Genomic DNA, 57671 nt, shown 5'->3' on the forward strand with positions numbered 1-57671 from the left:
GAAAACTGCAAGTTGCAAAAAACTCAAAGCAAATAGCAAAAACTGATTATAACAGTCACTCCCACTTATTTATTTAATGAGATGGGAGTTTTTTATTAAATCAATGTGGGTGCTATTTGACGCTTACATTATGGATGCAATTAAACTCAAAGGCAAGTTAGCAGGAATAGAGCTTGTGTTAACTTTCAATTCCATTATGGATGCAATTAAACCGGAAATCAAAATAATGGCGCTAACGCGAATATACACTTTCAATTCCATTATGGATGCAATTAAACATGAATGACTAAAATAGATCCGAAGTTTGTTGTTAATTCTTTCAATTCCATTATGGATGCAATTAAACGACGAGGTACAAGAGTTATTGAGTTTTGAAAAAGTCGCTTTCAATTCCATTATGGATGCAATTAAACGAGGGTCACGATGAAAGTTAGAGAGTTATCGGAAAACTTTCAATTCCATTATGGATGCAATTAAACTTAATTGAAATCGAACGTGAGCGTCGCCATGTTTACTTTCAATTCCATTATGGATGCAATTAAACAAATATTGTATAGACGCCGATGAATGGCAACATAGTTCTTTCAATTCCATTATGGATGCAATTAAACTACCAATAGTTCCGGACGCTGCCGTTGGAATTGGCGTCTTTCAATTCCATTATGGATGCAATTAAACCGTACAAAATCCGCCTCCTAGTCTTTCTATTAAGCCGCTTTCAATTCCATTATGGATGCAATTAAACAAGAAACGGAAGTAACTTTTAGCGCTAAAGCGGTTGACTTTCAATTCCATTATGGATGCAATTAAACGATCTCCGGAATTAAACCGTTCTTCCGACATACATACCCTTTCAATTCCATTATGGATGCAATTAAACTAGAAGAATTACAAGAATATAAAAACAAAATAAAAAACTTTCAATTCCATTATGGATGCAATTAAACTTAGGTTCAATATTGTATTTATCAAGCAAATACTTGCTTTCAATTCCATTATGGATGCAATTAAACTTCACTAAACCTACTCCTGCTATTTCTTTAGCCCATCTTTCAATTCCATTATGGATGCAATTAAACCAAAACAAGGTCATCAATGACCTATCAATTAAAAACTTTCAATTCCATTATGGATGCAATTAAACAAATAGAAAAACTAGACCAAAGAATAGGAGACATTACACTTTCAATTCCATTATGGATGCAATTAAACTGTAATCTTCATACTCATGTATCTCATCAAAAATTACTTTCAATTCCATTATGGATGCAATTAAACGTCTTTGTTAGCTAATTGTAGCTTTATTAAGGGATGCTTTCAATTCCATTATGGATGCAATTAAACCTGAGTAGCTTCCTTGAACTCGTCAGTCTTTGTATTCTTTCAATTCCATTATGGATGCAATTAAACTTTTCTCTCCTCTACTAACTCCTCATAACACTCATTTCTTTCAATTCCATTATGGATGCAATTAAACGGTGTGATAGTCCCGTTTGGTAAGTATTTAGATAGACCCTTTCAATTCCATTATGGATGCAATTAAACAGGTGTCTACTGATAAGTTTAGAGTGCGTGGAAAAATCTTTCAATTCCATTATGGATGCAATTAAACTCTTCTTTCTGCCTACCCCTCCGAAAAATATATGACTTTCAATTCCATTATGGATGCAATTAAACACGAGGGTTTAAAGAAGAAAGAGAAAGACAGAAGCAAACTTTCAATTCCATTATGGATGCAATTAAACTAAAAAGGAGTGATAACAATGAATAAATATTTTAACCTTTCAATTCCATTATGGATGCAATTAAACTTTAAAATTAGTGAAGATAATATTTTAGATATTCTACTTTCAATTCCATTATGGATGCAATTAAACCCTTATTCAAAACATTATTTTACCGGGGATTTTAAGGTATATCAAAGGTAGATAAATCTGTCTACCTCAAATCTTGTAAATTCCCCGGGAAGTTCACAGATTTTACATTTGTAACCCCATGATATTGTAGAAGTACTTTATACGCTGATTTATGTGCATACCATTACAGGGACCCCCGTAATCCTAATTAAGCACCTCGGGTATTAACTGCTGCTAACTGTACATCGCCTTCTGTTCTATTATACAATACTCAGGCTAAATTTGTAGATTATACTAAAATCATAATTTATTTCGGATTCACCTAGGTCATCTTGTTTCTGAACAGTCCTAATTCCTGTAACTAATACAGCCATATCAACTGTTACATCATCACTCTTAATAAAATACTATAACCTAGAATAGAAGTTTTTCAATTTAAACTCACTTTTACAATCCTACAAGTCCATATTATTCTTTTTTTATGTTATCTGTCAACTACTTAAGACAAATTTAGAAACATTAATAATTTTAAATTAATGACCTCAGTAATATTCAACTACTAGCTATTTGCCAGTAAAGTTTAAGTAATACAAAAGCTCCGATGTACTCACGGAGCTTTTGTATTAATCCCAATGTTCTTTCAAAATATCGTATGATTTTTTCAACCTCTGTTGGTAACGCGGTTCCCCCCATGTTTCCCATAAAAATGGTTCAGATGTAAAATCACTAATAATTTCTTCTTCATTTCCAATTAAATATCCCGAAACCACAAAACCATCAGTTTCAATTGTATTTAATTGATCCCTCTCAAGATAAGCATAGTTACCATCATCGTTAAGGACTCTATGAGAAGTAGGATCTGTTAAATTTATTCTTCCCCATGGTATACGAATAGATAGCTTGTCATCACCCTTTTTATACCAATGATTATGCGTCCCTTGGAAATTTCCGTAGTTTAGAGTAGACCCATCTTCTCTTACTTCTTCAATTACAGATCCATCTTCTCTAACAATACGAGCATTAATCAAGGGAGTAATAGGATGAAACTCACCTGTATTAGTAGCTTTAGATGCAAAATTCATATTAGCAGCATTATAATCAGGAGTTACTAAAATTTGTGCATCTTGTTTGTTTTTAATTTCTATAAGAAATTCTTTACCCGTTTCAAAAGTTAGACCTTTATCTCTATAAACAAATTGTCCTTTCTCTCTGTCATACGTATCTATTCCCAAAATAATACTCTGATCAGCTAAATCAATCGCTCTATCAAATTCTAAGTCAATATATAAATAAGATTCGTTTCCTCTAAAACTAACTCTTTCAAATCCATTTTCTGTAGACAATTCATAGTAAGCTTTTTCAGGCTTAATCGCTTCATTAGCTAATATACCATAGTTTTGCTCTGGATCTAAAACATTATGCCAAAAAACATTGTGTTCATAGGGAATCATGAATGGTTCTGTCGTCCACGTTTTTTTAGCCCATTCATCCATCCACTCAAAGATAATACCTCCCATATAGTTTTCTTTTTTAATACTATCCATCATCCTGATAATTCCTTCGCCCTGTTCTTTTTCTGTCAAGCCACCATGATGATATCCATCAGGGCTATAATGCGCATTACCCATACCAGTAGCTATACCAAATTCTGCAACTAAAGCAGGAAAGTTTTCATGCTTTTCCATAAAATGTTCTAGATATCCCCCATAACGAAAAGTTCCCTCTTCATCTTGATAATTTTCATATCTTTGATTATGATTGATAAAATCGGGATAATTAGGATATATATGATATGACCCATAAAAACCTGCTAATAAGTCTTCTCCCCTTTGAAAATTTCTAATATCGATAGAAGCTTCATCATCAAAAATCCCTTCATCACCAACAAATTCTTGCCACTTTTTTGTATGATCGATCGGGTCTAAAATTGGCCAACTTACGAATGCATTAGGACGCTGCCAGTTATATTTTTTAGCTTCATACTCCATAGTGTAATCAATGGCTTTAGCTAACCAAACTTCTGTTGGTGTACCATCTTCAACTCCCAAGTAATCACCTTGGTATGATGTTATATCATTTAATTTATTAGTTTGATTTACTTCATAAGTTTCTATCTCCCGACCTACTAAATAGGAAATTGTGTAAGGTGAAACATCAGCATAATAATCACCATAAGCTCTTCCTGGGCGCTTTGGTACCTTTCCTTCACCGTGAATGGCATCAACCACATATTCAATTTCTTTGTAAAAGTCTTCTACATATTCTTCACCTAATAAATTATCATTTTCAGGGTGTTCTTCAGGCCAAATATTTTGAAATAGCCATAATTCATCACCCGGGTTGTTTAAATTATATTCTAAGAAAGCTCGATAAAAGGATGGATCCATTAATGTATATACTCTAACGGAATTAACATTCATATCTCCAATTTTTTCTAACCACTGCCTATACGTTGATTCTTTGTCCGGAAATTCAGTAAACCACTTACCGGGGTTTGCTATCCCTATATTCACTCCTTTTATAAATAGGTCTTCAAAGCTATCACCAGTGTATATCTGCATGTGACTTTCATCAGTTTTCGATATCATACGAGTATTGTCTTTTTCATAGACATGTTCATATTTGAGTTCTTCTAGTTTATCTGATCTTTCGCTTACAGCATGAGCTTTAGCTAATATATTTTCCATAACCGGTACATAAGTTCTCCAATAAAATCTAGTTTGATTATCTAGCACACTACTCACACCAGACATTATCTTAGCTAGACCCGCCAAATTATGAAATGGAGTACTTGATATATTAGAAAAACTACCTGACATGTAATATGCATCATATATACTATTACTAAACTTAGAGATCGCAGAAAACTCTTCAGGTATACCATACTCCTTTGCCTGATTTAATCCATTTTCCGTTAAACTAGCTGTAAGATCAAAGTCTGCCAAAGATTTTGTCTCTTCATCATGTTCTGTGATATCAAACCAACCCGTATAACTTGTATCGTCTTTTAATCCTAAAAACTTTTCCCCTTGTTCAGTAAAAGTCATATTTATCCCTTTGATATGAGAAGTTTTACTTTCATCTAATATAACTACTTGCTGTTTCTTTTCATTTAAAAATATAAAGCCTTCTCCTTCATAGTCATAAGTGTTATTATCATCTTGATAAATTTTAAATACCTCACCGGGAATAGAGTTTGAATCAGACAAATCGCTAAAGTATTTGCCTACCCAGCCAGTCCACCTAACACCTAATAGTTCATACATATACTCTCTCACATGATCTGGTGTCGGGTTTGAAAAAGTATTAAATTCAGAGATTATCGTTGTACCATTATAAGCTGCTTTTGTTATACTCTCTATTTCATTATACTGAAGACCGCTAAATTCTTCTTTTTGATCTGTTAATCCATAGGTATCAGCTATATAAATAACATCTTTATCAGTCAAATCTTTTTGTAAGGGACGGAATTCAAAGTCATTGTTACTTGCTTTGATAGGGACAACACCATAATAGTCTTTGTTTTCATTATAAATTTTTCCATCACTTTGAGTATATTTCAAATGATTAAGTAACCAGGTAACCCCTTGGTGTTCGCTAAAAGAACCATCAGACACGGTTTTGTTAAAAATCGCAACATCTAATTCTTCCTGAGGACCAAAGGACCATACAATCCAAGGAAGAATTAATAAAATCACAATTAAAGTAATAATCTTTGATTTATTATTCATAAACTATCTCCACATTATCAAGGTGGCTTTCTAATTTTGTTAGTAACTCCGTCACTACATTTTCATCATTTGTTTTCGCAGCTTCCTCTATTTTGTAACCAAGCTCAGTTACATAATCAAAACCATATCCGCCACCAACACCCTTGATGGTATGTCCAAGTTTTCTAATAGTTTCAAAATCATTCTCCAAGAGAGCGTTTCTCATTTTTTTAATTTCTTGATATCTATTTTCTAAGAACAAGGGAATCAAGTCTTTTAAATCTTTATCTACATAAACTTTATTTTTAGACATTTTACCCGCTCCTTTTTTATAACAAGGTTATGTATACAAACAAACGCACTAAATTAAAAACTTTTAAATTTAGCAGTATTTCTACCATTTTCTTTAGCTTCATAAAGGGCTTTATCGGCTGAATTAATAAAACTATTTAATACATCTTCCCTTTCTATTTTCTGATAATCTACTTCATCGAAATCTACACAGGTAACACCTAAACTAATTGTTACATTATCAGATATCCTAGAAGCTACATGGGGAATATTTAATCCTTCTATTCCTTCCCTTATTCTTTTAGCAACCATTAAAGAATCATCTGATTGTGTATTAGGTAAGATTACTGCAAACTCTTCTCCCCCATACCTAGCAGCAAAGTCGCCTGGGCGTAAGATTAGTTCACTTAATCTAGAAGAGATTACTTTAAGACATTTATCACCTTGCTGATGACCATAAGTATCATTATATTTTTTAAAGTAATCAATATCTAAAATGATCAAGGAGAGTGGAGTCTTGTCACGCTTTGCTCTCTTCCACTCATTATTTAAGGTCTCATCAAAAAGTCTTCTATTAGGTATTTGGGTAAGTTCATCTATAGTGGCTAGTTTTTCTAGCTTAGCATTCATTTCTTCTAGACTTTTTAAAGCATCTTCTAACTCACGTTCTCTTTTTAGACGAGTTTGTCTTTCGCGATTTAATTTCACAGCTGAATCAACTCGAGCTAGCAATTCTAATTTTCGAACAGGCTTTGTGATATAATCAATAGCTCCCGCATTGAAAGCTTTTTCTAAAGTCTCTGTTTCTGTTAATGCCGTAACCATAATTATAGGAATGTTAGAAAGATCGTGATGTCTCTTAAGACGCTCACATGCTTCTATACCATCAATATCAGGCATCATAATATCCATGAGTATTAATTCTATATTGGAAGAATCAATTTTAAAATCTGTATTTTCTTTTTGTCCATTATCATCTATACCTAGTAATTTAAAGGTTTCTTTTGGAGAAGAAGCAAAATATAAATCTTCATATCCTGCCTTATTCAAAAGTCTCTCTAACATAAACCTTATAGTTTTATCATCGTCTACTATCAATATTGCCATCTATATCACCCTTTTCGTAACTTGAAAAGCTTGTCCTTTTCATTTGTCCCCATTCTTTTCTTTTCCTTAAAAAGTCAAAAATCCCTTTTACTCTCCAAAACGTATGTCTCTGGCGATAACCAAAGTTCTCTAAAAATCCAAATAAAAAAAGAATAAGTTTTTCTTTTAAGCTAGAATATTTTCTAAATGTCATCTCTTCAAAAACTATTGAAGTGGTAGATAGTAAAATTCCCATCAAAACTGCTGTAATGAAAAATAGTAAGATAATTTCTCGGCCCGGAAAACCTAGAAAAAAGGTAATAAATAACGTGATAGCAAAAACGACATATCCTAGAAGTTCAAATATGGGACCTAAAAACTCAATGAACAAGAAAAAAGGATAAGCAAGTAAACCCAAAAGTCCATATCTAGGATTAAAGAAAAGTTCTTTATTCATGATAAGACTTTCTCCGAGACCCCGCTGCCATCTACGCCTTTGATTACTTAAAGTATCGATATCCTCCGGAACTTGAGTCCAGCAAACAGGATCCGGTAGAAATACCACTCGATATTCCCTTTCGGATTTTTTTAGTAAGCGATTCAGTTTCAGAACTAGTTCCATATCTTCACCGACAGTATCTTTACTATAACCACCTGCATTAGTAACATGAGATTTTCGAAAAACACCAAAAGCACCGGAAATAATTAGTAAACTATTTATGGATGCCCAACCAACTCGTCCAAATAAAAAAGCCCTTAAATACTCCACTACTTGCATCCTTACAAGGGGTTTTTTAGAAAGTCTCACTTGTTCTATATATCCTCCTCTAATTGTACATTCATTTGCTATTCTTACTGTCCCACCAGCAGCAACAACTCTCCAATCCTGAGAAAATGGCTCAACAATCCGTAATAAAGCTTGTCCTTCTATGATAGAATCAGCATCAATATTACAGATTAAAGGGTATTGCGAGATATTTATCCCTGCATTTAAGGCGTCTGCCTTACCTCCATTGTCTTTATCTACTACTACAAGATTAGGATAGTCAAGGGAGTCATAAACATTATTTATGTCTTCTGTATCAAGGTTTCGTTCAAAGGACCTGCTTGATGGTGTTAAGTTAAAGTTCTTTTTTAACTTATCAACAGTTTTATCTGAAGATCCATCGTTCACCACGACTACTTCAAACTCAGGATAAGAAAGAGCTAACAAGGATTTGACATTCTCGACTATAGTCTCCTCTTCATTAAAAGCTGGAACTATAATACTAATAGGTTTATAGAACTCACTTTGAAAGGTTTTTTTATAATCAGTTATTTCGTTCAAAAACCAGTTCTTCCTAATTGTAAAAAAAGCAACTATATTGAGAAAAATATATGTGCTATTCACTATCAAAAAGTAAAAAATCGCCAGATAGTCAATGGTATATAGTAAATTTGTAATATTCATACAAAAAACCCCTATCAAATATTTTTAAACTTTACTCAGTATATAACGACTTATTTCACCTCTATGGTCCTTTGAATTACTAATAGAATTCAAATAAGAAATATATCCTAAATCATATAACGCCTTAGCAGCATAAAATCTAACCCACCAATTATCATCATTAAGTATATTTTTCATATCATCTCTGTATGTATCCTCTTTAACTTTTCCGATATATTTGGCTACCTGGCTTCTAATGATCCAGTTTTCATGATAAATGAATGGAGTTAGTGATACAGTTGTTGGATATTCAATCCGTGATAATGCTTTTAATACATGAATAATAACTTCGTTATCATCAACATTTGTTAAAATCTTTCCTAGCTGGGGTGCTGCTTTAGTAAACCGATAATAACCTAGAATATCGACCATTAATGATACACTCTGATCGATAGACACACCAAAATCTTCTTCTAAGTTTCTTTGTCCTTCTAACCATTCCTGAATAATATTATTAATTGGAGTACAAACGTCTTTACCAAACCTCACTGCTATTTCTGTAATACCTTCAAAGGTAGTATTAGTATTAATTAACATTCTTCTAAAAACCGGTAAAACTAAGTTCACTTCTTTTGTGTCTGCTATAGCTTTAGCTGCAATTACCATTTCCATGGTTTTAGGCGATTTAAGCATTTTTTTTAAAATAGGAAGAGCCCTTTTATCTCCAAGTTTTCCAAGTATGGTTATTGAAATTAACCTTTTCTTTCTATTTGCCTTTTTTGCCTTGTTTAAGAAATAATCAGTCATGCCAGTTTCTTTTATTAGATAAACTAATTTTTCTCTGTCTTGTCCCATTAAATTATCTAAATATGGCTTTAAAAAACTCCATAAATCAAAGTAATCACCCTTCATCTTTTTAGCGGCTTCACTAACAGAAATTTCGTCAGCTAGATAACTGTATAATACAGTTTCCCAAGCGTTACTCTTTTTCTGATATGCATGTTCTTTTACCCACAGTAGATAATGATTAATTAAAACAAACAACAACAAACTGACAATCGAAATTATCATCACTATAATTACTACTATCAAGAGATTGAACATAGTCATTGTTAATATTCTCCTAGCAGCTTTTTTAGTCTTATCATTAATTCTTCTGGTCTAAAGGGTTTTGTTAAGTAATCATTTGCCCCTGCTTTTAAACCTTCTAGAATATCTTGTTCTTGGCTTTTTGCCGATAAAATTAATATCGGTGGCTCTTTATGATTCTCCCGTACTTTTTTTAAAACCTGCATTCCACCCAGAACGGGTAGAAATAAATCAAGAATGATAGCATCATAACTGATGTCTTTTTCAAAAAACATTTCAAGAGCTTTTTCCCCATCTGTTGCAATATCAACTTTAAAATTTGCTTTTTCTAATTTAAAAGAAATTAATTTATACATTGACGATTCATCTTCAACTAATAATATATGTCTTGTACTTTCCATATACATAACTCCTCTCCTATGAAATGACACTTTATTTTAAACCTATATGTTCTTCTATGACAGACAATAAGTTTTTCTTTTTGATGGGTTTAGAGAGGTGTGCATCACATCCAACCGCTAACGCATCTTGAACATCACTTGATAAGGCATACGCAGTAAGAGCTATAATAGGAGTTCTTGTAGATCTTTTTTCATTTTCAAACTCCCTAATTTCTTTGGTAGCAGTGTAGCCATCTTTTACTGGCATCTGAATATCCATTAACACTAAATCATAATTACCATCTTTAAACTTATCGATAGCTTCTCCACCATTTTCTGCGGTGATTATCTCGTATTCTGTAGATTTTAAGAAAGCTTTCACGAGCATTTGATTATCCTTAGAGTCTTCTACTAGAAGAATTTTTCCTGTATGTTTTTTAGATATTTTCCCTTCAGGTATTCTATGATCGATTTCGCTATAGGGTAATTTTTGGGTAGTTATCTTAGATAAAACCTTATTTATCGAAGCAAATAACTGTTTTCTTCTAATTGGTTTTAATATAAATTCATCATAATGAACTTTGTCTTCGTATTTTTTATCACTTGGTTTAAATTCCGAAGAAATTAGTATAATACCGAGATCTTTATAATTTAAAGTCTCTCTAATATACTCTGAAACCTCTAACCCATCCATCTCAGGCATCATATAGTCTAACAATATAAGATGATAGTTAGAAGCTTCTTTTTCAACCTCTTTTAAGGCCTCTTTTCCACTTTCAACACAAGTAACATTTGCACCTTTAAGAGCAAGAGTTTCTTTTAAAATTAATAGATTTGACTTATTGTCATCAACTGCTAATATATTTTTATACCTTAAGTCTAGGATGATTTCTTCAAAGTCATTTGTAACTTCTTGATTTATTGGTAGATCTAAAGTGACGGTAAAATAAAAATGACTTCCTTTACCCACTTCACTTTCTAACCATATTTTTCCACTCATCAGGTCAACAATTTTTTTTGAAATATTAAGTCCAAGACCTGTGCCACCATATCGCCTTGTACTAGAAGCATCTGCTTGAGTAAAACTATCAAAAATTTTATCTTGGTTATCTTTAGAAATCCCAATTCCAGTATCTTTTATAGCAAACTGCAATTCAATTTGTTGTTCTTTAATATCTTTATTATTTTTAACATCAATTTCTAATAAAACTTCCCCTTCTTCAGTAAATTTAATAGCATTTCCTAAAAGATTTATAAGGACTTGTCTAAGCCTAGAAGCATCCCCAATAAGATAATTAGGGACTTCGGGTTTAATTCTAACAAGCATTTCTAATCCTTTATCCTGTGCTCTAAAAGCCATTAATTCTACAGTTTTATCTACTAAATCAACTAAATCAAAGTTTTCGTATTCAAGTTCTATTTGCCCTGCTTCAATTTTAGATAGATCTAAAATGTCATTAATTAAGGTTAACAAACTTTCACCAGCATTTTTAAAGATATCTATGTATTGTTTTTGTTCATCATCTAGCTTTGTTTCTGTTAACAGCTCAGCCATACCAATGATTGAATTCATAGGTGTTCTGATCTCGTGACTCATATTAGCTAAAAATTCCGATTTAGCCTTAGATGCTTGAATTGCTTCATTTTTCGCTTGTTCTAGCTCTAAATTCTTAATATGTATTTCATTCGTATAAGCTTGAAGTTTTTCATCTGCTTTTTTCTTTTCAGTGATATCCCTAGCAATACCCAAAATACAATCGTGTCCTCTATATTTAATTGGAACTTTTTGAGTTTGTAACCATCTAACATTCCCGTCTTTGTCTGTCAAAGTTTCTTCAATATCTAGTTTTTCTTCTCCATTCAAAACTTGTAAATCGCCTTCAATAAATTTTTCACTTTCGTCATCTGTCGGGCTTAGCTCGAAATCTGATTTACCCACAATTTCATCAGAGTTAAATCCAAACAGATTTTCTAAAGTATCATTTGTTAACTGGTATCGACTATATTTGTCTTTTATAAAAATCACATCAGGAGCAGTGTTAATCACTTTCTCAAATGATTCCTTTTGTTCCTTTAGCTCCTGTTCAGCTTGTTTATTTTCCGTAATATCCATAAATTGTGCAAAAATGTAAACAGACTCACCCAATTCAAGTCTCTTAGCAATTACAAAGACATCTATTATTTTACCATTCTTTGTTTTGTGTTTGGTTTCGAATTCTTCCCTTGAACCTTGTAGCATTCTATTAATCCTAGATACAGTTTGTTCAGTTGTTTCAATTACATCATAATCATTAATCTGTAAATTTTCAAACTCTTCTCTTGTGTACTCTAACATATTACAAACTGTATCATTAAATTCTTCAGGTTCAAATGTTTCCGTGTTTATCAACACAATACCGTGAGGTGCATCATTAAATAATGTTTTGTAACGTTTTTCTGCTTCTTCTAGTTTTTGTGTTGCTCTCACCTGTTTTGTAACATCATAATTTGTTCCTATCATTTTTTCTGGATTTCCATCTGGGTCATGTATTACTTCAGCAAAAGCCTTGAGGTATTTGATAGTTCCATCGCTCCAAACTACTCGAAACTGAGTATCAAATTTTTGTTCATCGTTTTTAGCTTTCATTAGTAAATCTATATTTTTTTCTTTATCTTCCGGATGTAAGCTATCAATCCATTTCGTCAGTCTATCCTTTGTTACTTCTGGAGTGGTTCCATATAAGTAGTACATATTTTTATCCCAAATAAGCTCATTAGTTTTAATATTCCATTCCCACACCCCAATATTAGCAGCATTTACAGCTATATCGTATCGGTCTTTTGCTTCCTTTAATTCATTTTCAATTGATTTTTTTTCGGTTATATCAGTACTAGAACCTACTATAGCAGTCACTTTTCCATCTTTGATTACTGGTGTCAATTTGGTCAGCCAATACTTTTCGCCTAAAGGGAAAACAAGCTTTTCTTCATAGGAAATAGTTTCTTCTTTTTCAATACAAATCCTATAATTAGCTTCTACGACTTGTCCTAATTCAGCACCCAATACTTCCACTGGTGTTTTCCCTTTGACATGTTCTGTTTTTAACCCAGTAAGCTTTTCATGAGTACTATTTAACTTTCTAAAATAAAAATTGTTATTTAAGACATCAATTAAAAATAGAGCTTCTTGGGTATTATTAAAAATAATTTCATACTCTTCTAACAAATCATCAGATAAGTCAATTTTTCTCACAATTAACCCCCTATCAATAAAAAATAATTCTTCACACAAATCACCAAACCTTACTAAAAGTACTCTTTTCCTACACCACAAGAAATTTACTAGGTGGGATACGAACTAATGGGGAGATTTCTAAACTATAATTTCTAATAAGAAAATTATCCCTTTCCTCTCTGAATATACCCTTATTTTTTAAATTTTCTGTTTTTTATCTTTGTTTTGCTTCTGAGCTTGAGAGGGGTATGTTAGCTATAGCAGTCCTTAAATTCTCAACTAAGGAGATAATTAAACTCTTATTAACCGGGGAATTCAAGGTAGATAATCTGTCTACCTTGAATTCCCCGGAAAGTTCACAGATTTTAGAGCATTATATCTAAATTATTACCTAAATGAGTTTGGATAGAGTTTTCTAACTCAGATCTATCTAGAGTTGATTTTTCTAGAAGATCCATGAACTGGTCTTTAGAACTTTCTAAATTGTCTAAAGACATTTTAGCAACAGAAGTATTTACTTGGTTAAACAATTCTGTTTGACTAAGAGAAAAAGCTAATGCTGGTATATCCATTTTAAATCACCTTTTTCTATTAATTTTACAATATTATATAATAAATTCTAGATATTAGCAATTAATCTATCTCTTTTATAAACATGTCATCCTTTTTAGTAAGAAGGTTTTTGTAATAATTCATACTCTCACTCTCTATAATTCTTTTATTATGCGCTAAATCAATTTTAAATTGATTTATTATATTAAGGGACGGCCCTGTAAAGGTATACACATAATCAGCCATATACAGTGTTTCCTCAATATCATGGGTTACAAATACTAAAGTTTGATTTTTCCTTTGCCAGTAGTTTATTATATAATCCATTAAATCTCTTTTTAAATCAAAATCTAACCCTTTAAATGGTTCATCCATTAAAATTATATCACCTTGATATGAAAAAGCTCTAGCAATAGCGACTCTTTGTTTCATACCTCCACTAAGCTGATCTGGATAATGATCTTTAAAGTCTAAAAGATTAACTAAATTTAAATATTTCTCTACCAAATTTTGTGCTTTTTCTTTGGTGTAGTCTGACTTTAAAACAAACATTATATTTTCTTTAACAGTAGACCAAGGTAGTAATCTATCTTCTTGAAAGATATAAGAAATCTTTCCTTTCTCACATCCTTCTACCTGACCAGAATCAGCATCTAATAAACCAGCTAATATATTTAATAGTGTTGTTTTACCACAACCGGAAGGCCCAAATAAACAGTGTATATTACCATATGAAAGCTCTAAATTAAGATTATCTATCACCTTTAGATCACTAAAACTTTTATTTAACCTACTAATTTTTACTGCCATAAAGCCCACATCCTATTTATTGTTTGATACTGATACTTTTTTAACTAACCATGTGAATAAACCTTCAAAGGAAATAGTTAGTAAAATCACTACTAGAGTCCAAGAAAACATATCAATTGAGTCTAAATAAACCTTAGCACTATATAGATGAGAGCCTATCCCTTCTCTCGGATTACTTAATACTTCAGCTGCCACACTTACTTTAAAACCTAAACCTAAGGCTGTAATTGTAGCAGCTGTAAAATATGGGGTTATCGATGGGATATATATTTTTTTGATAATATCCCATTTATTAACCCTATATACAGTAGCCATTTCAAGTAACTTTCTATCAACACTGTGAATTCCCTCTAAAATATTAGTCCAAAAAATCGGAAAACACATAAGAAAACATATAAATATAGGTACATTAGAAGAAGTAAACCAGATCAAAGCTATGATAATAAAAGAAATAACCGGTGTAGATCTTATAGCTGAAACTAGTGGTTGTAATAGATCATAAAAATACCGATTAGTACTAGCAAGTGCACCAAAAACTACACCACAACCAATAGATAACAATAACCCAAGCATAACTCTATAGATAGAATATATAACTGACACCCAAAAAGAAGAAGTAAATAACAACTTAAAGAACTGGCCTGTTACATCAATAGGTGATGGTAGATAGATATCCTGTTGGATAATTAGATATACTATCTGCCATACAACTAGCCAAAAACCAATTATTAAAGTTTTATATATTCCTTTTTTTGATGTCAATTTAGAAATTGGTTTATTATCTTTGGTAATAGAAGTTTTCATCTGGTAACTTGCCTCCGACTGAATCAGGTTCAAAGTCATATAACACTTGATAAAAATCCTGTAAGAAAGTTTTGGATTCTTGTCCATCTCTAAAAACTATATTTGAATATGGAATAGCTTCTTTTGCAACATTTTTATTAGGTAATATCTCGAACTTTTCCATAAGCTCTGCTGCTTCACTGTAATTTTCATTTACAAAATTTATGGACTCTTCATACTCATCTAAAAAGATATCCATAACCTCAGGATTTTCTTTAGCAAAATCTTTTTGTACGATAAGACTTCCCATAGCCAACTCACTATCATCAGCTACATTATCCCATTCTTCAGTAATATCTAAAGCAATTTGTAAGTCATCATTTCTCATTTGTGCTGTAGTCACATGGGGTTGTGGAAGTAAAGCAAGATCTACATCTCCACCTGCTGTAGCAGCTGCAAGATCTGAATGTTGTAGTTGAAAATCTAATTCAACATCTTCATATGGTGTTAGCCCATGTTCTTCTAACAGATATCTAAGAGCAAAATCAGGGGTAGCACCTTGTCCACTTACATTTATTACCTCACCCTCTAAATCTTCTATAGAAGTAATACTATCTCCACTTTCTAATACATATAAAACACCTAGGGTATTAACTGCTGCTAACTGTATATCACCTTCAGTTCTATTATATAATACTGAAGCTAAATTTGTAGGTACTGCAGCGATATCTACCTCACCATTAATTATTCTACCTACTAAATCATCAGGACTTCCCATTATACTAAAGTCATAATTAAGTTCTGAGTCACCTAGTTCATTTTGTTCTATAAGCTGAACCGCTCCCATACCAGTAGGACCACCTAACACAGCCATATCAACTGTTACATCATCTGTGTCTACTGAATCAGTGTCATCACCACAACCTATAACTGAAAATAATAAAACTAGTACTAACATAAAGAGTCCAAATATCCTGATCCCTTTCATAACACTGCCATCTCCTTTCGGATTTAAATTTCACATTTCTTGAACTTGTTTTCACAATCCTACAAATCCATGTTATTCTTTTTTTGTGTTATCTGTCAACTATTTACGACAAATTTCGAAACATTGCTAATTTAAAGAGTAACAAAAGTAAAAAAGAAGAGAAGCAGTTTTATTAGCTTCCCTTCTTTTTTGCTATTTCACTTTAAACTTTTGTATCAGGGTATTAAGATTTTCAGCCATTTCCGCTTGATTTTGAGCTACTTCTGCTACTTCTTGGACTGAGTTAGTCACTTCAGTAATATTATTTGAAATATCAGAAACACCCGCTGAACCTTGTTGTGATTGTGATGCTAGTTGTTCTAGAGCTTTATTAATTTGATCTATGGATTCACTAATTTCTGCATTGCTTTCTACAAAGTCTTCTGTTAGGTTTTTTATCATTTCAGCATCACTTAAATATTTGTCTCCCGTTTCAACTATTTTTTCATAATCATCTTTTACTCTTTCGTCTATAAACTCAAGTACACCATTTGATGTTTCAGAAATATTACTGAAAGCATTTTGAACTTTTTGGATTGTATCCTGTATTTTATCTACAGTTTGATTAGATTGTTCAGCTAGTTTTCTTATTTCATTTGCAACAACAGAAAAACCTTGACCATGCTCACCTGCTCGAGCAGCTTCAATTGAAGCATTTAACGCAAGTAAATTAGTTTGTGCTGCTATATCAGAAATGTCTTCAGTCATCTCAACAATCTCTTCTACAACCTTACCTTCCTCTATAGCTTGTTTAATTTCTTCTTGTTTTTCACTGTAAATTGATTCTGCCTCTTCTTTAGATTGAACAGAGTTTGTTTTCATTTCATTAGCCCGCTGTCGAATTTCCTTTGCAGATTCATTGCCCTCTTTCGCTTTTTCATTAAGCTTTTTTATGGCATCTTGAATCTGCTCACCAGAAGCACTAACTTCTTCAACAGAAGATGTTGATTCTTCAAGTCCTGAAGCAACTTGTTCTGTATTAGCACTAATACTTTGATTTTTAGATGATATTTCTTCTACATTTGCTGAAAGTTCTTCACTACCTGAATGTAGGTCTTCAGCGTTTTTAGATACTTCTTTCATCATTTCTCGTAAGTTTTCACCCATTTCATCAAAAGCTTTAGCCAGTTTTCCTGTTTCATCTTTTTTGTTGAGTAATTTTTGAGGTATACTCTCGCTTAAATCCCCTGTTGCCATTGTTTGGGCAAAATTCGTTGCTGTTGTTATTGGTTTGGATATAACTTGTCCAATATATAATCCAACTACTAAACCAATTAATACTATAATAATAGAAGCTATTATTATTCCAGTTTGCATGGCATTTAAACCACCAAGCACATCCTCTTCTATTGCACCAATCCCTACGGTCCAACCAGTTAAATACATAGGTTCAACACCTATATATCTAGTTATACCTTCATGTTCATAGTCTATAACTCCACTTCTACCCATACCTAACTCTTGAAAGGCATTACTTACACCATCTAATTCACCATATGATTCATCAAAGATGCTAATTTGATCTAATACAAAGTCTCTATCTGGATGAGAAAAGATTGTCCCATCTTCTCCTAGTACAAATGCATATCCTTCATCACCATACCCTAAATCATCAGTTATAGCATTTAGAGCATCACCATCTCTTCTAGCAACTATAGCACCAACTATTTCTTCACCATCATATATCGGGACTGAATATAATAGTTCAGGTTCATTAGATACCCTACTTATCATAACATCTGATATGTGCGATTCACCATTAAGTACCCTCTGTGCATACTCTCTATCTCCTATATATTCTTCTGCTCCACTTTCCGCAAATCTTATCGTACCATCAGTATCTAATATTCCAATATCTAAAAAATTCATTCTCTTTACATCATCTTGTAGTGCTTCTTGTTGTAATTCCCAGTCCATTGATTCAACATCTTCACGTCGAGTTATTTCTTCTAAAACTTCTAACCTACTTTCAATTGTTGCTTCAACTCTTTCAGCACTTCCTTGAGCAATATATTGAAGTGATTCTTCAGCATCGCTTACCACTGTATTAGTACTAATATAAAGACTAAAACCCCCTAAAGCAATGCAAGATACCAATAAAAGTACAGAAATTGCTAAGCCTATCTTCTTACCGATTGTTATAGTCATGTTTGACCTCCTTATCTAATGTTTGTTTTTCAATTCATATAAGGTACTCTTTAAGTTATATTTATAAATATCCCCTCCAAATGATTTATATATGTGTGAATTAATTCACACATATTAAGTTTTGTTTTCTAAAACAAAATAATAGCTTGAACACGTGTCGTTATCTCTAATTTAAAAAATAGATTTTGTTATAGTATTTGCCATATTTAACCCGACTATCTTTATAACATATAAAGACTCATGACTTTGCGTTCCTATCGCACGATAGGTTTGCACTTTTTAAGAATTTATCAAATGAAAAAAAACTAAGCACATATAATTTCTGGTTATATACATAAATTCCTCTAGTGCTAGAGTCACAATTTGTCAATTTATAGAAAGTTTTTTACTATTTTGTTGTAATATTCTATCTATATTTTGCTATCAAATCATGGAGTATCATTAAATACTATTCTTCACTTGTGCCGTCAAAATAAAGTTAGAGAACTTAGATGTTGGGTCACTTAATGGCTCATCATTGGCTAGAGGGAAAATTTCTGTAGGTCAATTACTAGCTTTAAGGGTCACCTGCGATCTACAAAGGTCAAGCCACCTTCATGGCAGGTTCCTTATGGGGTTATGTGGGGTCGGGAGATTTCATATAGCTCTGTAAAAAGGGAGCTGTCATGGTCCAGGGTAAGGTTAGTGTGGGTTCCGGAAGGGCTCTTTTTTTGTTTAATGAGAAACTCACGTTTCATTAAGTTTCATTCTTCAAAAAAAATGACCTCTGTTTATTACAGAGATCATCTTCTAAATAGTCTAACTATCCATTCTACTCTATTAAATATTGCTAATCTTTTCTTAAGTTACTAACCGGATTTATAAAAGAACATGGTACTCCACTCATACACTTACCACAGGCATCTTTTTTGTTCTTTTCTAAAATCTGATTATAACACTTTTCTGCATCACAAAAATAAGAGTCATCTTTATAATAAAAAGAATCATTAGGACATTTTATAACACATTTCTTACATGTTCCATTGTATTTATATAAACAGTTTTCAACTTGCTTGTTTTCCTTATTGCTAGGTTCTATAGCTAAATTTGTAACAATACTACCAAATCTTCCACAACAACCTTTATCAGTTATCAACATATTGTTTAAACCAAAAGTCCCAAGACCAGCTATATGAGCTACATGGCGAATTGACCAATCACTAGTTAAGTTTTCTTTTTCAAATTTCGGACTAGATGGAGGAAAAGAAGTTCCCTCGCCACCAAGCTCTTGAATCTTTTTAATTAAGCTGTCATTTAGATCATTAATTAAATTATTAGTATCATTAGTTAACTGATACCATAAATTAGAAGGTTCTATAGCTTCGGGTGTTCTGACATTACTCTTCACAATTTGTTTATCAAAAGGTATAAAATAAGTTATAACAGTTTTAGCATCTTCTAAAAAGTCTTTAGGCAGAAGATGATGAGGACCTACAATTTTTTTGAGATCTTGAAATTTCTCATCTTTTGCACTTGCAAAAGCTACTTCTGGCTCACCCCAGGGTGAGTTAGAACCATTAGAATTATCATTTATATACGGATAGTTTTTAACATCATATTTACTGTAATTAGCTACATATTCTTTTATATGACTAATAATGATGTCTTGTTCGTTCATTTTTTTCTTATTTTGCAATTAAAACACCTCCAGAGTCTAATATCAGAATGAATAACAGTTCACAAAGCTACCACTATTTTAGTATACCCTATTTTGATTGGTTTTCAAATGATCTTAAATATAACTTTTGGCTATTCTTCCTCTATAGCAGGTCTTGGAGGAGAGATATCCATTTTCTTCAACCTTATAGAATTAAGTATCACATTTATAGAACTAAAGGCCATAGCTGCGGCACCAATAATTGGGTGAAGTAGTCCGAAAAAAGCTAGTGGAATAGCAACTGCGTTATAAAACCATGCCCAAAAATAGTTTTCTTTAATCTTTCTAAAAGTAGATCTAGATAATTTTATACCAGATACTACAGCACTTAAATCCCCTCGTATCAAAGTAATATCAGCAGCTTCTATAGCTACATCTGTACCAGTTCCGATAGCTATTCCTACATCAGCTTGTTTTAAAGCTGGTGCGTCGTTAATACCATCACCTACCATAGCCACAAGTCCATGTTCTTTTTGTAACCTTTTAATTTCTTCTACCTTTTCATCAGGTAGTACATTAGATACAGTTCTACTAATACCAACTTCTTTTGCTATAGCATCAGCTGTTCGATCATTATCACCTGTAATCATACAAGTAGTATGACCCATCTTTTCTATTTCCTCTATAGCTTTTTTAGAATCTTCCTTTAATGTATCAGAAACAGCTATGATACCTAGTAATTCACCAGATACCGACACTAACATAGCTGTTTTAGCTTCTTTTTCTAGCTGAGTCATTTCATCTTCTAACATAGACACATCTATACCTTCATCTGTCATTAGCTTTCTACTTCCTACTAAAACCTCTTTATCATCAACAAGTCCTTGTACACCTTTACCAGTTACAGACGAAAACTTTTCAGCTTTAGCTAATTGAAATCCTTTTTCTTTAGCTTCTTCTTTTGCTTTAATAGTAATAGCTTCACCTAAAGGATGTTCACTAGAAGCCTCTAGACTACCACCAAAATAAATTATATCTTGTTCACTATAACCATCTACAGGAATTATATCAGTAACCTCTGGTTCACCTTTAGTGATAGTTCCAGTCTTGTCAAAAGCTATCATATCGATATCTTTCATCATTTGAATAGATTCACCATTTCTAATTAACACACCATGTTCTGCACCTAAACCACTACCTACCATTAAAGCTGTCGGTGTAGCAAGTCCTAGCGCACAAGGACATGAAATAACTAACACAGCTGTTGCAGCTAAAAATGCTAGTGTAAATTGTGGTGCATCAGGATTTACCCATGGTAAAAATTCAGATGCTTGTGTAATGATACCTACAAAAAAGTCTGGAAAAACAAGCCAACTAGAAAAAGCAGCTAAAGCAATTATAATAACTGCTGGTACGAAATAACCCGTAACACGATCAGCAAATTCTTGAATAGGTACTTTCGTACCTTGTGCTTCTTCAACCATCTTAATTACTTGAGATAAGAAGGTATCTTTACCTACCTTAGTAGCTTCAACTTGAAGTGTTCCTTGTTTATTTACAGTTGCTCCGATAACTTCATCACCAGCTGTTCTTTCAACAGGAAGTGACTCACCTGTAGCCATAGATTCATCTATAAAACTATGACCTTCTACTACTATTCCATCAGTAGGTATTTTCTCTCCAGGTTTTACTACCATTACATCACCTAGTTTTACATCATCTATTGGGATATCTACTTCCTCACCATTTCTAATTACCCTTGCTTCTTTAGCTCCCATTTCAAGTAACCTTTTAATAGCTTCAGAAGCTCTACCCTTTGCTTTTGCCTCTAAAAAACGTCCTACTAAATGTAGTGTTAGGATAGTAGCTGCCATTTCGATAAAAGTAGTAATCGGAAACCAAAAACCAAGAAAACTAAGTAAATATGGAATAAGTGAACCCATTGTAACTAATGTATCCATATTAGCAGTTAAGTTTCTTAAGTTATTAAGAGTTGCTTTATGAGTCTCTCTGCCAGCTATAAATATTACAGGAAACCCTAAAATAGCACTAATCGCAAAATAATAAGGAATCTCAAACAAAAACATATGAATCATCATTAAAACCATTAATGGTCCAGTAAAAGCTACTCCAAACCACATACGAAATGAAGCTTCTTTTGCTTTTTTTTCAGCTTGGCTTTCTTCAGATATCATACTTTCCTTAGCTAGTTCTTCTACTTCATACCCAAGTTCTAAAATAGAATCATTAATAGCTTTCACATTTGTTATTTTAGGATCATAAATAACATAAGCCTTTTCAGTAGTTAAATTAACATTGGCTTCTACTACCCCTGGTAATCTATTTAGCCCATCTCTAACTCTTTTTTGACAAGCTGCACAAGTCATACCACCAATAGATAAAGTAACCTCTTCTTTATCCTCTTTATCATCATCTTTTGATTCTAACTCACCTTTATATCCTACTTTTTCGATAGCTTTTAATAGATCTTTTTTAGAAACTACATCAGGGTCATATTTAATAGTTGCTTTTTCTGTTGCAAAATTTACATTAACTTCTTTTATCCCATCCATTTTTCTTAAATTATCTTCAACCCTTTTGACACAGGAAGCACAGCTCATCCCCTCAATCTTAATAGCTGTTTCTATCGAATCTTGTGTCATAAATAACCTCCTATATAAACACATTTTAGTATAGTTATTATTCCCTACTCATTATTAGCTAAATCAATTAAAGAATAAATACCACCAGATACTAAAGAATGTCCACCAAGTAGTAGTGGCATGCTTGACTCTTTTGCTCTTTCTGTAAATTCTCTAATAACTGGGTCTTTGATTTTTTCTGGTAAGAATAGATCTGAATAGAATCTATCCATTTCAGAGTCAATGCCTCTATTCATATGATAAAAAATTACCCGTGAATCTATAATCCCGACATCACCAATATTCTCAAAATAAGTAAATAACCCATCACTACCTAAATCTTCTAACATATAACCAAATAACGAACTAACTTTTCGTTCACTAATTCTTCCAAGAGCTTTCATCCCACGCTCTTCAGAATAAGCTCTTATTCTTACTCTTAAGTATTCATTAATATAAGAAATTATATTACCAGATACTCTACCTGTAATTATAAGTTCTTTATAATCTTGTTTTAAAACCTCACTTACACTCTTTATTCTCGAGTTTAGTCTATCAAAAAGATAATTATATTCATCCATCACTTTATCTAGTTTACCCGTTATTTGATGATATAACACCACATCTGTTGGTGTATCTATATCAAATAAAACACCTGTGGATTTTTCCATCAAATGTTGTTTTAAACCTGCTTCATACCGCAAATTATTTGATAATTGATTATCAGAGTCAGGTAGTCTAATCTCTTTAATCTTATCAGCTGGATTAAATAATACTATATCTCCTGACTGGGGATTATTAGTTATTAATATTTCATCCTCTTCTAATAGTTTTTTTACATAACCCCGTAACTCAGCTACATCTATTAATGGTAAACATGTCCCACCTGAAACTAAAAGATGAGTTAGATTATAACTATCTATAAGTTCTAATAGTATCTTACCTAAATGAAAGTCTTTATCTTTAGTATTAATTAACTCAATGGGTTTTTCTTTATAACAACCGTTATTTAATGAATGAACTAACATTTCATCATTAGTTACTAAAAATATTTTATCTATCTCATTTATTTTAACAAGCTTATTTAAATAACTCCAAAACAGCTCAGTGTTTACTTCTTTCATAATACCTTGATCTGTTAAGGATCCTTGGAAAATTACTGCTGAAACGCTCACAACTACACCTCCACTTTTTTATACTAGGATTTTATTTTGTAATAATAGAATAATAATAGTATTACACACTATTGGAGGGATAATATGAAAAAATGTCATATCACCGATATAGAAAATATCAAGATTGGACAAATAGAAGACAGAGAAGCTGTTACTGGTGTTACTGTCATCTATTCAGAAAATGGCATGACAGCAAGTGCTGACATTCGAGGTGGTGCACCTGGTACAAGAGAAACCGATCTACTTCGCCCTGAAAATTTAGTTGATAAAGTTCATGGTGTATTTTTAGCAGGTGGTAGTGCTTATGGTCTAGATGTAGCAACTGGTATTATGAACTATCTTGAAGAAATAGATATAGGGTTTGATACCGGTGTTTGTAAAGTACCCATAGTAACTGGTGCCATATTATTTGACCTAAACATAGGTAACCCCAAAATAAGACCTGATGCTAATATGGGTTATCAAGCTACTAAAAAAGCTAGTAATACACCTATAAAAGAGGGTAACTTTGGTTGTGGTATGGGTGCTACCCTTGGTAAATTTATGGGTGATAGCTATACCATGAAAAGTGGTATAGGCAGTTCTTCTTTTAAACTTGGTGATCTAATAGTAGGAAGTATAGTAGCAGTTAACCCCTTTGGTGAAGTTTTTGACCCAAATACAGGTACTACCATAGCTGGTGCTTATGATAGAAAAAGTCAAAAACTACAATCACTAGAAAAAGCTTTTAGTTCAATATATAGTGATCCTTTTTCTACAAACACCACTATTGGTACAATTATCACAAATGCAGATATCTCAAAAGCAAATGCTAAAAAAATATCAGAAATGGCCCATAGTGGTATCTCTAGAACTATTAGGCCTTCACATACCATGGTAGATGGTGATTCTTTATTTACCCTTGCTACAAATGAGGTAGAAGCTGATATCAACTTAATTGGTCATATGGCATCTAAATCAGTTGAAAATGCTATCTTACAAGGAGTAAAAACAGCTGAATCTATCTGTAATTATCCATCATATAAGGATATCTGGTAATCCTCAAAAAAAAGGGGGTTTAAGCCCCCCTTTTTTTACACTTCTGGTTCTATTTGACCATAATCACCATCTTTTCTTTTGTATACCACATTAACTTCTTCAGTCTCAGCATTTCTAAATACAAAGAAATCGTGACCGATAAGTTCCATTTGAAGTACTGCTTCTTCAGGAGACATTGGTTTAATAGCAAACCTTTTAGTTTTTACAATTTTCGGATCATCTGATTCTTCGACAGAACTTTCTGTCTCTTTTAATAAATGATCCCCACCAGTTTGGCGTAATTTACGATTTATTCTAGTTTTATGTTTTTTAACTTGGCGCTCAACCTTTTCAACTACTTCGTCAATTGATGCATACATGTCACCGGTACTTTCTTCACCTCGAAGTAAAATACCACCATTTAAAAATACTGTTGCTTCAACATTATGCGAGTCTTTAATTACACTCAAGGTGACCTGGGCTTCTACTGAATCATCAAAATGCCTATCAAGCTTAGTAAATTTCTTTTGAATATGCTCCTTTAATGCATTTGTTACATCAATATTCTTTCCACTGATCGTAAGTCTCATAATTATCACTCTCCTTCCAGGTCTTATTATATATATATTCCATACAAAAGTTAAAAATCCTTCTAACAAGCAAAAAAGACTATTTTCACATTTTATTTACTTAATTTTCCCTACCTATTAAACAAAATACATAAAAAAAACTCCCGAGTAACTCGGGAGCATATACGTTCGGCCATGCTATATATAAAACCTGTAGGTTTTATAACTTCACTACATTAGCCGCTTGTGGACCTCTTGGGCCTTCCACGATTTCAAATTCAACATTTTGGCCATCCTCTAGAGTTTTAAATCCTTCTTCTTGGATAGCACTGTAGTGTACGAATACATCGTCACCTTCACTTCTCTCAATAAATCCATAACCTCTGTCTGCATTAAACCACTTAACTGTACCTTGCATTAACCAAAAACCTCCTAAAAATTTGTTCTTATATATGAGTATACCCATATTTTAATCTAAATTATACCATTAACTGAAAGGCATGTCAATTATGTTGATTTATCTCATTTATAAACAACTTTACTAACTCTGGATCAAATTGAGTCCCAGCACAACGCATAAGTTCATCTAATGCTTCTTCTTTACTAACAGGCCCTTTATAGGGGCGACCCCTAGTCATCACTTCAAAAGCATCTACAATCGCTATTACCCTTGCAAGTAAAGGTATCTCTTTTCCTTTTATTCCACTAGGATAACCCTTACCATCATATCTTTCATGATGATATAAAACACCCTCTGATATAGTACTTAACTCTTGTGATGATTTAACCATTCTATACCCAGCTTCAGGGTGTTTTTTAATCTCTTCCCATTCTTCTTCAGTTAATGACCCTTTTTTTATGAGTATCTTTTCTGATACTGATATCTTACCAATATCATGTAAAGATGCGAGTAATAATAGCTCATCCATAACACTTTCAGAGAGATCTAGAGCTTGTCCAAATAATCTACAAATCTCTTTCATCCGATCAGTATGTTCTAAGGTTTCTGCACCTTTTTCTGGCATAATTCTTTTTAGAAATTCCATAGAAGCACCTTTAAACTGATGGCTCTCAAGTAGTTTTTGTCTATTCATTCTAGTATCAGCTTCACTTAATGATTCTCTAATAGATCTATTGTTACCTGTAACAGTAGCATAACCAAAAGCTAAGTTTAGTGGATACTCATCATTATACTTACCTTTTTTAAAAGCTTCTCTAAGTTGTTTCATAATATTTTGTGCATAGTATTCATCAATATCTTCTAAGATGATTAAAAACTCATCTCCACTCCATCTAGAAATAATTCCTTTTTTAGCTAATACATCATCCATAATTTCAACTGTTCTTTTAAGTACTCTATTTCCTTCTTCAATACCTAAAGTATCATTAACTAACTTAAGGTCATTTATATCACCTAATATAAAACTTATTGGATACTTATCTTCTTTTTCTAATCTATTTATTTCTTTTTCAGCATACCTTCTATTATATATACCAGTTAACGGATCTCTATTAGCTAAAAAATCAGCTCTCTCTTTAGCTGTAATATCCTTATAGATACCAATACCACCAACAACTTGATTATCAAGAGTTAGTGGCATAGCAGTAATAAAGACATCTAATAATTCTTTAAACTTAGTACATCTCTTACTATCTCTTTTAACTAATTGATTATTTTTTACCATACTAGTTAGACTATCAGCTTCATCAAAGTTTATATCATTAGATATCATCATATCTAAAGGTTGTCCAATTAATTCACCTTTTTCATATTTAAACATCTCTAAAAACTTGGGATTTGCATCAATAACAATATTATTTTCATCAACTAGTACAACACCATCTGGTAAAATATTAAATAGCTCTTTAACATATTTTTGTTGTAATCTTTCAAACTTGCTATATTCCAAATCCCGATAATCTTTAACGATAATAGACACTCCTAACAAATATCGGATTATGTCAATCTTGTCTAAATTGTACCATCTTTCTGAATATTTTACAATATTTTGACATAATTTATCATGCTTTAACAAAAAAAGAGCCCAGAGGGCTCTTTAGTTCATAAACTGATGATATAACCAATTACTTTCACTAAATACCTGTGACATAGCTTGTTCCATTCTAGAATACTGTCTCCAAAGATTGTCCTCTCTTCTTTCTAGCCTTCTTTCAAGGCTTTCTATTCTCCCTTCATTTCTATCTATTTGATTATCTAAATTTAGTTTTCTATTACCTATAGATGTTTTTCTTTTTACACCATCCCTTGCCCCTTCTTCATAGCTGATACCTTCTAGATAATCTATTACTCTACTAGCTATTTCATCTAATCCTTCATATACCCTACTAGAATCTTCAGTTAACTTGTCAGTAAATGTATCTTTATCAAAACTCATCTCTCCATACCTATCTATCTCTAAACCTATTTCACTCACTATAAATCCATCAACTGGATCAGTTATCATAGTTCTAATATTTCTAGTAACATTTCTTATAAGGCTATCTCCTTGTAATGATCCACTATCTACTTCATCATCAGTAACCGTCACCCTACTTTTATCCAAAAGACCACTATATACCTCATTAAATTTATCTACAAACCCTTCTAAAGTTTCAACAGCTTTACTTTCATCCATACTAATTGAAACTCTAGCTTCACCAATTTCAGCTTCACTTATATCTATAGTTACATCAGTAATAATATCATCAATACTGTTACTTTCATTTTCAAAATATAACCCATTTATAGTAAACTCAGCATTTTTACCCTCTTCTAGTTCATTTACAAAACCATCTTCGTTTTTTAAATTAAGTCCATCTAGTCCATAAACTGTTTCATCTCCACCTATTTCTATTTGATTATTAGAACCAGTATTTTTTGCTTGTAGTATTAACCTATCACCCATAATTTCAGCTTCAACAGCTACGTCCTCTTCTTCCTTATTTTCACTATTATTTATCTTATCTACAACATCTTGTAAAGTATCCTCTTCTTTAATTTCAAAAGTAAATGTCTCACCCGAAATCTTTATCTCAAGATCTCCTACGATACCTAACTCAAGTTCATCTCTATCATCTATACTAGAAAACTCTACTATTTCACCAGAAGCAATTCTATGTGCTCTCGAAACCTCCATCACTTCTAGATCATAGCTTCTTTCTAAAGCATTTTTACCTGCTTTTACTTCGATACCATCTTCAGATGCACTAGCATCCATAGATAAGTATGTATCTTCATCCTGTAAAGAAGATACATTTTCTATTAAAGACTGAATTGACTTATTTACCTCTCTCCATTCTTCCTTTGTATCTTCAATCTTATCAATATCATCCTCAATTCTTTTAATTGGCCTTTTTTCAATACTCATAAGTTCATCTATTAAACCTTGAGTATCAAACCCAGATACAATTCCGCCAAGCCTCATAATTATCATCTCCCTAGTTAATTGAAATAGTTAATCAAACTTTAATATTGAGGCCCGCCCAGAAATAATATTTGCTATGAATAGAGTGTTTTCATTAGGTAACTGGCGGTCTCTATTTTGTTGTAATAAAAAAACCTCCCTAAAATTATGGGAGGCCAGCTCTAATTCTTTTTATCAAAAAAGAATCCTTCACCTTTACTTCTATTTTTACCTGAAAGATATGCATCAACAGTCTGCTTATCCATCTTAGTCTTTTTGAGCTCCTCACCGATATTAGACTTTTTATTATTTAATTTACTTTCTAAAGCCTTATTTTTCTCTATAGCAGTTTCAATATTTTCTTGACTTTCCTTTTGAAGTGTTCTTATTTCTTTTAAATATGGTTCTTCTACATAATCTTGATACTCTTCTTTATAACCTATAATAATCTCTTTTAATCTATCAACCTCTTTCATGATTTCTTGTTTCTTTTCAAAAAGAGACATAAACTCATCAACTTTATCTTTTGCTACCAACTTTTCTTGACGTTCTGTTAAGTTTAAAAACTTTTTAGTCTGCTTTCTATGTTCCTTTAGATATTGTATCCACTCATTAAGCTTTTCCACTTATGCCACCTGCCTGTGTTTTAACACCTTTACTAGCCCCTGCTTTTTTAGAAGCTTCATCAAAAGTTTGTCTCATTTCTCTCATCATCTTCATCACATAATCAATCTTTTCAGTATCCTTTTTTATGTTAGCTTGAACAAGTTCATTTAACATAAAATCATATAACCTAAGTAAATTAGTAGCTACTTCACCTTGTTTAGTATCTAAAGAGTTCATAAGCTCAGTTACAATAGCTTGAGCTCTCTTTAGCTTATAATTAGCATCCTTCATTTCCTTTTTATTTATATGTTCCTTTGCTTGCTTTAAAAATTTGAGTCCCCCATCGAAAAGCATCAATAGAAGCTTTTCAGAGCTTGCAGTCTTAATTTGTGTTTCTTTGTAGTTGTTGTAAGGATTCTGTCCGTACAAGCTAAAAGCCCCCTTTCTACATCATCATATCTCCCATACCTTGCATCATACCTTGTGACTCTGCCTGAAGGTTCATTATACCTTCTTCCATTCGAGTAAACTCAGACCATAGCCTATCTTCTCTTTGGTCCATACGTCTTTCTCTACTTTCAATCCTATCTTCTATTCTATCAACTTCACCCATTTTAGAGATCAACCTATTTTCAATCACAGAATGATCTCTATTATGTGATTGCCCAGCTGTAGGTTCACTATCATATACAACACCATCTAGGTATTCATCTAGCCTAGTAGCTATACCATCATCACCAGAAAAAAGTTCTTCAACAGCTTCAGGATTATTTCTCATCTGTTCTTCTAACTTATCATAATCAATTGATATTTCAGATGCATCAGCACCAGTAAAACCACCATCTGCCATACTTGCTCCAACTTCTATACCAAACTGAGCTGGAACTAAAGAATCAACCTCTTCACCATCAATTGTAATATCTTTAGCACTTACATCTACAGGTTCTGTAACATTAGTTCTCATATTTCTCATAATATTATTAATAGTAGTATCACCCTGTAGAGCACCAGACTCAACAGACTCTTCATCTGAAGCTTCATCATCTATAACAGTTACATCTGTCTTTTCTTCTAAACCACCTATAATCTCATTATAACTTTCTTCAAAACTTTCTACATCTTCTCTTGCACTATTTAAATCTTTAGATACAGAAACATTAGTGTGAACTGAACCATCTTCTAAATCTTCACTAGTAAGATCAGAAATATCAACCTCTACACCTTCAGCTATTTCTATCTGATTACTAGACTCTTCTATAGTTACAAGTTCATTATTAATATGCACCTTAGCATCTTCTGCTTCTTGCCAAATCTTTTTATTTTCACCATTTTCATCGAATTCATCCTCTAGATTAAGCCAATCTAACACATCTCCACTACTCTCATCTGAAATTTCTATTTCATTCTCTTTACCCGGTTCTTCGGCTTCTAACTGTAAGTAGCTTCCGGCAATCACACTAGCATTTACAGGTATATCATCTTTATCAACTTCTTCTAAGTTTCCATCTTCATCTTCTTTTTCTACTTTTTCTATTAACCCATTATTAATATCCTCTACAACATCATTAAGTGAATCCTCTTCAGATACCTCTACAGTATATCTATGTTCACCTACTTCTAAAACTAAGTTACCATCTCTTCCTTCTTCAGGCTCTTCAATTGCTTCAGTTGAACCTAACCGATGTCTTTTAGCAACCTGATCTATTTCTACATCATAATTTCCTTCTTGTGCATTATTATCTGCTGAAACACTTACTATATCATCACTACTACTAGCTTCCATCCCTTGAAAGGTACTCCTATTTGATAAGCTAGATAGATCATCACTTAGACCAGATAACATTTTATTTACATCTCGCCACTCATCTTTTTTACCTTCAACCTCACCGATATCTGCTTGTTTTCTTTGTATAGGTTGTCTTTCAACTTCCATGAGTTGTTGTATCAACCCTTGTGTGTCAAATCCTGTAGCTATACCTCCTAATCGCAACCTTACACCTCCTCAAACTCAAGATTCTTCATCTACTATTAATCCTGCAACCTCTTGTATTCCTGCTATAATATCTAGCATCTTCTCTGGTGGTATTTCTCTTATAACTTCATCATTTTGTCTATCTATTACTTCTACCCATACCTCTTCTGTTTTTTCATGTATATTAAAATCAAACCCCTTATCTACAAACTTATCTAGTTCCTTAAAATCCTCCAAAGCTTTCTCAACCTCATCCCGGTTCAGCTCTTCTCTACGCTTATCTGGAGCCAATTCATCTTCTGCCATCTTATTTTCAACCATCTTGCCCCCAGATCTACTCCGGTCAAGGTTATCCAGGCCTTGAACCCTAGTAATAGATTCCGCTTCAATTTTCACCTGAACTCACCTCCCAATAGGAAAAAAGCCGACCGACTTAGTCGGCCGGCCTCATTTTCTAACTTATTGTAATAGCTGAAGTACTGACTGTGGCTGCATGTTAGCCTGTGCCATCATAGCTGTACCAGCTTCTTCAAGCACCTGCTGAGTTGAGAAGTCCATCATTTCTTCTGCCATATCAACATCTCTAATTCTAGATTCAGCAGCTTCTAAGTTCTCTGAAGCTACACTTAAGTTATTAATAGTGTGCTCTAATCTGTTCTGTAAAGCACCAAGCTCTGAACGCTGTTCAGAAACTGTGTCTAGTGCTTCGTCAATATCTGAAATAGCTGAGTCTGCAGAATCTTGAGTTGATACATCGATTCCTCCATCTCCCCGAATTTCTATTACTTCATCTGCTTCCAATTCAGTATTCATATCAAAAATAGGATCTGCATCTTCAATGGCGGCATCTAGATCACCTGCCGTACCATTGTCCAGATCTGAGTCAACCTCCCAATCTATGTCTTCTACATTGAAAAACCCTTCTGGGGCGTCAGAAAATGGAGTAGTACCATCTATGTCATCATTGTTGAAACTTACAGCAACTAAGTCTCCATCCTCATTTATTAAGCCTTGTTCAATAGTATCAAACGCACTATCTTCATCTACATCAGGAAAATCAAAGTGATCTCCAAAGTCTTCTTCAATTACTGTATACTCTCCGGAGTCTAAACCATTTTCCATATCAACTCTTGCTGTTCCTTCAAAATCAACATTTTCAAAGTCAGAATCTGCATCCATCGATACCGTGCCTGATGTTACAGGATCGTCAAATTCAATACCAGCGTCATCACTAGTTCCTACTATTTCTGCCTGAGAAATATTATCTACATCAGTAGCTTCCTCTAAAAATTCATATTCACTACCATTTTGACTTACAGCTACAATATCACCATCTTCATTTTCCAAACCATAATTAGCTGTTACTTCACCATCAGCAGTAGTAACATTATCAATTTCAACTACATTAAGTTCTTGTTCGCCTTCTTCCAAGCCAAGTGCCTCTTCATCAATATCCCTTATATCTTCTTCAATGCTAGTAGTGAAACTTGCACCACCATCTCCAGCTACTCCTAGTGCATCTGCACTCATATCACCAATTTCTAGGTCAATATTTTGACCTTCGTTAGCACCTATGTGGAAAGTACCTTCAAAGCTTCCATCTACTAGTTCTTGGGTGTTAAATTCAGTAGTTTCTGAAATTCTTCCAAGTTCTTCAGCTAACTGATCCATTTCATCCTGAATCGCACCACGATCATCATCAATGTTAGTGTCGTTAGCTGACTGAACAGCTAGTTCTCTCATTCTTTGTAAGATGTTGTGAGACTCTTCTAGTGCACCTTCTGCAGTTTGGATCATGCTGATACTGTCCTGAGCATTACTTACTGCTTGATTAAGTCCGCTAACCTGTCCACGCATTTTCTCTGAAATGGATAGACCTGCAGCATCATCAGCAGCTCTGTTGATTCTTTGTCCACTTGAAAGTCTTTCTAAGTTCTTTTGCATGTTGTTGTTAGTTTGTGATAAGTTACGGTGAGCGTTCAACGCTTCAACGTTTGTGTTAATTCTCATTAAAATCATCCTCCTTGAAATTTTAGTTTTGGGCTTCCCTGCCCGAATAGTCCTTCTCTCGGTGGCCACCTCGAGAAATTATATGATTAACCCCTTAAAGGGATAATCTCAAATTTTAGCTTCTACTATAATAATCGGATAATATCGATAATATATGAAGTGCTTGAGATGTTGTTACAAGCAATTATGTTGTAATAAATACTAAATACTCTTATTTACTCTTTTATAGAACCTGATTTCAAAATTATTCTTTGTTATTTTTAAAAGCTTCAGTAAGCTTACCTAACATATTACCTGACACCTTAGATGCTTCTAAGTTCTCTTTTTGTATCTTTTGATAAACCTCAGACCTATAGATCTCTACATCCTTAGGTGCTTTAATACCTACCTTAACCCGGTCACCCTCTATAGCTACTACAGTAAGCTCTATGTCATCACCTAACATGATGGATTCATTAGCTTTTCTAGTTAGTACTAGCATTAGACTGCACCTCGCGTTTTGGTTTCACTAAAGAGAGGGTGTTTAGTACCATAAGGTGAAGGATGTAAAACTATCTGTTTACCTAACCTTCTATCTGGGTTTATGATAAGAGGTCCTTTTAAGTTAGCAGTAGCTTTATTAATATCATCTGGTACTGTAACTAAAGTTAACACTACTGCACTAGAACTATCTTCTAGATCTATAGAAGCTAGTTCATTTTTATGTATATCTATTTGATAATCATTAAAAAACTGATTTGGATCAATTAACACAAAGAATAGTGCTTCATTTTCAACTGATTGAAGGTACCAAAAAGGAGTACCCTCTTCTCCTTCTAAAAGAAGATAACGCTTATGGTCTGAAAAACCAATTAAACCGTTTGGAAAAGTAATTACTTTCTGATCATCTATTTCAATCTCCCCTAAGGGACTGTTAATTTTCATAAGTAACACCTCGTTTTGAGTTTATTCTACCCTAATATCAATATGAGGTTTTGGGTTAACATCAATGTTTAAAGAACCTGACTCTATATAAGCTCTTTTAGCTATATCTTCTAGATCAACCTGTACATCACCAGGTGTATAGTCAGTATTAACACCACCTTCAACAAAGTTAATATCAGGTGGATTTTCAGGAACTAAACCAAGATTTAGTTCCTTTTCAGGCCAGATTTCTTGTAATACCTGATCTATTAAAGGGTTACCTTCATTTTCTATTTGTTGTAATTGGTCTCCAAATGAAGCTATACGCCCGATAGTTTCAAGAGCAGTTTGCATACCTTCATTAGCTGACTGTTCTCTAACCCTAACTAATCCATAATAACCCAAATCTTCTAAGGTTTGAGTATAGTCAATCTCTACCTCGGAAAATTCTTTAGATAACGAAAGTTGACTATCTTGTTCTTCGATTTGATAGTCTCTTCTACTAGCATCTATTTCAGATTTCATAGGAGTAGAGTTAAGATTAAGTTTTCCAAAATTAAAATCAATTTGTAGATTATTATTTATCATTAACTTACCCCCTTACTGAAGAAAATCCATCAGTGTGGGCTGGATAATTCTTGCACCAGCAGATAGTGCCATTCTATGTACATTTTCTTGGTTTTTTAGCTCCATAATAGTTTCTGCCATATCAGCATCTTCTACTTCAGAAAGCTCTTCTTTAGTTAGGTGTTCAATTTCTTGTAGTCTGTTTTTACTCATCTCTAGTCTATTTTGTCTAGCCCCTACTTCAGCTTGGTTTTCTAGGTTTTTATCTATCCACCCATCAATTTCACCTAATCTATCATTAGAAAGTGAATCAGTATCACCATCTTTTAAATCCTGATAGATATTTTCTAAAGTTTGAAACATATTATCTTGATTTTCTATATCATCTTCGTCTTCCGGAAATTCTTCACCAAATACATCAGTTCCAGTTAAGTTTTTATTAACTGTTACATCAGAACTAATATCAACTTTTAAATCACCTTCATTGCCGTTATATGTAACACCAGTGTTACCATCTGCATCTTCAATTAATTCAAAAGGTTTTTCAGTGGTATTATGACCACCGAAAATATGCTTTTGATTAAAATCACTATTAGAGACTTCAACTAAATGACCCTTTAATTCACCTACTTCTTCAGCTAGAGCATCTCTAGATCCTTGATCTAAACTATCACTTGCACCGTATACAGTAAGTTCTCTAACTCTTTGAAGAACGTCATTTACTTCACTTAAAGCTGAATCAGTACTAGTTAACCAAGAATCTGCATCGTCTATATTTTGCTGATATTTTGCTAGTTCACCTTCTTCTGTTCTCATACCCAAAGCACGTGCAATCCCTGCAGGGTCATCAGAAGGTCTGTGGATACTCTTACCAGTTGAGAGTTTTTCTTGTGTATGATTCATTTTTCTTAAGTTAGAGTTTACATTTCTAAGCATATTATCTGACATCATTTTATTTGTAACCCGCATATAATACCCCTCCTATTATTATCTACCGACAGTACCCATGCGGTTGATAATAGTATCTAATGATTCATCTATAGTTGTGATAACTCTAGATGCAGCATTATAAGCATGCTGATGCTTTATCATATTAGTCATCTCTTCATCTAAAGATACACCACTTACTGCTTCACGTTGGTTTTCTAATTGACCAACAAGAAGCTCTTGGTTTTCTACCATACGCATAGCTTCTTGTGTTTCTACTCCAAGATCAGCTACAGTTGAATCTATAAAATCATTAAAAGTAGCAGTACCATCTATATCATCTAAATCTTCTATTCCATCAAAAGTATCTTCATTAACATTTTCATGGATGATAGAATGACTTTTAAGATCAGCTAACCTACGAGCATTTTCACCATTACCAAGATACTTACCTTCATCATCTTTTTCATATCCTGCATTAATTAAGTTAACATCTTGTTGGATTTCTTCATTAACATCTATAAATCTACTACCATCATTTTTAAATTCAAAGAAATCATCTTGTCTATTATCGCCATTCCCCTGTGCTTCATAATGGTTAAAAGCATCATCAGCACCATGAATTGCATTAAAGCTTTCACTAAGCTGGTAGGTAAGACTTCTTAGTTCATCTATATGATGGTCGACTATTTCATCTCGTGATTCAATTAATCCATTCATCTCACCTTCACCAAAGTTTACCTCACGCTCAGTATGATTCCAGATAACCTTACCACCCTTTGGTTCACTATCTGGAGTTTCTAGAAAATCATCATCTTCTTCTATTTCTAGTTCATCTTCAGGTATATACTCTAGTTCATTTACATCTGTACCATTAACTAAAGATGTACCACCAATAGTAACACGAGCATTACCCATATCATCTTCAGAAAGGTTGAAATCAGTTAGTTCAGATAGTTCATCTAACAGCTGATCACGCTTGTCCCTTAGATCATTAGCATTTTGATTACTTTTAACCTCTACATTTTGGATTTGTTCGTTTAAGTCAGCTATTTGATTTGCTTTTGAGTTAATATCATCAACATTTATCTTGATGTTTTCATCTAAATCTTTTTTTAGATCAGTTAACTGATTATACATATGGTTAACTGTATCTGCTAGAGATACACCACGTTCTTTTACTTGAGTTCTAGCAGTTCTATCTTCAGGGTTTTGAGATAACTCTTGTAAAGAGTCCCAGAACTGATCAAACACATTCCTGATTCCAGAGTCTGAAGGTTCACTATAGATACTTTCTATTTTTTTAAGGGTATCATATTTCATGTTCCATTCACCTTTAGAGTTGGTTTCATTTCTTATTTGAGTATCTATAAATTCATCACGAATCCGATCGATACTTTCTGCTTCAACACCTGTACCAATTTGACCCGCTCCATGAGGGCTATTTATCCCAGGTCTAGAATAAGGACTTGTTGCACTCATATTAACTTTTTGTCTAGTGTATCCTTCAGTATTAGCATTAGCTATATTATGGCCTGCTGTATCTAGGGCTTTACTATTAGCAAATAGTGCTCTTCTAGCTGTTTCTATTCCGAAAAAGCTTGATCTCAAGTTAATCTACCTCCCAACAAAGCGTGCATTACATTTTTTTATCTAAAAAATTCTTATTTCCTGTAGTTGTTTTATTACTATCAGTCGCTATATTACTAGAGTAAGTTCCTGGATCTTCTTTACCCGCTCCAGAAACTATATCTAAACTAAAGTTTATATATGAAAGTGATTGTTCTATTAAAGAATGGTTCTTAAAGTTTAAGTCTTTAAGTGTAGTAATAATATTTTCAAGACTATTAAAAGTACTTTCTAACCTAGCTTTTTCACTACTACTTGCATAATCAATAATTTTAGAAAGAGTTAAGTTATCTTCTTTTTCTTGTAGTATTTCAGCTAAATGAGAAATTATCTCTAACCTTTGTTTTTCAAGTTCACTATTTTGAAAAACAGCTTTTTGTTCTTGTTTTACCACTGGTTCTAACTCATCTATATGTCCATTAACAAGGATCTGTTGTTTCTTTTCTCCGTAATGTATTAGTAACTCATAAGTTGCTAACTGTTCTTCTAGATTATCTGCTAACTTTTTAAATAAGTTTGACATATTAACACCTCTTTTTTTACACTTCTCTATCAAAACTACCTTGTTGTAGCATCTTATCTGCAATCTCTTTTCCAGATACATCATAGTTACCCTCTGAAATAGATTGTTTAAGTTCATTTATTCGATCAGACTGTTTTTCATCTAGTTTTGAAATTTCATTTCTTGCACTTTTTATTTCCCGGGAAACACCAGTTAGTTCTAAAGCATCTCTTTTTTTACTACTAGAATTACTTTTTTCATTATTTTCGACTTTAGAAGTTTTTTCTACCTTAGATATATTTTTTTGATATGCTTTTAAAAACTGATTATAGTTACCAGAAATTCTATTCATAGTACTCACCCCAAAATGCGTAGTAAGAGCTAAAAAAGCTCTCATAAATAAAATCGACCGATAGGTCTAAATACTTTAATATTTAAAACCTAAAACGGTCGATTCACACTCGATCTAGTTTAATTATGTTTAATTTACTTTAATTTACTTAGTTATTTTCTTTTTTACTACCTTTTATCTAACCGATCTCTTATGTGTATCTTACCTGCTTCTTTTTGTTCTTCTTTTTTAGTTGTAGAAGATTTAAACCCTTCCTTTAGCTCTTCTTGACAACTTTCACAGTACTTACCTTGAGATATTTCAACTCCACAGCGTTCACATTCAATACTAAGTCTAGTAAATTGTGTAGTTATTAATCTACCTTCTTCAATAAACTTTTTAATCTGTTTTTGTGTTACTTCAGTTTCAGTAGATACCTCTAATACTGTAGCATTTGGATGTTCATCTAAATAGTTTTTCACCTTTAAAAAACAATCTTCTTCTTCTTGAAAACAATCAGGACAAATATTTCTACTCACCTTTAAAAATAACTTACCACAACTTTTGCAGTTCTTTAAATTTTCCATAATGATCCCCCTTTCTTAATGGGAAACAGTTAGTGCTGTAATATTTTTACAACCTGATTTTTCTAATACTTTAGTAATCTCTAAAATTGTTGAACCTGTAGTTATTATGTCGTCTATGATTAAAATTCTACTTTTGCTGTTATTTTCCTTCTTAGAATTTAAAGTAAACGCTAAAGAAAGTTCATTTTGTCTACCTTCCTTTGACAGGTCCTTTAGTGGAGAAGTCTCTTTAGATCTATTAACTAATTCTAATAAAGGTATATCTAACTCTTTTGAAAGTACTTTAGCTAACAGAAAGGATTGGTTAAATCCACGGTCTAATAGTCTTTCTTTGTGAAGAGGAACAGGTACTATGTAGTCATAAGGAAGAGAAAGAAAGATATTTTTAAGTGAGCTTTTTTCATGATATTTCATAAGTGTAACTGCCATAAGTTTTCCGAGGGGGATAGCTAACTCACGTTCTTTAAAATATTTAAGTCTGATGATTAAATCTTTTAAATAACCTTTATAACTTCCTGTATATATGACAGGTACTTGGGGTAAATTATCAAAATTATGGGTAAACTTATTTGTTAGGAAAGATAACGTGTCTAATTTTTGTAAGCATTCATAACATATATAATGAATATCTGTTAAATACAAATTATTATCTTGATAACTATACGGTGGATAAAATATTTTATTTATCTTTTGTAAGTTTTCATAACAAAGTGAACAAGTTTTACCTTTAGTTAACCGATCCCAAATTGTTTTCACTTAATATCCCCTCTTCTAAAAACAGGATTTATTTAATCTCTCGCGAACATTAGTTATAAAGTGGAAAAATGAATAAAGGAGGATGTTAGTATGGTTAAAATCATAACTGATAGTGGAAGTGATCTACCACAAAAGTTAGCAAAAGAAAATGATATAGAAGTTATGCCCCTTTACTTTCATATAGAAGATAAAGAATTTAAAGATGGGGATATTGACCCCAAAGAACTCTATGATGAAATGAGAGCTGGTAAAGGTACAAAAACAGCACAACTAACCTATATGGATCTAAGAGAAACCTTTGAAAAGTATGCAAAAGATAAAGAAAGTGTAATCTACTTAACCTTTTCTTCACAGTTATCAGGAACATATCAAACAGCTTGTATGGTAAAAGACGAGCTATTAGAAGAATATCCTGATTTTGATCTTACAATTATCGATACTAAGTGTGCTTCACTAGGTCAAGGGATGGTAGTATATCGAGTAGCACGACTAAAACATGAAGGCTATGATAAAGATGAATTAATAAAAGCTGCTAACTTCTACAAAGATCATACTGAACATATCTTTACAGTTGATGATCTTGAATATCTTAAAAGAGGTGGTAGAGTTAGTAAAGCTTCAGCATTTGTAGGTGGTATGTTAAATATTAAACCTATCTTACATGTAGAAGATGGTAAACTAGTTCCAATTAAAAAAGTACGAGGTAGAAAGAAAGTTCATAAAAACATGACTGATTTAGTTGAAGAAAGAGGTATGTTATTAAAAGATCAAGTTATTGGTATCAACCATGCAGATGATAAAGAAGGTGCTGATAAATTAAAAGAAATGCTTAGAGAAAAGTTTGGCTGTAGTGAGTTTGTAGAAGGTATGATAGGTTCAGTTATTGGTGCCCATGCCGGACCTGGTACCTTATCTGTTTATTTTCTAAATAATATACCGAAAGATTATTTAGGTCTATTTTCTAATCAATAATCTAAAAAACCAAGTCTTTTAGCTTCTCTATTCATATTAATTATTGTCTTTTTTGCTTCTTTCATAGAAGGTGTGATCTTTTCACCTATAAAAAGAACCTCTCCTTGGGGTTCTTCTTTTTTTCTTCCTACTCTACCAGCTATTTGAATCAAGGTACGTGATTCAAATATTTTATGATGACAAAATAGTACAACTACCTGTACCCCAGAGACTGTAACCCCCCGCTCCATAATAGTTGTAGTAACTAAAATATCTATCTTTTTCTTTAAAAAATAATCTCTTTTTTTATCTCTCTTTTGATCCTTTGATGAGATACTTTCTATAACAAGATTAGGATATAAGTGTCTTAAAGTATTTGTAACAGGTTCTATAAGTGAAATAGCTGGTACAAATACAAAAATAGGTTTTTTCCCTCCATAGTGAATAAAAAACCTTGTTAGCTCTTTTGGAAGTTCACTAAAACCGAGATAGTTAATTAACTTATCTAAAAAGTTTTCTTTATCTAGTAACCTAAAACTTCCCTTTACTAACTCTGGTTCAGGAGCTGGATATTTATGAAATCTAGAAGGTACAGTAATTAATTCTAACTTACTTTTAATAAATTCTTTATCAGGTGTAGCTGTGATATAGATCATCTGAGAATCTTTTTTACCAGCCCGGTAAACTAACTTTGGTAGTCTTTTACTTCCCTTGTAGGGAAAGGCATCTACCTCATCTAACACAACAAGATCAAAAAAGCTATAATATCTCATTACTTGATGAGTAGTAGCCATTACTAAATCTGCTCTAGAATATTTGCTTTCACTACCTCCATAAAGAGTTAGCATATCAGTATCTATAAAAGCTTTTTGAAACCTTTCAGATAACTCTTTTACAAGATCTCTTCTAGGTGTTGCATAAAGTACTTTTCCACCTTTATCTAATACATGTTTAATAGCACCAAACACCGTTTCAGTTTTACCTGCTCCACAAACAGCATAAACTAAAGCTTTGTCATAGTGTTTTTCTTTAACAAAGTTTACTGCCATATCATAAGCTCTTTGTTGTGCTTTAGTTAAGGAAAACTCAAGTGATAGAAGTGCTTTCCTATTTTTATTTTCACCCTTACTAGAAAATAAAAATAGTGGTGTACAACTTGTTGACTCACCTGTCATAAAACAATCTCTACAAGAAAGACAGTAGCTACTACACCTTACACACTCTATCTCTTTTACATTTGTTGAACCACATCTAAGACAGATACCCTCACTTTTTAAGGTGAAAATATCTCGAAAAACTAAAGACAACATAGTTTTTAAATGTTTATGTTTTATTGATACCACACCTGGTACAATTATTGGTTTAAGCTCTATTATCTTTTTTATTACATCATTTTTCGGGTAGAATGAAGCGATTTCTGAAAAAAGAAGTGCTCTACCTGATACTTGTTTTTCTAAATCATTAGTTACTTTTTTTTGATTCCAAAAAACAAGTTCAGGTTGATAGTTCTCCCAAACTTTAGAGATGGTCTTACCTTCTTTTCTTAGAAGAAAGTTGTCATTAAATCTAAACAAATTTGTCATATCTTCACCTCAGTATTAGATCTTTATTACTTCTCCTTTTTCCTTTTAAAACCCTTTATTAAAAGATAGGGTCAAAAATAAGATATATACTAACCTAATTCGCTCTTATAACATCTGACAACTTGTTACTTTAGTTGATTTTTTCCAAAAGTTTCAATAAAATACCTTTTATATCGTATTGTCGAATTAGATTAGTTTGTGTCTAAAGAATATATTTAATAAATTCACTATTCTTACAAGACACAGACACTACTTTAGAAAGGTGGCGATTTATTAAATGAATAAATCACAATCTAAATTTACAGGTAGTATAAGTAACAAGCTAGCACTTTACTTTGGTTTTATCTTGTTACTAGTTTCTCTAGTAATGGGAGGGCTTTCGTACTTTACAATTACAAATGCTTTAGTTGATGAAGTTGAAGCTATTCTACCTGAAAAAGCTGATGATGTATCAAACTTAGTTGAAGAAAGATTATCAGCGTATTTAGTAGAACTAGAATATTTAGCTGATAGACAAGTTATAAAAACTATGGATTGGGATGACCAAGAAGAGATGTTAGAAGAACATCTAGATGACTCTGTTTACAATCAGCTCGGTATTATTGATCCTGATGGTGTTGCTCGATTAACTAATGATTACCCTATGAATATTCGTGAACATGAATATTTTCAAGATGCTATGGATGGTGAAAGTAATTTTGCTGATATGTTAATTGAAAGAGTTACTGGTCCTTTGTTTGTTGGAGCAGTTCCTATATACGATGGTGATGATATCACTGGTGTACTAATGGGAAGAATGGAAGGAATACATCTAAGTGAATTAATTGAAGATGTTAGATTTGGTGATGGTGGACATGCTTACATAGTAAATAGAGAAGGTACTATAATTGCACATGAAGATGATGAGATGGTAATAAACCAAAAAAATATCCCTGAAATGGCAGAAGAAGACGAGGGTCTAACACCACTAGCGAAAGAAGTTGAGTACATGGCACAAGGAGAAAGTGGGTTTAGTGAGTATCAAGATGAAGGTAATGATATGTATATTGGCTATGCTCCAATTGAAGGGACAACCTGGACTGTTGGTGTAACTGCAGAACGTGATGTAGTTTTAGATTCACTTCCTGCTTTTCAAAGGTTAATAGTTATCACAACAGCTGTTGTATTAATTCTAGGTGCTATAGTAACTATTATACTCGGTAAGAGAATAGCAAACCCATTAAAGAAAATGGCAGAAACTGTTGAGGGGTTAGCTGAAGGTGATTTAAATCAAACCTTATCTAAAAACTTCTTAAAAAGAAATGATGAATTAGGTAGGTTAAGTACATCATTTAATAAGATGACAGAAAACCTAAAGAACTTAGTTAACAAAATATCAGAATCAGCGGAACAGGTGGCAGCTTCTTCTGAAGAGCTAACTTCAACTACTGATGAATCATCTAAAGCATCAGAAGAAATCTCTTTTACTGCAAATGATGTAACTAAAAGTACAGAAGATCAATTAAATGAAATCTCACAAAGTACTGAAGCTATAGAAAGCATGAATGAAAAAGCACATGGTTTAACTGAAAGTTTCACTACACTAAATGAATTAGGTCATACTACTTTAGAAAAAGCTGAAACAGGTAGAGACAAGATGGATAATATGTCTAATCAGATGGATCAAATAGATGAAAGTTCTAAAAACATACAAAGTGTATTAGAACAGATCACTGAAAGTTCTAAACAAATGAATGATATTATTAATACTATTACAGATATTTCAGAACAAACTAGTCTTCTTGCTTTAAATGCAGCTATTGAATCAGCTAGAGCTGGTGAACATGGTAAAGGTTTTTCTGTTGTAGCAGATGAAGTAAGAAAACTTGCAGATGAGTCTCAAAAAGCTGCAGAAAAAATATCTAATTTAATTAATGATAATCAAAAACAAATTGAAGAAGCAAATAACAAAATGGAAGAAGGCGCAGAAAATACCGAAAAAGGGCTTCAGGTAACAAAAGAAACTTTATCTACCTTTGAGGAAATTACTCAATTAGTACATAAGATGAGTAAACAGGTAGAAGAATCTACTAAAGCTACGAAAGAACTATCTAATGAAGGTGATCAGGTACTTTCTTCAGCTGAACAAATGAAACAAGCAAGTAGACAGGTAGCAGAACAGATAGAAAATGTCTCTTCTTCTACTGAAGAACAAACAGCAGCCATGGAAGAAATAGCTTCATCTAGTGAAAGATTATCAGAGCTTGCAGAAGAACTACAAAATGAATTAAATAACTTTAAGTTATAAACATTAAACCGACCTCCCTAATCTTATATGGAGGTCGTTTTAATAAAATGTTGGGGAAAATGGAATTTTAAAGAAATGTGTAGAATTAAAGGCGTGAAACAAATTACAATTTATAGGGGATGAATAAAATGGAAATGTCGTTACCTGTTTTACTATTTCAAGGAATACCTGCTTCTATCGCTCTTTCAATATTTGTATTAGCTATTAATAATTCTTTAAAAGAGAATTGGAAATCAGGTATAATACTAGGCTCTCTACTAGGTATTTTTGTTTATATTACTAGGTTATTACCTCTAGCCTTTGGAACCCATACTCTAGTTTTTATTAGTGCTTATGTTATCCTATTTCGAGTGTATTATAAATTTAAGTCATATAAAATTATAAAAGGAGTACTTCTTGGTTTTTTAATAATAACATTTAGTGAAATAGTTAGTTTTGTATTATTACCTACTGTTTTAAATAGTCTTTGTGACCAGGTTATTGAGACAAGCTTTTGGATAATTATACTTGGTTGGTTACAGATCATTTTTCTTTTGTTAGCATCTTTTTTAATGACTCGTAAAGCTAATATTCTAGAAAGGAAGAAACAACATGTTTGAGGAATATATCCATAAAAAATTCTCTGCTTTAGGAAATACCATAGGACAAAGTGAAGTAGCTATTGAAAAAGCAACATATGGTTTTTTAGCCCTTATATATACCTTAATAAATATTATAGCAGTGATCACAGTCTCCTATGTTTTAGGAGTTCTTTACCCAGCATTAATATCTTTAATAGCTTTTGCTTTACTAAGGCATTACTCTGGGGGGATCCACAGCAGTCATCCTCTTGGATGTATCTTGATTTCAGCACTAGCATTTCCCTTACTAGGAAAACTTTCTTATTTTATCAACTCAACATTTAATGGTTTAAATAATTCTATATTAATTTTAATTTTTATTATTTCGTTATTGGTGATATCTAAAAAAGCACCTATAGATACTCCACAAAAACCCATCAAGTCTTTAGATCATAAAAAGAGGTTGAAAAACAGTTCAATATTAATTGTATGTCTACTATTCATTTTTTCTTTGATAATACAAAATCATTCTCAAATCACTTTAATTTCTATCCAATTAGGTGTTATCTTTCAGATTTTAATGCTTCCTCCTATAAATATACGGAAGCAATAATAAAAAAACAAATTTTTAAAAAAGGAGGTAAAACTATGTCAAAATTAAGAATTGCTCTATTAACTGGTTTATTTACCGTTCTTTCTCAAATTGCAGTTACAAGTACCGCATCTGCCTCTCTTATGATTGCATATCAACCTAAACTACCTAAATCTCTTCGGTAGTTATGATTTTTTACAACTATTTTAAGGAGTAGGTATTCTTACTTGAATATCTACCCTCTTTTTTAAGGTAGGGATTTTATATGAGTTGGAAAAAAGAACGACTAAAAAAATTACAAGATATAATAATAACTACACAATTCTTTGCTATTATTTTAATCACAATGGCAATTTTCACATATTTCAGACCACATTATTTGAATAACATAGTAATTAATCATACATTCTATCTACTATTCTTTTTAGTAATGCTCGTAGCTGGTATTTTATACTTTGAAAACACATTTAGAAATGATAAAAACTTATACGAGGAAAAAATATTAAACTATAGCTCAATACTAAACTTAATACTATTTATTTTAACAACTATCATAGTTTATTTGACAAAGCAGTCAGAAACTTTTATTTTTATTGAATTTCTATATATACTCCCTGTCTTAACAATTTCAATAAGTCATGGTTTAAATTATGGGTTGTTTTTTTCAGCAGTAGTGAGTGTTAATGTGTTATTTTTTAATAATAGTTATTTAGAGCTAAATGACTCCCTTGAAGCTACTTTACTTTTTATTGGTATATTATTCTTATCCGCTTGGTTAAGTGGAAGTTTTACAGAACTTGAAAAAAGTACAAGATCTAATTTGGAATCATTAACTAATATTGATAAATTAACAGGGCTTAGTAACCATAAACATTTTCAAGAAGTTCTTAAAAATGTTTTAGAAAATAAACATTCATATTCTGAAGTATCATTGATTTTAGCAGATATGGATTATTTTAAATTCTACAATGATAGTTTTGGTCATACACAGGGAGATAGATTATTAAAAGAAGTTGGACAAATTATTGATCAAACTGTACCAACGGACTGCACTCCTGCACGATATGGTGGGGATGAATTCGCTATTATCTTACCAGGCTATACTGATATAAAAGCAAAAGAAATAGCTGAAAAAATAAGGTTAGTAGTTGAACAAACTTCGTTTTATGGAGAAAAGCATATACCACATAATAATATAACTATTTCTTTAGGTGTTTCTTCAACAAAGCACAATTCAAGAAACTCTAGATATCTTATAGATGCAGCAGATAAAGCTCTTTATAACTCTAAATATACAAATAATAATAAAGTTACATTTTATTTTTCTATTCTCAATAATATTAATGAATCTATTAATAAAGAACAACAAGGTTTTATTTACTCATTAAAAACTCTACTAACTATCATTGATGCAAAAGACAGGTATACATATGGTCATTCAGAAAGAGTAGCTAATCTTTCTGTAGAGTTAGCTCAAAACTTGGGTATAAAAGGACAAGAACTAGAAAATTTAAAGATTGGTGCATTTCTACATGATATAGGTAAAATTGAAGTTGATAGAAGCACCTTAACAAAACACGGTAAATTAGATGAAACTGAGTGGGAAATCATGAAAAACCATACAGTTTATGGGGGTGAATTAGCCGCAGCTATCAGTAGAGTCTATAACTGTAGTGATATTATAAGGTCTCATCATGAAAATCTTGATGGGTCAGGATATCCAGATGGACTTAAAGGAGATGAGATACCTTTTGGAGCTAAAATACTGCGTATTGTAGATAGTTTTGACGCTATGACTACAAAAAGACCATATCGTCCAAACCTAACAGTTGAAAAAGCTCTAGAAGAGCTATATAGATATAAAGGCATATATTATGATCCTAAAATATTACATGTATTTAGCGAGCTTATATGTAAATATCCTGAATATAGAAAAGATCATTATGCTAACGCACCATAACAAATGGTGCGTTAGCATACAAAAACTAGATCAACCCTTAAATTTTAATAATATTCTATAGTAACTTTTTTACCCATATTCTCTAACCTTTCTTTAATACCTTTAATAACTTGAGTTTTAATCCCTAGGTCCGGTAAGTCAGGATTTTGATGGGCTTTATTTATGGCCTCGCCTACATAAAAATGCATATGTGTACAGTCCTCAATAAAAAGTTTTGTTAAACGGGATGCACCATCTTTTGACTGTGAACTCCAAGAAGAATCTTTTAAGTGGGTATCAACTAAGTAGTCATCTATATTTTCAAGTACTTTTGATAATGTGAGCACACCTTCTGTTACTAAATCAAACCCCTCAATTTTAGCAACAGGTGGTACCTCATCTGTACCAGTTGTAACATCAACTTCTATATCTCTACCCGTTTCTCTACTTACTATATTTGCTGCAGTTCCGCCGCAAATAATCTTTTTACCTTTTGATTGTAAAATTTTTTGTACCAGTTTAGAGTCATCATTTTGATCTTTCGGTGGACCTGTAAAAACTTGTAATTTTTCAGTTTCACGAGCTTTTACAACAACAATTGAAGTATCGTCCCCTGGTTTTTCATTAGATAAAAAGTTTGCTGTATCTATAACTCTTTTAGAAATCAACTTGGAACATTTTTCTATTTTTGATTGTTTAACTAAATACTTGGCTACATTTTCCCACTGCCAACCTGAGGTAAGTACCTCTCCTTCCCCTGCATTTATTACTCCATCACTAACAAGGACTATACTATCACCCTTTATTAGCTGGACTTTACTTTCTAATATTTTTTTACCATGTATTATTCGTTCTTTTTTATTTAGATTGACTAACCTACCATCTCTGATAAAAAAGACAGGTGGGTTATCATATTCTACAATATGGGTCTTTCCACTCTTTGATATCTTTAAGATTGTTAAGGTAGAGTAGGCTAATTTACGAACATTACAAAATGGTAGTGTACTCGTTATTGTTTCAATTGTTTCATATAAAGTTGCTCCACCTTCTAACATAGTTCTAGCTTTTCTTGTAGTTGTTCCGAGGCCATCAGATAAAATAATTATAGTATCTTCACGAGTTTCAATAATTTCTATATTGTCCCTAGATAGCTCTTCTTTGTTCTTATTAATATAATCATAAGCATAATCTATAAAAAAACCCAACTACCCACCCTCCTCTCTTAGTTCTCCTAACAGGTATATTATTCCAAAATATCTAATCTATGTTTTGCTATCAATAAATCTACCATTTTACCATAGCTTTGTACTCCTTCATCTTGTCGATTTGCAACTAGATAAGTGTTATTTAATCTAGTTGAAACTTCTCGTGTGGTGCCATCATAGTGCTTTTGATATTCTCTTGCTGCTTTTATATCTCGTCTTAGACCATCACTATATTCACTTCTGATCTCTAACCAAGTATTAACATCATACCTGTGTAAAACATTCATAGTATAAGTTAGTGCCATCATAACACCAGAATATTGAAAATCGGGATCAGGATGTTTAGTACTAGTTAAATAAGCTATATAATTTGCTTCATCTTCTCTTGCAAAACCAGCTTGATGAGCCATTTCATGATTAATAGTAAAAGGAATCATATGATGTGGCATATTGATATTTACATTAGCTTCTGCTGTAAAAGGAAAATAAAATCCACCTATTCCTGCATAAGAAAGTAAAGGAGATAATATCACACCTTTTGGTCTACCATAATTACCAGAAAGCTCTGGATATGTCTCAGATGCAATTAAAAAACCTTTATCAGCTCTATTAAACATATCCCAAAAACCATCTGAAATTTTCATTACACCATTTTCATCTTCTTCTACTTGCTTACGTAACTCATTCGCCCGGTTAGTTAAGCTTAAAGCTAAGTTTTTTAGTTCCACTACAGTAGTATCTTCAACATGGATATCAGAAATTTCTTCAAAAGTATATCTATTATAATTAAAGCCCCACATAAAGTTAAAGACAACAAAAATAACTGCTATGATAGTTCCTAAGCGTGTTAACTTTTTAGGTAGTTCATTTAAAAACTGTCTTGGGGTAATTATCATAATTGTTACTTTATTAATTAGCTGATAGATAATAAAACAGGTTATAAAAATAATTAAAAGTTCAGCTATCGAAAAGGGAACTACTCCTGTTAATAAACTATAAGGTCTAATAACCCAGTAGTATACTGTTGTTGAATAAAAAGATTCGATAATTGAAGGAAATCGATCTTGAAGTAGGGATATAATTAAACCTAATATTAATAGTCTATAAAGACTTGGTTTAATAAATCTTTTCATAACTCCCCCCCTAAAAGACTCTCTTCTTAATTGTACCATAGGGCGAGATAATTCGACATTAAGTTTAAAAGGATAAGTAAATATCTGAGATAGAAAATGCTTGCCGACAATTAGTCGACAAGCATTTTTTAGTTTAAGTTAACATCTTTATTTTTAAGTTTAACTTGTGGTGATATCACCATAGGACTGCCACGCATTTTATCAGTTATTTGTGCTACCATCATAGCATTTTGTTCACCTGCAGGGAGTAGTAATCGTTCCATAGAATTTTCTAACTGATCTCTTGTTATTTCTTCCTGAGAGCGATATACCAGTGTAAATTCAGTAAATATCTCAAAAAGACCCTCAGGTATGAACCATGTGCGGCAAGTAGCAGCTAAAACTATAAATTCTTTAGTTCTTTTTTTAATCTGATAGTTCCAATCAGTTGATAAACGATGCTTTGTCCCTTCTTGATTAGATTTTCCTAATGTTCTTGCTTCAATTTTCTCTAATTTAGTTTTAACATGCTCTAATTTTGGTCTTTGTTGTTCCATTATCAAATCTCTCCTTTATTTATTTACTAGTTCTTTAATAAAGTAATCAATTAAGTGTTTTCCAGCTAGATGATCACCTAAAGTTTCTGGGTGCCACTGTACACCCAATATAAAACCATTATATTCTATAGCCTCTACTAATCCATCTTGTGAATAAGCAGTAGCAATAACACCAGAAGCAAGATCTTTAATACCTTGATGGTGAAAACTATTAACCCTAACAGAACTTTTGTTACAAATATCTTTTAATAAGCTATTTGATTCAATATTAATATTATGAGTAGCATAATTTGTTGGGGCACTTTGTTTATGTTTCATATCTGTTTTTTCTTTTAAATCTTGATAACAGGTACCACCTAAAGCTATATTCACAATTTGCATCCCACGACAAATTGCTAATATAGGAATAGTTTTTTCAATGGCTTTTTTTATAAGATAAAGCTCAAGCTCATCCCTACCTGGTTCTATCTTACCTTGACCTTCTTTAGGTTCTTCATTAAAAAAGTAAGGATCAGGGTCTTCACCACCAGTAAGTAAAATCCCGTCAAGTTTTTCTATTAGATGGTCTAGTTTATCTAAATTTTTTAATAACCCTTCACTTGGGTTAGGTAAAACTACAGGAATAGCACCACTATCTTCTATACATTTTGTATTAGTATGTTTTATTTTAGTACTAAAGGTTTCATAATCATGATAGGCAGTCACCCCTATTATGGGAACACTCATCTTTAATCCTCCCTTAGTGATTTTCTAACTCCTGGGTAAGCCTTTTTTCTTCTTCAGGAGGAATTCTAACATATACAAGTATAGAAGTTTCATTATATTCTACATCTAATACTTCACCTACTTGATGTAGTCGTGCTTTTAAGTCTTCTCTGTGTATTGGAAACTCAAAATACTTTCTTACCCAATGTTTTTCAAGTTGAGTTTGAATAGCTTTTAATAGCTCTGAAAAGTTCTGTTTATTTAAAGCTGAAATTGGTATCTCATAAGGATAATTAGAATATAAATTAGGATCAGGGTCATTAACCTGATCAATCTTGTTATATACTTTAATAGTTGGAGTTTTTTCTATCTCTAAAGTTTTCAAAACTTCTTCAACAGCTTCTATTTCTTCATCCATATGATTGCTTGAAGCATCTATTACATGAAGGATTAAATCAGCTTCTTCTACTTCTTCTAAAGTAGCTCTAAAGGCCGCTACTAAATGATGAGGTAACTTATTAATAAACCCAACTGTATCAGATACAAGTGATTTAGAACCTGATGGAAGTTCTAGTTTAGCTAGCTTTGGATCTAATGTATTAAAAAGTTCATCTTTAGCTGTAACATTTGTATCTGTAAGTTTAGATAGAAGTGTGGATTTTCCTGCATTTGTATAACCTACTAACGATATTACAGGTAGGTTTTGTTTTTTACGGTAGTTTCTACTTTCCTGTCTTCTTTTTCGTACTTCAGTTAATTTTCTCTTTTTTTCTTGAATCTGTTCTCTTATATGACGTCTATCTATCTCTAGTTTTTGTTCACCACTACCTCTAGTTCCGATACCACCTGCAAGCCTACTTAATTCTTCTCCTCTACCTACAAGTCGTGGTAGTAAATATTCTAATTGAGCTAGCTCTACCTGTAGTTTTGCCTCTTTTGAATTGGCTCTTCTATTAAAAATATCTAAAATAAGTGCTGTTCTATCCCAAACAGTAACTTCTAACTCTTCCTCTAAATTTCTAGTTTGTGCAGGTGATAGTTCATCATCAAAAATCGCTATATCACATGAAAGCTCTTCACAAATAAGTGAAAGTTCCCTTGCTTTTCCCTTACCTATAAAATAGCCTGGATGTGGTTTACGTCGTTTTTGAATTACTTGAGTAACCACTTCAATACTAGCTGTATTAGCTAGTCGTTCTAATTCTTCTAGTGATTCTTCTGTACTAAATCTTATATGTTCATCTGTTAAACAAAGACCAACAGCTACAGCTCTTTCTAAGCTTTTATCATTTTTCATATAAAACCTCCAAGTTTTGTTCTCTAATGGTTAAATTTTCATTATAATGAGAAGCATATAAAAAGTATACATCTACTGTCAAATCCTCTGAATTAGCTTTAGCTAGTTCTTTTCCTTTTTCACTTAGGTTAAAGTAGATTTCTTCTTCAATTTTTCCAAAATCATTTTTAAGTTCATCTAGAATAAAATAAACCTCTTTTTTATCTGTTAATTGTTCTCCCCTTTTAATATATTGTAGATCTTGATATTTCTCTTTATTATCTAGTACCTTTTTTCTTAGATTAATAGTATCAGTAGTGAAGTGATCAGGAGTTGTTTCATTTTCTAAAATTGAAACAACACTAAATTGACTAGATGCCCGTTCAACTTCATAATACTCTTCTGGATAAAAGATCGCTACTGTAATCGGTATAAAGTTTTCTTCTTTATCACTTACTTCTCCTTTAAGGTTTAATAGTACTTTATCTTCAGTATATAATTCCTTATTTCCTTTTACTTCGATACTAATATCATCTTCAAACATAATATGCTGATATAGCGGAATATAAAACAACCAAACAGATATAGAAAAAAACATAAATAATACAAAAACTCCTATATAAAAATTACTATTTCTGCCTAACAGTAACCACATCATATATATTATCAGTAGAAAAGCAAATACTCCTACTAAACCAACTATCACAAGAGTTGTCATATAAATCCCCTCCAAGGCTTTCTCTCTATTATTTCCTTTTATCAGTCCCTTTACATTAATTCTCTAGAATATATTTTTTTCCTATCAAAAAAATATATTCTAGACAGGCTTACTTGCAGGACTTAGGAATTTTTTGGAGAATATTATAAGTAAGTAATTTATAATTATAAGGTAGACTATTGAAAGGAGTTGATCAGCATGGCTGATAAAGAAACAAATGTTGGTAAGGTGAATAATCTTTCCACTGCGGAAAAGGAAGATAATGTTGAAATAGTAGATGATGTCATTGCAATAATCGCTGGAATCGCTGCTAATAAAGTAGAAGGTGTTAAAGGTATGACTGGTGGATCATTTGTAGGTAACATTGCAGAAAGAATGGGTAAAAAAGATCTTGGTAAAGGTGTAAAAATAACTACTGAAGAAAATGAAGTACATGTTGCTATTAGTATTGTAGTACAGTATGGCGTTAAGATTCATGAAACTGCAAAAGAAGTACAAAAAGCAATTAGAGAAGCTATTCAATCCATGACTGGATTAGAGGTTCCTGCTGTTCAAGTTAATGTTCAGGGTGTTGAAATGGACCAAGAATCTGAAAGTGAATATGAAACAATGGAATAATCCTTACGACACGGCTTTTAGCCGTGTCTTTTTTTTAAAAATGTTAATTAGTAATTATTATTTTTATAAATTAGAAAGGAATTACGTAATTTTATGTCGAAATTAATATACACCACTCTTATAAGGCCCACCCTGTTATAATCGCCCCCCTTTAGGCCCCAGCCTTCAGGGTGGGCCTTTTTTTTTAGCTTAATATAATTTTCAAACAAAATGGTCACTATAATTTATGACCAATTTTTTAAACTTTTGACACTAATACTGTGAAGTGCTAAAATGTTTTGAATAATAAACAAGGAGTGGAACAAATGAAACGAGAAGAGATTATGGCTGAAGTTAAAGATAAAAATGTGGAATTTATTAGACTACAGTTTACTGATATAACAGGTGTACTTAAAAATGTTGCTCTTACAGTATCAGGGCTTTCATCCCACGCTTTCAATCGTGGGATGAAAGCCTTTTTTTAATAAAATTAAGTTGTACTATGAAGCAAAAACATATACAATTAAATCATATGAAACAAGAATATAGAAGAACTAAAACGAAAACAAGGGGGTGACTAAATGGAGCAAACAGTAAAAATAAAACTAGTGCCGACTAAAAACCAAGAAAAACATCTGACCAATATTTCAAAAGAATATATTAAAACTATCAATGCTTTGGTATCTAAAATGGTACAAGAAGAACAAGCATTAAAGCTGTCGTCAAAAGATGTTCAAGCATCTATGCCAAGTGCAGTAAAAAATCAATCTATTCGTGAAGCAAAAAGTGTCTACCGCAGATCCAAGAAGATAAAAAGAGTACCAGTCTTAAAAAAGCCCGTCTGCATATGGAACAACCAAAACTATAGGATAAAAGAAAACACAATTGAATTTCCAGTGTACATCAATGGTAAATCAAAACGAATTGCAGTAAAAGCTATTTTAACAGAGTACCAACAGAATCTATTAAAAAACAAATTAGGGACACTTCGCATCACGAAAAAATCAAATAAATGGATCGCCCAAGTATGTGTAACAGTACCAGAACCCAAACCTAAAGAGACTGATACAGTAATGGGAGTAGATCTAGGATTGAAGGCTCCAGCTGTTTCGGTAACAAGTACCGGAAAAACAAAATTCATAGGAAACGGAAGAAAAAACAAGTATATTCGCAGAAAATATAAGTTAAAACGTTCTGAACTAGGTCAAGCCAAGAAATTAAATGCCATCAAAACCTTAAATGACAAAGAACAAAGATGGATGAAAGACCAAGATCATAAAATTAGCCGTAAAGTGGTTGATTTTGCAATAGAAAACCAAGTTTCGGTCATTCGCTTAGAAAAACTGTCAAATATCCGAAACACGGCAAGAACAAGCCGTAAAAACGAAAAGAACCTACATACATGGTCATTCCACCGGTTAGCATTATTTATTGAGTACAAAGCAAAACTAAGAGGTATAGCAGTAGAATATGTAGATCCAAAATATACGAGTCAAACTTGTCCCATATGTAGAAATCGCAACCATGTAAAAGACAGAAACTATCAATGCTCATGTGGTTTTAAAACCCACCGAGATCGGGTAGCAGGAATGAACATCATCCATGCACCTGTGATAGATGGAGTAGCGTAAGCAAAAGTCTATCAGCCTATACTGCTATATGCACTGGTATGGGAAGGGTACTGGCATACCCTTAACTTGGGAGCTGTCTAAAGCAGAAATGAATTGAGGACGCATAGCTACCCGAGAATCCTACGCATTTATGCGTGTGGAGTGTCAATGTTAATCAGTTAGAAAAGGCCTTAGATGGTGAGTTAATGTTTGATGGATCTTCCATTGAAGGGTTTGTAAGAATTGAAGAATCAGATATGTACCTTCGTCCCGACCCAAATACATTTATGATCTTTCCTTGGAGAACTAATAGAACAGTCGCTAGAATAATCTGTGATGTCTATGATGCAAACAACGAACCTTTTGTTGGCTGTCCTAGATGTACCCTACAGCGAGTAATAGAAGAAGCCAAGGAAATGGGATATACTATGAATGTGGGATCAGAAAATGAGTTCTTTTTATTTCATACAGGATCTGATGGTGAGCCATTATTAGAAACTCATGATAAAGCTGGTTACTTTGATTTAGCACCTGTTGATAAAGGTGAAGAAGCAAGAAGAGATATGACTATCACCTTACAACAGATGGGCTTTGAAATAGAAGCTACTCACCATGAAGTAGCACCAGGCCAACATGAAATTGGTTTTCAACTTGATGATGCTTTAACTACTGCAGATAAAATTGCTACCTTTCGTTATGTAGTAAGAACCATTGCAAAAGAACATGGTCTTCATGCTACTTTTATGCCAAAACCAATCCAAGGGATCAACGGTTCTGGTATGCATGCTAATATTAGTCTATTTAAAGACGGAAAAATGCTTTTTATGACCCAGAAGGTGACCGAGAATTAAGTGATGATTGTAGATATTTCATTGGTGGACTACTTCAACATGCAAAAGCGATATCTGCTATCACAAACCCTACTATTAATTCCTATAAAAGGTTAGTACCAGGTTATGAAGCACCAGTTTATATTGCTTGGAGTGAAAAAAATCGTAGTCCTCTTATTAGAATTCCAGCTAAGAGAGGTACATCTACAAGGGTAGAAATGAGAAACCCTGATACTTCTTGTAACCCTTATCTAGCTACTGCTGTTATGCTAAAAGCTGGTTTACATGGTATCAAGCATAAAATTGAACCACCTGCTCCGATTAATAGAAATATCTATAATATGAGTGAGGAAGAAATGAAAGAACTTGGGATAGAAAGACTACCTGATAATTTAAAAGGTGCAATCAAGGAATTAGAAACTGATAAAATTATTCAAGATGCTCTAGGACCACATGCCTTTAAAAGCTTTATTGCAGCAAAAAATCATGAATGGAACAGCTATATAAGTGCTGTTCATCCTTGGGAAAGAGAACAATATTTAACTAAATTCTAAACTGGACCTAAATAGGTTCAGTTTTTTTTAATACATAATTTTTAATATATCTTTGGATACTATTACTAGAAAAACTTTAGAAAGGAGGAACAATCCTTGACTAATTCACTATCACAAAAAGAGCAACAGCTCCTCCAGGAAGCAAAGGAATATGAAGAACTTTGTGTAGCAAAATATCAAACTTATGCTAATCAGTTATCAGATCAAGAACTAAGTAACCTATTTCAAAAATTAGCCGACAAAGAAAGATCCCATTATGATCAAATTGATCAGATTTTACAACAATATGGACAACAACAGCAAAATTAAGTTAATTGAAAATTTTTATGTAAAGGAGGATGGTGGACTTGTTTCAAAACAACCAAAACCAGCAAGGTAATCAAAAACAAAAAAGTCAGGACCAGCTCGCAGATCAAGCAATTCTACATGATATGCTAATGACAGAAAAGCATATTTCTTCATATTATGATGTAACTGTACTAGAAAGTGCTAGACCTCAAATTCGACAAGCTTTACAACATATTCAACAAGAAGAACAACAACATGCAGAAGAGATATACCAAGCTATGGAAAAACGTGGCTGGTACAATTAATTAATAAGGCTGCCAATTATGGCAGCCTTATTTCTTTTCTCAGTTTTCCTGCTAACTATTCCACTTTCATAGTGTGTTGTTAATATAATATAGTAAGCATGGTTTATCTGGAGGAATTAAATATGAATAAAATAAAATTAATACCTATTAGAACACATTTAATTACTAATAAAGATGATATTGTTGAAGTTATTGAAAACTATACAAAAAAGATTGTTACAGATAAGGACGTTATTTGTATAGCTGAAAGTGTTCTAGCTATCAGTCAAGGACGTTATTTCAAACCTAGTAAAATTAATCCTAGTATACTTTCTAGAACTTTATGCCATTATACAAAACGTGATGGAAATCTAACAAACCCAGCTTCTATGGAACTTGCCGCAAAAGAAGTGGG

General features: G+C 32.5%; 53 protein-coding genes, 1 pseudogene, 1 CRISPR repeat array and 1 riboswitch (1 of these 56 running past the window's edge). Of the genes and pseudogenes, 14 read left to right on the forward strand and 40 right to left on the reverse strand.

The window, feature by feature from the left end:
* The first annotated feature begins 116 nt into the window (after window positions 1-116).
* Window positions 117-1877: a CRISPR direct-repeat array (repeat unit 30 nt; unit sequence CTTTCAATTCCATTATGGATGCAATTAAAC).
* A gap of 602 nt (window positions 1878-2479) precedes the next feature.
* From CDO51_RS00005 to CDO51_RS00075, 15 genes are all read right to left on the reverse strand, one after another.
* On the reverse strand, window positions 2480-5587 hold the full coding sequence (locus CDO51_RS00005) for a hypothetical protein (RefSeq protein ID WP_089022251.1): 3108 nt from the start codon (window positions 5585-5587) through the stop codon (window positions 2480-2482).
* On the reverse strand, window positions 5580-5879 hold the full coding sequence (locus tag CDO51_RS00010) for an Hpt domain-containing protein (protein ID WP_089022252.1): 300 nt from the start codon (window positions 5877-5879) through the stop codon (window positions 5580-5582). Before CDO51_RS00010 ends, CDO51_RS00005 begins: the two co-directional genes overlap by 8 nt.
* A 53-nt stretch (window positions 5880-5932) precedes the next feature.
* Window positions 5933-6964: a diguanylate cyclase gene (locus tag CDO51_RS00015; protein ID WP_089022253.1), complete on the reverse strand. Its 1032-nt coding sequence runs from the start codon at window positions 6962-6964 to the stop codon at window positions 5933-5935.
* The gene (locus tag CDO51_RS00020) at window positions 6939-8270 is read right to left on the reverse strand and encodes a glycosyltransferase family 2 protein (protein WP_205842026.1); all 1332 of its coding nucleotides are present in this window, start codon (window positions 8268-8270) and stop codon (window positions 6939-6941) included. The genes CDO51_RS00015 and CDO51_RS00020 overlap by 26 nt, the downstream gene beginning before the upstream one ends.
* Window positions 8271-8417: 147 nt before the next feature.
* Window positions 8418-9482 (reverse strand): HEAT repeat domain-containing protein, encoded by a 1065-nt coding sequence (locus tag CDO51_RS00025; RefSeq protein ID WP_089022255.1) that lies wholly within the window; start codon window positions 9480-9482, stop codon window positions 8418-8420.
* A 2-nt stretch (window positions 9483-9484) separates the two neighbouring features.
* Complete coding sequence (locus CDO51_RS00030; protein WP_158212235.1) at window positions 9485-9862, reverse strand: response regulator transcription factor; 378 nt, start codon at window positions 9860-9862, stop codon at window positions 9485-9487.
* Between the two features lie 31 nt (window positions 9863-9893).
* Window positions 9894-13073: a PAS domain S-box protein gene (locus CDO51_RS00035; protein ID WP_158212236.1), complete on the reverse strand. Its 3180-nt coding sequence runs from the start codon at window positions 13071-13073 to the stop codon at window positions 9894-9896.
* Window positions 13074-13420: 347 nt separating this feature from the next.
* The gene (locus CDO51_RS00040) at window positions 13421-13627 is read right to left on the reverse strand and encodes a YjfB family protein (RefSeq protein ID WP_089022258.1); all 207 of its coding nucleotides are present in this window, start codon (window positions 13625-13627) and stop codon (window positions 13421-13423) included.
* A 61-nt stretch (window positions 13628-13688) separates the two neighbouring features.
* Window positions 13689-14417 (reverse strand): ABC transporter ATP-binding protein, encoded by a 729-nt coding sequence (locus CDO51_RS00045; RefSeq protein ID WP_089022259.1) that lies wholly within the window; start codon window positions 14415-14417, stop codon window positions 13689-13691.
* A 12-nt stretch (window positions 14418-14429) separates the two neighbouring features.
* Window positions 14430-15221: an ABC transporter permease gene (locus CDO51_RS00050; RefSeq protein ID WP_089022260.1), complete on the reverse strand. Its 792-nt coding sequence runs from the start codon at window positions 15219-15221 to the stop codon at window positions 14430-14432.
* Window positions 15196-16188 (reverse strand): ABC transporter substrate-binding protein, encoded by a 993-nt coding sequence (locus CDO51_RS00055; protein ID WP_089022261.1) that lies wholly within the window; start codon window positions 16186-16188, stop codon window positions 15196-15198. The genes CDO51_RS00050 and CDO51_RS00055 overlap by 26 nt, the downstream gene beginning before the upstream one ends.
* A gap of 192 nt (window positions 16189-16380) precedes the next feature.
* A complete protein-coding gene (locus CDO51_RS00060; protein ID WP_089022262.1) occupies window positions 16381-18375 on the reverse strand; it encodes a methyl-accepting chemotaxis protein in 1995 nt (664 codons plus the stop codon).
* 202 nt (window positions 18376-18577) lie between these two features.
* Window positions 18578-18660, reverse strand: a riboswitch (cyclic di-GMP riboswitch).
* Between the two features lie 544 nt (window positions 18661-19204).
* Window positions 19205-20050, reverse strand: a complete 846-nt coding sequence (locus CDO51_RS00065) for an epoxyqueuosine reductase (protein ID WP_205842027.1) — start codon at window positions 20048-20050, stop codon at window positions 19205-19207.
* 113 nt (window positions 20051-20163) lie between these two features.
* Window positions 20164-22674 carry a heavy metal translocating P-type ATPase gene (locus CDO51_RS00070; RefSeq protein WP_089022263.1) on the reverse strand — a complete coding sequence of 837 codons (2511 nt, stop codon included), beginning with the start codon at window positions 22672-22674 and terminating at the stop codon, window positions 20164-20166.
* A 44-nt stretch (window positions 22675-22718) separates the two neighbouring features.
* Complete coding sequence (locus CDO51_RS00075) at window positions 22719-23828, reverse strand: hypothetical protein (protein WP_089022264.1); 1110 nt, start codon at window positions 23826-23828, stop codon at window positions 22719-22721.
* Window positions 23829-23912: 84 nt separating this feature from the next.
* Between CDO51_RS00075 and CDO51_RS00080 the strand changes: the two genes are divergently transcribed.
* On the forward strand, window positions 23913-24866 hold the full coding sequence (locus CDO51_RS00080) for a P1 family peptidase (protein WP_089022265.1): 954 nt from the start codon (window positions 23913-23915) through the stop codon (window positions 24864-24866).
* A gap of 35 nt (window positions 24867-24901) precedes the next feature.
* Here the strand turns inward: CDO51_RS00080 and hpf are convergent, their stop codons facing one another.
* The 18 genes from hpf to CDO51_RS00170 form a co-directional block, all read right to left on the reverse strand.
* Window positions 24902-25435: a ribosome hibernation-promoting factor, HPF/YfiA family gene (gene hpf / locus CDO51_RS00085; RefSeq protein ID WP_089022266.1), complete on the reverse strand. Its 534-nt coding sequence runs from the start codon at window positions 25433-25435 to the stop codon at window positions 24902-24904.
* A 199-nt stretch (window positions 25436-25634) separates the two neighbouring features.
* Window positions 25635-25832: a cold shock domain-containing protein gene (locus CDO51_RS00090; RefSeq protein WP_089022267.1), complete on the reverse strand. Its 198-nt coding sequence runs from the start codon at window positions 25830-25832 to the stop codon at window positions 25635-25637.
* 85 nt (window positions 25833-25917) lie between these two features.
* Window positions 25918-27324, reverse strand: a complete 1407-nt coding sequence (locus CDO51_RS00095) for an HD domain-containing phosphohydrolase (protein ID WP_158212237.1) — start codon at window positions 27322-27324, stop codon at window positions 25918-25920.
* Window positions 27325-27471: 147 nt separating this feature from the next.
* Window positions 27472-28839 carry a flagellar filament capping protein FliD gene (gene fliD / locus CDO51_RS00100; protein WP_158212238.1) on the reverse strand — a complete coding sequence of 456 codons (1368 nt, stop codon included), beginning with the start codon at window positions 28837-28839 and terminating at the stop codon, window positions 27472-27474.
* Window positions 28840-29000: 161 nt separating this feature from the next.
* Window positions 29001-29444 carry a hypothetical protein gene (locus tag CDO51_RS00105; RefSeq protein WP_089022270.1) on the reverse strand — a complete coding sequence of 148 codons (444 nt, stop codon included), beginning with the start codon at window positions 29442-29444 and terminating at the stop codon, window positions 29001-29003.
* The gene (fliS, locus tag CDO51_RS00110) at window positions 29431-29853 is read right to left on the reverse strand and encodes a flagellar export chaperone FliS (protein WP_089022271.1); all 423 of its coding nucleotides are present in this window, start codon (window positions 29851-29853) and stop codon (window positions 29431-29433) included. Before fliS ends, CDO51_RS00105 begins: the two co-directional genes overlap by 14 nt.
* Window positions 29854-29869: 16 nt before the next feature.
* On the reverse strand, window positions 29870-31414 hold the full coding sequence (gene fliD / locus CDO51_RS00115; RefSeq protein WP_089022272.1) for a flagellar filament capping protein FliD: 1545 nt from the start codon (window positions 31412-31414) through the stop codon (window positions 29870-29872).
* 18 nt (window positions 31415-31432) lie between these two features.
* Window positions 31433-31792 carry a flagellar protein FlaG gene (locus CDO51_RS00120; protein ID WP_205842028.1) on the reverse strand — a complete coding sequence of 120 codons (360 nt, stop codon included), beginning with the start codon at window positions 31790-31792 and terminating at the stop codon, window positions 31433-31435.
* 63 nt (window positions 31793-31855) lie between these two features.
* Window positions 31856-33406 (reverse strand): flagellin N-terminal helical domain-containing protein, encoded by a 1551-nt coding sequence (locus CDO51_RS14860; protein ID WP_089022273.1) that lies wholly within the window; start codon window positions 33404-33406, stop codon window positions 31856-31858.
* Between the two features lie 244 nt (window positions 33407-33650).
* Window positions 33651-33887: a carbon storage regulator CsrA gene (csrA, locus tag CDO51_RS00130; protein WP_089022274.1), complete on the reverse strand. Its 237-nt coding sequence runs from the start codon at window positions 33885-33887 to the stop codon at window positions 33651-33653.
* Window positions 33887-34330, reverse strand: a complete 444-nt coding sequence (gene fliW / locus CDO51_RS00135; RefSeq protein ID WP_089022275.1) for a flagellar assembly protein FliW — start codon at window positions 34328-34330, stop codon at window positions 33887-33889. The genes csrA and fliW overlap by 1 nt, the downstream gene beginning before the upstream one ends.
* Before the next feature lie 21 nt (window positions 34331-34351).
* Window positions 34352-34897 carry a DUF6470 family protein gene (locus CDO51_RS00140; protein WP_089022276.1) on the reverse strand — a complete coding sequence of 182 codons (546 nt, stop codon included), beginning with the start codon at window positions 34895-34897 and terminating at the stop codon, window positions 34352-34354.
* 12 nt (window positions 34898-34909) lie between these two features.
* Window positions 34910-35845 (reverse strand): flagellar hook-associated protein FlgL, encoded by a 936-nt coding sequence (flgL, locus tag CDO51_RS00145; protein WP_089022277.1) that lies wholly within the window; start codon window positions 35843-35845, stop codon window positions 34910-34912.
* Between the two features lie 18 nt (window positions 35846-35863).
* A complete protein-coding gene (gene flgK, locus CDO51_RS00150) occupies window positions 35864-37414 on the reverse strand; it encodes a flagellar hook-associated protein FlgK (protein WP_089022278.1) in 1551 nt (516 codons plus the stop codon).
* Window positions 37415-37442: 28 nt separating this feature from the next.
* Window positions 37443-37955: a flagellar protein FlgN gene (locus CDO51_RS00155; protein WP_158212239.1), complete on the reverse strand. Its 513-nt coding sequence runs from the start codon at window positions 37953-37955 to the stop codon at window positions 37443-37445.
* A 16-nt stretch (window positions 37956-37971) separates the two neighbouring features.
* Complete coding sequence (flgM, locus tag CDO51_RS00160) at window positions 37972-38286, reverse strand: flagellar biosynthesis anti-sigma factor FlgM (protein WP_158212240.1); 315 nt, start codon at window positions 38284-38286, stop codon at window positions 37972-37974.
* Between the two features lie 167 nt (window positions 38287-38453).
* The gene (locus CDO51_RS00165) at window positions 38454-38852 is read right to left on the reverse strand and encodes a TIGR03826 family flagellar region protein (protein ID WP_089022281.1); all 399 of its coding nucleotides are present in this window, start codon (window positions 38850-38852) and stop codon (window positions 38454-38456) included.
* Between the two features lie 15 nt (window positions 38853-38867).
* The gene (locus tag CDO51_RS00170) at window positions 38868-39608 is read right to left on the reverse strand and encodes a ComF family protein (RefSeq protein WP_089022282.1); all 741 of its coding nucleotides are present in this window, start codon (window positions 39606-39608) and stop codon (window positions 38868-38870) included.
* Between the two features lie 90 nt (window positions 39609-39698).
* On the opposite strand from CDO51_RS00170, the gene CDO51_RS00175 reads away from it, so the two are divergent.
* Window positions 39699-40580, forward strand: a complete 882-nt coding sequence (locus CDO51_RS00175) for a DegV family protein (RefSeq protein WP_089022283.1) — start codon at window positions 39699-39701, stop codon at window positions 40578-40580.
* Here CDO51_RS00175 and CDO51_RS00180 read toward each other — a convergent pair.
* Window positions 40574-42142 carry a DEAD/DEAH box helicase gene (locus CDO51_RS00180; RefSeq protein ID WP_089022284.1) on the reverse strand — a complete coding sequence of 523 codons (1569 nt, stop codon included), beginning with the start codon at window positions 42140-42142 and terminating at the stop codon, window positions 40574-40576. The genes CDO51_RS00175 and CDO51_RS00180 overlap by 7 nt on opposite strands.
* Before the next feature lie 277 nt (window positions 42143-42419).
* Here CDO51_RS00180 and CDO51_RS00185 point away from each other — a divergent pair, with 277 nt between their 5' ends.
* The 5 genes from CDO51_RS00185 (at window position 42420) to CDO51_RS00205 (ending at window position 47541) form a co-directional block, all read left to right on the forward strand.
* Window positions 42420-44429: a methyl-accepting chemotaxis protein gene (locus CDO51_RS00185; RefSeq protein WP_089022285.1), complete on the forward strand. Its 2010-nt coding sequence runs from the start codon at window positions 42420-42422 to the stop codon at window positions 44427-44429.
* 128 nt (window positions 44430-44557) lie between these two features.
* Window positions 44558-45028, forward strand: coding sequence for a hypothetical protein (locus CDO51_RS00190; protein WP_089022286.1), 471 nt, complete (start codon window positions 44558-44560; stop codon window positions 45026-45028).
* Window positions 45021-45602 carry an accessory gene regulator ArgB-like protein gene (locus CDO51_RS00195; RefSeq protein WP_089022287.1) on the forward strand — a complete coding sequence of 194 codons (582 nt, stop codon included), beginning with the start codon at window positions 45021-45023 and terminating at the stop codon, window positions 45600-45602. The genes CDO51_RS00190 and CDO51_RS00195 overlap by 8 nt, the downstream gene beginning before the upstream one ends.
* Before the next feature lie 35 nt (window positions 45603-45637).
* A complete protein-coding gene (locus CDO51_RS13630) occupies window positions 45638-45766 on the forward strand; it encodes a cyclic lactone autoinducer peptide (RefSeq protein ID WP_158212242.1) in 129 nt (42 codons plus the stop codon).
* Window positions 45767-45846: 80 nt separating this feature from the next.
* Entirely contained in the window at window positions 45847-47541 is a 1695-nt protein-coding gene (locus CDO51_RS00205) for a bifunctional diguanylate cyclase/phosphohydrolase (RefSeq protein WP_089022289.1), read from the forward strand.
* A 44-nt stretch (window positions 47542-47585) separates the two neighbouring features.
* Here CDO51_RS00205 and CDO51_RS00210 read toward each other — a convergent pair whose 3' ends face one another.
* The 6 genes from CDO51_RS00210 to CDO51_RS00235 all read right to left on the reverse strand — a co-directional run bounded on the left by CDO51_RS00210 (window position 47586) and on the right by CDO51_RS00235 (window position 53093).
* Entirely contained in the window at window positions 47586-48725 is a 1140-nt protein-coding gene (locus CDO51_RS00210; protein ID WP_089022290.1) for a SpoIIE family protein phosphatase, read from the reverse strand.
* 38 nt (window positions 48726-48763) lie between these two features.
* A complete protein-coding gene (locus CDO51_RS00215) occupies window positions 48764-49858 on the reverse strand; it encodes a DUF3810 domain-containing protein (protein WP_158212243.1) in 1095 nt (364 codons plus the stop codon).
* Window positions 49859-49986: 128 nt separating this feature from the next.
* Window positions 49987-50394, reverse strand: coding sequence for a hypothetical protein (locus tag CDO51_RS00220; RefSeq protein WP_089022292.1), 408 nt, complete (start codon window positions 50392-50394; stop codon window positions 49987-49989).
* A 15-nt stretch (window positions 50395-50409) separates the two neighbouring features.
* Entirely contained in the window at window positions 50410-51120 is a 711-nt protein-coding gene (locus CDO51_RS00225) for a gamma-glutamyl-gamma-aminobutyrate hydrolase family protein (protein ID WP_089022293.1), read from the reverse strand.
* A 13-nt stretch (window positions 51121-51133) separates the two neighbouring features.
* Complete coding sequence (hflX, locus tag CDO51_RS00230; RefSeq protein ID WP_089022294.1) at window positions 51134-52396, reverse strand: GTPase HflX; 1263 nt, start codon at window positions 52394-52396, stop codon at window positions 51134-51136.
* Window positions 52386-53093 (reverse strand): hypothetical protein, encoded by a 708-nt coding sequence (locus CDO51_RS00235; protein WP_089022295.1) that lies wholly within the window; start codon window positions 53091-53093, stop codon window positions 52386-52388. Before CDO51_RS00235 ends, hflX begins: the two co-directional genes overlap by 11 nt.
* Window positions 53094-53291: 198 nt before the next feature.
* Between CDO51_RS00235 and CDO51_RS00240 the strand changes: the two genes are divergently transcribed.
* The 7 genes and pseudogenes from CDO51_RS00240 to CDO51_RS00265 all read left to right on the forward strand — a co-directional run.
* Window positions 53292-53711: an Asp23/Gls24 family envelope stress response protein gene (locus tag CDO51_RS00240; protein WP_089022296.1), complete on the forward strand. Its 420-nt coding sequence runs from the start codon at window positions 53292-53294 to the stop codon at window positions 53709-53711.
* Window positions 53712-54016: 305 nt separating this feature from the next.
* Complete coding sequence (locus CDO51_RS13385) at window positions 54017-54175, forward strand: glutamine synthetase (protein WP_143824643.1); 159 nt, start codon at window positions 54017-54019, stop codon at window positions 54173-54175.
* A gap of 96 nt (window positions 54176-54271) precedes the next feature.
* Window positions 54272-55321, forward strand: coding sequence for an RNA-guided endonuclease InsQ/TnpB family protein (locus CDO51_RS00245; RefSeq protein WP_089022297.1), 1050 nt, complete (start codon window positions 54272-54274; stop codon window positions 55319-55321).
* Between the two features lie 140 nt (window positions 55322-55461).
* Window positions 55462-56684 (forward strand): annotated as a pseudogene (glnA, locus tag CDO51_RS00250) (type I glutamate--ammonia ligase); the annotation flags it as partial.
* Window positions 56685-56780: 96 nt separating this feature from the next.
* Window positions 56781-56993 (forward strand): ferritin family protein, encoded by a 213-nt coding sequence (locus CDO51_RS00255; RefSeq protein WP_089022298.1) that lies wholly within the window; start codon window positions 56781-56783, stop codon window positions 56991-56993.
* A 38-nt stretch (window positions 56994-57031) separates the two neighbouring features.
* Window positions 57032-57277, forward strand: a complete 246-nt coding sequence (locus CDO51_RS00260) for a spore coat protein (protein WP_158212244.1) — start codon at window positions 57032-57034, stop codon at window positions 57275-57277.
* Between the two features lie 122 nt (window positions 57278-57399).
* Window positions 57400-57671, forward strand: the beginning of a protein-coding gene (locus tag CDO51_RS00265) for a coenzyme F420-0:L-glutamate ligase (protein WP_089022300.1). The gene runs 373 nt beyond the window's last position; 272 of the gene's 645 nt are visible here — the first part of the coding sequence; the start codon lies at window positions 57400-57402; its stop codon lies off the right edge, out of view.

This window comes from Natranaerobius trueperi (assembly GCF_002216005.1).
In the GTDB taxonomy this organism is placed as follows: Bacteria; Bacillota; Natranaerobiia; order Natranaerobiales; family Natranaerobiaceae; genus Natranaerobius_A; species Natranaerobius_A trueperi.

What these genes read in the sequence shown, in the direction of transcription:
- CDO51_RS00005 (WP_089022251.1), bottom strand. Translation starts at nt 5,587, where the DNA reads ATGAATAATAAATCAAAGATTATTACTTTAATTGTGATTTTATTAATT.
- CDO51_RS00010 (WP_089022252.1), bottom strand. Translation starts at nt 5,879, where the DNA reads ATGTCTAAAAATAAAGTTTATGTAGATAAAGATTTAAAAGACTTGATT.
- CDO51_RS00015 (WP_089022253.1), bottom strand. Translation starts at nt 6,964, where the DNA reads ATGGCAATATTGATAGTAGACGATGATAAAACTATAAGGTTTATGTTA.
- CDO51_RS00025 (WP_089022255.1), bottom strand. Translation starts at nt 9,482, where the DNA reads ATGACTATGTTCAATCTCTTGATAGTAGTAATTATAGTGATGATAATT.
- CDO51_RS00030 (WP_158212235.1), bottom strand. Translation starts at nt 9,862, where the DNA reads ATGGAAAGTACAAGACATATATTATTAGTTGAAGATGAATCGTCAATG.
- CDO51_RS00040 (WP_089022258.1), bottom strand. Translation starts at nt 13,627, where the DNA reads ATGGATATACCAGCATTAGCTTTTTCTCTTAGTCAAACAGAATTGTTT.
- CDO51_RS00045 (WP_089022259.1), bottom strand. Translation starts at nt 14,417, where the DNA reads ATGGCAGTAAAAATTAGTAGGTTAAATAAAAGTTTTAGTGATCTAAAG.
- CDO51_RS00050 (WP_089022260.1), bottom strand. Translation starts at nt 15,221, where the DNA reads ATGAAAACTTCTATTACCAAAGATAATAAACCAATTTCTAAATTGACA.
- CDO51_RS00055 (WP_089022261.1), bottom strand. Translation starts at nt 16,188, where the DNA reads ATGAAAGGGATCAGGATATTTGGACTCTTTATGTTAGTACTAGTTTTA.
- CDO51_RS00060 (WP_089022262.1), bottom strand. Translation starts at nt 18,375, where the DNA reads ATGACTATAACAATCGGTAAGAAGATAGGCTTAGCAATTTCTGTACTT.
- CDO51_RS00070 (WP_089022263.1), bottom strand. Translation starts at nt 22,674, where the DNA reads ATGACACAAGATTCGATAGAAACAGCTATTAAGATTGAGGGGATGAGC.
- CDO51_RS00080 (WP_089022265.1), top strand. Translation starts at nt 23,913, where the DNA reads ATGAAAAAATGTCATATCACCGATATAGAAAATATCAAGATTGGACAA.
- hpf (WP_089022266.1), bottom strand. Translation starts at nt 25,435, where the DNA reads ATGAGACTTACGATCAGTGGAAAGAATATTGATGTAACAAATGCATTA.
- CDO51_RS00090 (WP_089022267.1), bottom strand. Translation starts at nt 25,832, where the DNA reads ATGCAAGGTACAGTTAAGTGGTTTAATGCAGACAGAGGTTATGGATTT.
- fliD (WP_158212238.1), bottom strand. Translation starts at nt 28,839, where the DNA reads ATGAGGCTTGGCGGAATTGTATCTGGGTTTGATACTCAAGGTTTAATA.
- CDO51_RS14860 (WP_089022273.1), bottom strand. Translation starts at nt 33,406, where the DNA reads ATGAGAATTAACACAAACGTTGAAGCGTTGAACGCTCACCGTAACTTA.
- csrA (WP_089022274.1), bottom strand. Translation starts at nt 33,887, where the DNA reads ATGCTAGTACTAACTAGAAAAGCTAATGAATCCATCATGTTAGGTGAT.
- fliW (WP_089022275.1), bottom strand. Translation starts at nt 34,330, where the DNA reads ATGAAAATTAACAGTCCCTTAGGGGAGATTGAAATAGATGATCAGAAA.
- CDO51_RS00140 (WP_089022276.1), bottom strand. Translation starts at nt 34,897, where the DNA reads ATGATAAATAATAATCTACAAATTGATTTTAATTTTGGAAAACTTAAT.
- flgL (WP_089022277.1), bottom strand. Translation starts at nt 35,845, where the DNA reads ATGCGGGTTACAAATAAAATGATGTCAGATAATATGCTTAGAAATGTA.
- CDO51_RS00155 (WP_158212239.1), bottom strand. Translation starts at nt 37,955, where the DNA reads ATGTCAAACTTATTTAAAAAGTTAGCAGATAATCTAGAAGAACAGTTA.
- flgM (WP_158212240.1), bottom strand. Translation starts at nt 38,286, where the DNA reads ATGAATAGAATTTCTGGTAACTATAATCAGTTTTTAAAAGCATATCAA.
- CDO51_RS00165 (WP_089022281.1), bottom strand. Translation starts at nt 38,852, where the DNA reads ATGGAAAATTTAAAGAACTGCAAAAGTTGTGGTAAGTTATTTTTAAAG.
- CDO51_RS00175 (WP_089022283.1), top strand. Translation starts at nt 39,699, where the DNA reads ATGGTTAAAATCATAACTGATAGTGGAAGTGATCTACCACAAAAGTTA.
- CDO51_RS00180 (WP_089022284.1), bottom strand. Translation starts at nt 42,142, where the DNA reads ATGACAAATTTGTTTAGATTTAATGACAACTTTCTTCTAAGAAAAGAA.
- CDO51_RS00185 (WP_089022285.1), top strand. Translation starts at nt 42,420, where the DNA reads ATGAATAAATCACAATCTAAATTTACAGGTAGTATAAGTAACAAGCTA.
- CDO51_RS00190 (WP_089022286.1), top strand. Translation starts at nt 44,558, where the DNA reads ATGGAAATGTCGTTACCTGTTTTACTATTTCAAGGAATACCTGCTTCT.
- CDO51_RS00195 (WP_089022287.1), top strand. Translation starts at nt 45,021, where the DNA reads ATGTTTGAGGAATATATCCATAAAAAATTCTCTGCTTTAGGAAATACC.
- CDO51_RS13630 (WP_158212242.1), top strand. Translation starts at nt 45,638, where the DNA reads ATGTCAAAATTAAGAATTGCTCTATTAACTGGTTTATTTACCGTTCTT.
- CDO51_RS00205 (WP_089022289.1), top strand. Translation starts at nt 45,847, where the DNA reads ATGAGTTGGAAAAAAGAACGACTAAAAAAATTACAAGATATAATAATA.
- CDO51_RS00215 (WP_158212243.1), bottom strand. Translation starts at nt 49,858, where the DNA reads ATGAAAAGATTTATTAAACCAAGTCTTTATAGACTATTAATATTAGGT.
- CDO51_RS00220 (WP_089022292.1), bottom strand. Translation starts at nt 50,394, where the DNA reads ATGGAACAACAAAGACCAAAATTAGAGCATGTTAAAACTAAATTAGAG.
- CDO51_RS00225 (WP_089022293.1), bottom strand. Translation starts at nt 51,120, where the DNA reads ATGAGTGTTCCCATAATAGGGGTGACTGCCTATCATGATTATGAAACC.
- hflX (WP_089022294.1), bottom strand. Translation starts at nt 52,396, where the DNA reads ATGAAAAATGATAAAAGCTTAGAAAGAGCTGTAGCTGTTGGTCTTTGT.
- CDO51_RS00235 (WP_089022295.1), bottom strand. Translation starts at nt 53,093, where the DNA reads ATGACAACTCTTGTGATAGTTGGTTTAGTAGGAGTATTTGCTTTTCTA.
- CDO51_RS00240 (WP_089022296.1), top strand. Translation starts at nt 53,292, where the DNA reads ATGGCTGATAAAGAAACAAATGTTGGTAAGGTGAATAATCTTTCCACT.
- CDO51_RS13385 (WP_143824643.1), top strand. Translation starts at nt 54,017, where the DNA reads ATGAAACGAGAAGAGATTATGGCTGAAGTTAAAGATAAAAATGTGGAA.
- CDO51_RS00245 (WP_089022297.1), top strand. Translation starts at nt 54,272, where the DNA reads ATGGAGCAAACAGTAAAAATAAAACTAGTGCCGACTAAAAACCAAGAA.